This is a genomic window from Allobosea sp. Root483D1, assembly GCF_001429505.1.
Classification (GTDB): Bacteria; Pseudomonadota; Alphaproteobacteria; order Rhizobiales; family Beijerinckiaceae; genus Allobosea.
Genome location: NZ_LMJW01000016.1, coordinates 112,848 through 169,324 on the forward strand (window position 1 = coordinate 112,848; position 56,477 = coordinate 169,324).

Sequence of the window (56,477 nt, forward strand, 5' to 3'; positions counted from 1 at the left end):
TCCGGGACGTTGCCGTACCAGCGGCCATCGGCGACGCGGACATTCACGCGCACCGGATTGCCCCAGCCGACGACATCGAAGCGGGTATAGGCCGAGGCGTTTTTCTCTTTCACCACCACCCAGGAGTGATGGGCGAAGACGCCGCGCCAGCGGCCGACACGGGCGGCGAAGATGTGGACGGTCGCCTCGGGCTCGATGGCCGGCGCCGGCAACAGCGCGGCGCTCGACCAGTCGGCGCGGGCCCAGTCAGGCGCGCGCGATTGCCATTGCCACCAGGCGGCATGGGTGCCGAGCGGCAGGAGGAAGACCACCGTGAAGAGGAGGAGACAGCGCCGGATCATGCTCCCAGGAAAATAGGTGGCGCGGCACCCGTGCCACAAGGCACGACGGAGCGGCGCCGATCACGAAATCGAGGTTGAGGCTTTGCCGCAAGCTGCGAGAGGCTGTTAGCGCCCTTGGATAGAGCTTGGGCGTCGGCGATTTTGCCCGAGTGCCAGGAGCTTGGTGCGGCCAAGCCTTCCGGCTTGGCCGTGACGAGCGACACCGCAATCGGGCAAAAGCGCCACGCCGCTGCGCGGTGAGGTGAAACCGGCCGACTGCGGCGTCGCATCGCTTGCCGATACCAGCGGTATCGGCTGCGCAATGCTCCTGGCATTCGGCCGGTTTGACCTCACCCAAGCTCTATCCAAGGGCGCTAACAGCCTCTAACTTGCCCGCGCGAAATCTAAAGGAGGGGCAGATTGCGCACGTTGACGTGGGTTATGCATGGGTTGGCCGCTATGGCGGTTTTCGGGCTCGCTCTCGCAGCCGGCCCGGCAGGAGCGCAGGACAATAAGGAACTGCGCATCTTCAACTGGTCGGATTACGTCAATCCGGAGGTGCTCGACGCCTTCAAGAAAGAGACCGGCATCACCGTCGTCTACGACACCTTCGACCAGATGGAGACGGTCGAGACCAAGCTGCTCGCCGGCAAGACCGGCTACGACCTCGTCGTCGTCACGGCCTCCTTCCTGCCCCGGCACATCCCGATCGGCCTCTACACGCCGATCGACACCGCCAAGGTGCAAAACCTCAAGCACGCCTGGCCGGAGATCAAGCAGCGCCTGGCCAAATACGATCCCGGCAACAAGTTCGCCGTGAACTACATGTGGGGCACCACCGGGATCGGCTACAACACCGCCAAGATCAAGGAACGGCTCGGCAACGACGCAGTGATCGACAGCTGGAGCATCGTCTTCGATCCGGAGAAGCTGAAGAAGCTCTCCAATTGCGGTGTGCATGTGCTCGACGCGGTCGAGGAGATGTTCCCGGCGGCGCTGCGCTATCTCGGGCTCGATCCCGACTCGAAGAACGAGGCCGATCTCAACAAGGCCGGCGAATTGCTGCGCAAGATCCGCCCGCACATCCAGAAGTTCCACTCGTCGGAATACATCAATGCGCTCGCCAACGGCGATATCTGCCTGGCGGTCGGCTATTCCGGCGACGTGCTGCAGGCCAGGAAGCGCGCCGTCGAGGCCAAGAACAAGGTCGACATCAGCTATGTGATCCCGAAGGAGGGCGCGCTGATGTGGTTCGATTCCTTCGTGATCCCGAAGGATGCCGGCAACCCCGACGCGGCCCTGCAGTTCATCGACTTCGTCAACCGTCCGGACATGGCGGCGAAGAACTCGGACTTCATCCAGTACGCCAACGGCAATCTCGCGGCGAAGCCTTTGCTCTCGGCCGAGGTCCGCGACAATCCCGGCATCTATCCGACCGATGCGGTGATGAGCCGCCTCTACACCATCACGCCCTACGACCAGAAGACGCAGCGGGTGGTCAACCGGCTGTGGACGCGCGTCAAGAGCGGCAGGTGAACAGGGATACGAGCCGGCCGGAAGCTGCTGGAAGGCGCGCCTCGCCCGGCAGCGTCCGGCGCGACTTCCAGCCCTGGAACGACCCGGCGGCGAAGCCGCTGGTCGAATTCAGGAACGTCACCAAGCGCTTCGGTGCGGTGGTCGCGGTCGACCAGCTGTCGCTCTCGATCCATGTGCGCGAGTTCTTCGCGCTGCTCGGCCCGTCCGGCTGCGGCAAGACCACGTTGATGCGCATGCTCGCCGGCTTCGAGCAGCCCGACGAGGGCGAGATCCTGCTCGACGGCGTCGACATCACGGCCGTGCCGCCGCACCGGCGGCCAGTCAACATGATGTTCCAGTCCTATGCGCTGTTCCCGCATATGAGCGTCGGCGACAACATCGCCTATGGGCTGAAACGCGAAGGGCTGCCCAGGGCGGACATTGCCCAACGCGTCGAGACGATGCTGAAGCGCGTGCGGCTGAACGGGATGGAGAAGCGCCGGCCGGACCAGCTCTCCGGTGGCCAGCGCCAGCGCGTCGCGCTCGCCCGTGCCCTGGTCAAGCAGCCCAAGCTGCTCCTGCTCGACGAGCCCTTGGGGGCGCTCGACAAGAAGCTGCGCGAAGAGACGCAATACGAGCTGATGGACCTGCAGGCCGATCTCGGCCTGACCTTCATGGTCGTCACCCACGACCAGGACGAGGCCATGACCATGGCCGACCGCATGGCGGTGATGGACCACGGCCGGTTGCTGCAGATCGCGCCGCCGGATCTGATCTACGAGGCGCCTGCCAGCCGCTTTGTCGCGGAGTTCGTCGGCGACATCAATCTGATCGAGGGCCGGGTCACTGCCGTCGCCGGCGATCTCGTGACGCTGGAGAACCGGCCCGTCGGCGTGATCGAGCTTGACGAGGATGCGTCGACCTACCGGCCGGGCGATGCCCTCACCGTCGGCCTGCGGCCCGAGAAGATCGTGCTCAGCCATGACGAGCCGACGCAGGGCGTCAACAAGGTCGCCGGCGAGATCTGGGACATCGGTTATCTCGGCGACATGACCATGGTTCAGGTCATGGTCGGCGGCGACGAGGGCAAGCTCTTCAAGGTCTCGCTGACCAACCGCACGCGACGCATCGAGCGGCCCTTCGCCTGGGAAGACAGGGTCTGGCTCTCCTGGGACGTCGAAGCCGGCATGGTGCTGGCGTCGTGAGCACGCCGGCTGTCCGGAGCAGCGCGACCGGTCGCGGCCTGCTGGTCGCGGCCATTCCCTATCTCTGGCTGCTCGCTTTCTTCCTGGCGCCCTTCGTCATCGTGCTCAGGATCGCGCTCTCAGACGCCGCGACCGACCAGCCGCCCTATGCGCCGCATTTCCCCGGCTTCGGCCAGCTCGGTGAATTCCTCGGCGCGCTCGATATCGAGAACTTCCGCCTGCTCGGCGACGATCCGCTCTACTGGCAGAGTTATCTCTCCTCGCTGCGTATCGCGGCCCTGACCACGCTGATCGCGCTCGCGATCGGCTATCCGCTCGCCTATGCGATGGCCCTGGCGCCGAAGCGCTGGCAGGGCATCCTCCTCGTCCTCGTCATCCTGCCGTTCTGGACCTCGTTCCTGATCCGCGTCTACGCCTGGATCGGCATCCTGCGGCCGGATGGCCTGCTCGACATGGCGCTGCTGGGGATCGGGCTGACAGCTGAACCCTTGCGCCTGCTCAACACCGATGCCGCCGTGCTGATCGGCATGGTCTATTCCTATCTACCCTTCATGGTGCTGCCGCTGTTCTCGACGCTGCAGAAGCTCGACGGCGCCTTGCTGGAAGCGGCGTCCGACCTTGGCGCGACGCCGCTGACAACCTTCCTGACTGTGACCCTGCCGCTCTCGATCCCCGGCATCCTTGCCGGCTCGGCCCTGGTCTTCATCCCGGCGATCGGCGAATTCGTCATCCCCGATCTGCTGGGCGGTTCCGACACACTGATGGTCGGCAAGGTGCTCTGGAACGAGTTCTTCTCGAACCGAGACTGGCCGCTGGCTTCGGCGGTGGCGGTCGTGCTGCTCGTCGTCCTCGTCCTGCCGTTGATGCTGCTGCAGCGGGCGCGCGGACAAGGGGAAGGGCGCGCGCGATGAGGCGCTTCGGGGTCTTCCACCTCGCCGCGCTCGTCGCCGGCTTCGCCTTCCTCTATCTGCCGATCGTCGCGCTGGTCGCCTATTCCTTCAACGCTTCACGGTTGGTGACGGTCTGGGGCGGCTTCTCGACGCATTGGTATGGCGCGCTGTTGCACAACCAGCCCTTGCTCGATGCGGCCTGGCTGACGATCCGCGTCGCGCTGGTCTCGGCGACGCTGGCGACGATGCTCGGGACACTGGCGGCGCTCGCACTGGCGCGCTACCGCGTCTTCGCTGGCAGAATGCTGTTCTCCGGCATGGTGATGGCGCCGCTGGTGATGCCGGAGGTGATCACCGGGCTGTCGCTGCTGCTGCTCTTCGTCGCCGGCGATGTCGAGCGCGGCTACTGGACCGTCGTCATCGCCCACGCGACCTTCAGCCTCGGCTTCGCCTGCATCGTCGTGCAGGCCAGGCTCGCCGGTTTCGACCGCTCGCTCGAGGAAGCGGCGCGCGATCTTGGCGCGACGCCCATGGAAACATTCCGGACGGTGACGCTGCCGCTGATCTGGCCTGCCGTCGCCGCCGCCTGGATGCTGGCCTTCACGCTCTCGCTCGACGATCTCGTCATCGCCAGCTTCACCACCGGGCCGGGCGCGACATCGCTGCCGATGCGGCTCTATTCGGCGATCCGCCTCGGCGTCACGCCCGAGATCAACGCCGCCTGCACCATCATGATCGCGGCGGTGGCGGTCGCGGTGATCGGCGCGTCCCTGTTGATGAAGCGGGACGCGCTGGCGGGGCGCTGACCTAAACGCTCAATGAACGTCCCGCTCAAAACCGGTTCAGGCCGGTTGCGCGATGGTGCTTGCCAGAGCGGGAAACCTTCCTGCTCCGGCAAGAGGAGACACGACGATGTTTCGCACCCTCGCTTCCGCCGGCCTCATCGCTGCTGCTGCGCTCGGGATCAGCGCGGCATCGCCCAGCAAGGCACAGGCCGGCGTCCTGATCCAGCAGGCCTATTATGACGGCCCTGGCTATGGCTGGCGCGCACCGCCGCCGGCCTATGGCTATTGGGGCGTTCCCCGCTGGCGCCGTCACTATGATCGCCCGCGCTTCTACGGCCCGCCGCCTCCGCCGCCGCCGCGCTATTATCGTCGCTGGCGCGAGTGGTGAGCCTTGAAAGCTATCGGCGCGCGGCGGATCATTCCGCCGCGCTGCGCTGTGCGTAGCCCAGGCGCCGGTTGAGTTCCTCGAGCAGCTTTTCGGCCGCGTCGGCGATGACGGTGCCGGGCGGGAAGATCGCGCTGGCGCCGGCCTCGATCAGGGCGTCGAAATCCTGTGGCGGGATCACGCCGCCGACGACGATCATGATGTCGGGCCGGCCGGCCTTGGCGAGTGCCGCCTTGAGCTCCGGCACCAGCGTCAGATGGCCGGCCGCCAGCGAGGAGACGCCGATGATGTGGACGTCGTTCTCGACACCCTGGCGCGCCGCTTCGTCGGGCGTGGCGAAGAGCGGGCCGATATCGACGTCGAAGCCGAGATCGGCGAAGGCAGAGGCGATCACCTTCTGGCCGCGGTCATGGCCGTCCTGGCCCATCTTGGCGACGAGGATCCGCGGGCGGCGTCCATCCGCCTCCTCGAAGGCCTCGCACATCAGCTGCACGCGCATGACCGCCGGGTTCATCTCGCCGACCTCCCGCTTGTAGACGCCCGAGATCGACTTGATCTCGGCGCGGTGGCGCCCGAACACCGTCTCCATCGCCAGTGAAATCTCGCCGACGGTCGCCTTCGCCCGCGCCGCCCTGACCGCGAGGTCGAGCAGGTTGCCGTCGCCTTGCGCGCCATTGGTGAGGGCAGTCAGCGCTGCCTGCGTCTCGGTCTCGTTGCGCTCGGCCTTGAGGCGTCGCAGTTTGTCGAGCTGCTGGGCGCGGACCGAGGCGTTGTCGACCTTGAGCACGTCGATCGCCGCTTCGTTGTCGGGCTTGAAGATGTTGACGCCGATGATCGATTGCTGGCGGCCGTCGATGCGCGCCTGCGTCTTGGCGGCCGCTTCCTCGATCCGGAGCTTCGGGATGCCGGCCTCGATCGCCTTGGCCATGCCGCCCAGCGCCTCGACTTCCCTGATATGGCCCCAGGCCTTGGCTGCGAGTTCGGCGGTCAACCGCTCGACATAATAGGAGCCGCCCCAGGGATCGATGATCCGGTTGGTGCCGCTCTCCTGCTGCAGCACGATCTGGGTGTTGCGGGCGATGCGGGCCGAAAAGTCGGTCGGCAAGGCCAGCGCCTCGTCGAGCGCGTTGGTGTGCAGCGACTGGGTATGGCCCTGGGTGGCCGCCATCGCCTCGATCATCGTGCGCGGCACGTTGTTGAACACGTCCTGCGCCGTCAGCGACCAGCCCGAGGTCTGGCAATGGGTCCGCAAGGGGAAAGACTTCTCGTTCTGCGCCCCGAAATCCTTGACCAGCTTGGCCCAGATCAGCCGGGCGGCCCTGAGCTTCGCCACCTCCATGAAGAAGTTCATGCCGATGGCCCAGAAGAAGGAGAGCCGCGGCGCGAAGACGTCGACGCCGAGGCCCGCCTGCTGCCCGGCGCGGATGTACTCGACGCCGTCGGCGAGCGTGTAGCCGAGCTCCAGGTCCTGCGTCGCCCCGGCCTCCTGCATGTGGTAGCCGGAAATCGAGATCGAATTGAATTTCGGCATGTTGGCCGAGGTGTAGGCGAAGATGTCGCCGATGATCCGCATCGAGGGCGAGGGCGGGTAGATATAGGTGTTGCGGACCATGAACTCCTTGAGGATGTCGTTCTGGATGGTCCCCGAGAGCTTGGCCGCCGGCACGCCCTGCTCTTCCGCCGCGACAATGTAGAGCGCCAGCACCGGCAGCACGGCGCCGTTCATGGTCATCGACACACTCATTTGGTCGAGCGGGATGCCGGAAAACAGCGTGCGCATGTCGTAGATCGAATCGATCGCGACGCCGGCCATGCCGACATCGCCGCCGACGCGCGGATGGTCGCTGTCATAGCCGCGATGAGTGGCCAGATCGAAGGCGACCGAGAGCCCCTTCTGGCCGGCGGCGAGATTGCGCCGATAGAAGGCGTTCGAATCCTCCGCCGTGGAGAAGCCGGCATATTGCCGGATCGTCCAGGGCTGGTTGACGTACATGGTCGGATAGGGGCCGCGCAGATAGGGCGCGATGCCCGGAAGCGTGTCGACGAAGGGCAGGCCGTCGCGGTCGGCGGCCGTGTAGATCGGCTTGACCGGGATGTCCTCGGGTGTCTGCCAGAGGTCGCCTGCGGCCTGAGGCGCGCTCGCACCGGCCGCAGCGTCGGCGAAGCTGAGCTTTGTGAAATCCGGGATCGCGGTCATGGCTTGCTCCCGTCTGGCCTGTCCCACCAATGGTGGAAATGATGCACCGGTCCGTGGCCGTGGCCAACCTTGACCGCGTCCGACGCTGCGATCGCGGCGGAGATATAGCGCTTGGCCAGCACCACCGCCTCATTGAGGGCGATGCCGTGGGCGAGGCCCGATGCGATCGCCGAGGACAGCGTGCAACCGGTGCCGTGGGTGTTCCGGGTGGCGATGCGCGGCGCGACCAGCCGCTCGCGGCGACCGTCCTTGCCGATCAGGATGTCGACGCTGTCGTCGCCGGTGCCGTGACCGCCCTTGACCAGGACATTGGCCGGTCCGAGCGCTAGCAGGGCTTCCGCCTGCTCGGCTGCGGCGTCCTCAGTTTCCGCCATGGCAGTCCCGAGCAGGGCTGCTGCCTCGGGCAAATTCGGTGTCACGATCGTGCAGAGCGGCAGCAGGCGACGCTTCAGCGCCTCGATCGCATCCTCCTGCAGGAGCCGTCCGCCGGAAGCCGCGATCATCACCGGGTCGAGCACGATGTTCGTCGCGCCGTGGCGCTCGAGCCCATCGGCGACCGTCTCGATCAGCTCGGCGGTGGCGAGCATGCCGATCTTGACCGCATCGACTTGGAGGTCGTCGAAGACGGCATCGAGCTGCGCGGCGACGAAAGCGGCCGGAACCGGATGGATCGCGGTTACGGCGGTGGTGTTCTGTGCGGTCAGCGCGACGATGACGCTGGCGCCATAGACCTGATGCGCGGCGAAGGTCTTGAGGTCGGCCTGGATGCCGGCGCCGCCACTGGAATCGGAGCCGGCGATGGTGAGGGCGATCGGCATGCTTATCCCTTATTCGTGCTGATCGGGGATATGGCGACGGCGAGCGCTTCCTGCAGCACGGCGACGGCGTCGCAGCCGGCGAAGACGAAGTTCGTCACACCGGCCTCACGCAGCGCCGCCTCCTGCTCGCCCGGGCGGCCGGCGAGCCAGACCGTTGCGCCTGCCGCGGTTAGTGCTTTTGCAGCGGGAACCGCCTCGGTCGCGTAAGCCTCATCGGAGCCGCAGAGGCAGGCGAGCTTTGCGCCCGAAGCGCGGAAGGCTGCGACGAGCCCGTCGAGATCGGTCGCGCCCGCCTTGGCGAAGCCGTCGCCTGAGGGAGCGGCGATGCCGCCGGCCTCGAACAGGTTGCGGGCAAAACCCGAGCGGGCAGTGAAGCCGGCGATCGGTCCCAGCGTGGCGAGGAAGGCCTTCGGCCGCTCACCGGCGGCTTCGGCGATATCGGCGCTGGCGCGCAACGCCTCGAACGGCTCGGCCAAGCGGATGCTCGGGAGGGCCTCGACCGTGATCGCGCTGTTTCCGGCAGACTCGGCTAAGGCAGCGGATGGCAGCGCCAGCACCGAGACCGACGCCTCCGAGAGATTCGGAAACTCGCTCGTGCCGGTGATCGGCTCGCGCCGGGTTGCGATCGCTTTCGCTCGGGCGTCGCGCTCCCGCGAAAGCCCCTTCTGGATGTGTCCGTTGGCGAGTGCGCCGACGATACCGGTCAGGTCTCCGGAGCTTTCCACCTCCAGATCCTGGAACTTGCGCCAGCCCTGCTCGCACAGCGCCTGCGTCAGCGCCTCGAAGCCGCCGGCTCCGGCGGCCGGATCGGCGACGCGCCAGAGATTGGCCTCTTCGAGAAGAATCAGTTGGGTGTTGCGGGCGATGCGGCGGGCGAAGCCATCGGGCAGGCCGAGCGCTGCGGTGAAGGGCTGCACGCCGATCGAATCCGCGCCGCCGACGCCAGCCGAAAAGGCGGCGATCGTACCGCGCAGCAGGTTCACCCAGGGATCGCGCCGGGTCAGCGAGCGCCAGGCGGTCTCGGCATGGATGAAGACGGGCTCGGGCTCGAGCCCGCAGGCGCGCTGCACCCGGTTCCAGAGCAAGCGGGCGGCCCGCAGCTTAGCGACGGTGACGAATTCGTCGGCATCCGCGACGAGGGTGAAGGAGATCGCGTCGCGGGCCTCGGCGAGCGGGAACCCTTCAGCTTCCAGCAGGCGCAGATAGGTTACAGCCGTCGCCAGCACGGCGCCGAGTTCCTGCGCTTCGGTCGCGCCGGCCTCATGCCAGATCCGGCCGTCGGCGGCGAGGAATGGGCCGGTAAAGCCGCGGGACTTCAGTGTGGCGATCGTCTCGGCAATGCGCTTGCCGAGCTCGGGCAATTGCACTGCCAGCGCCCCCGAACTCGCGAGCACACCGATCGGCTCCATGCCGAAATCGATCTGGAGCGAGGACGGCGCATGGCCGCGCTTTTCGGCCAGGTCGGCCAGCAGGAGCGCCTGCTTGCGGCCACCGGGAGCCGGGTCGAGGCGCAACCTGACGAGATCGAGCATGACGCCGCCGAGGACCTCGTCGAGCGCCTCGACCGTCGTAGCCTGAAGTCCGAAGCCGTGCGCCGCAGGAGCGCCGGCGAAAGCCAGGCCGAGGGAATCGGCACCGCCTTCCAGATCGGAGAGGGCGAGTTTCGCCGCTTCAGCCGCATCTGGGTGATCGACGCGCGCCGCGACGCGCCAGCGTCCAGCCTTCGCGCGCAGGGGGCGTGCACCTTCCTCGCGTGCGGCCTCGTAGAGCGGTTCGATGCGGATGCCGTCCGTCGTCCGCCCGACCAGCTTCTTCTCGAAATCGGCGCCCTTCAGAACCTTGTCGACCGCCGCGCGCCATTGCGCCTCACCCGGCGTGGGGAAGGCGTCCATGAAGGCCAGGTTGGCCGGGGCGGTCGAGGTCATCAGCAACGAACTCCTTGCGCGCGTTTCCGTTCGGCCGGTCTTCTTCGGGCGAGTGAGTGCACGCCAGCTGGCGGCCCATTGTGCAGCCGCGAAGTCCTGATTGCCATGGCTGGCGCCGAACGCAAATGCCCAGTTGGTCGGAAAGCCGTGCCGAAATGCCTATCCCCGCCAAGGAAACCCCTATGCCCGCAAACGAAAAACGCCGCCCGAGAGGGGCGGCGTTGCGGCATCTGCGCAGGATGTTCCGGCTCAGACGAACTGGCCGAGACCCGGGATCGCGCCGACGATCGCGCCCATCGTGTCCTCGCCCGCCTTCTCGCGGCCGACCGCGAACATCTCCTTCGAGACGGTCTGAATCTGGCCCATCGACAGGCCGGCGCTCATCAGCTGGCCGCCGAGAGCCATCACGCCGCCGCCGCCGCCCATCAGGCCACCGATCGCGCCCATCAACCCGCCCTTGGCGCCGCCTTCGGCTTCGGCGAGTTCCTGAGCGCCCGGCAATGCTCCCATCAACTGGCCGATCTCGGCCGCAGGGCCTTCCTTCTGCAGGAAGGCGAGGATGATGCCGATCGCCTTCTTCGCCAGCGACTCGTCGAGGCCGGAAGCAGCCATGATGCGGGAGATCAGTTCGTCCATCGTGCGGTCCTCTTAAGTCGAGCCTGCAATGCTCCGGCAGATAGTTTATACATAAACCATCTCGGATGGAAGCGATCTTCATGCTTCCGCCCAACTTCTCGTTTCGCTACACCGTTTCCACGACCTTATGGCAACGGAACAGGCGCGACCATGGCGGATGACGGCACGATCCTGATCGGCAAAAGCGAGAAGCCGGAGGTGCTGCTGCTCAAGCTCGCCAACCGCCATGGCCTGGTCACCGGCGCGACCGGCACCGGCAAGACGGTGACCCTGCAGGTGCTGGCGGAAGGTTTTGCCAAGCACGGCGTGCCGGTCTTCGCCGCCGACATCAAGGGCGACCTCTCCGGCATCGCCGCGCCCGGCAATTCCAAGCCGCCCTTCGTCAAACGTGCCGAGGAGCTCGGCCTCAAATACGAGCCGGATCAGTTCACCACCGTGTTCTGGGACGTGTTCGGCGAGCAGGGCCATCCGGTTCGCGCCACGATCTCGGAGATGGGGCCGCTGCTGCTGGCGCGCCTCCTCGACCTCAACGACACTCAGGAAGGCGTGCTCAACATCGCTTTCCGTATCGCCGACGAGCAGAAGCTGCTGCTGCTCGACCTCAAGGACCTGCGCGCGATCCTCGCCTTCATCGCCGAGAATGCGCAGGAGCTGACGACCAAATACGGCAACGTCACCTCCGCCTCGGTCGGCACCATCCAGCGTGCGCTGCTCGTGCTGGAGAACCAGAAGGGCGACCTGTTCTTCGGCGAGCCGGCGCTCGACATCAACGACCTGATGAAGACCGACCGCGAGGGCCGCGGCATCGTCAACATCATGGCCGCCGACAAGCTGATGGCCAATCCGCGGCTCTACGCCACCTTCCTGCTCTGGCTGCTTTCCGAGCTGTTCGAGCAGCTGCCGGAGGTCGGCGACCTCGACAAGCCCAAGCTCGTCTTCTTCTTTGACGAGGCGCATCTGCTCTTCAATGGCGCGCCGAAGGCGCTACTGACCGCGGTGGAGCAGGTCGTGCGCCTGATCCGTTCGAAGGGCGTCGGCGTCTATTTCGTCACGCAGAACCCGCTCGACATTCCCGACACCGTGCTGGCCCAGCTCGGCAACCGCGTCCAGCACGCGCTACGCGCCTTTACCCCGCGTGACCAGAAGGCGGTCAGGGCCGCCGCCGAGACCTTCCGCCAGAATCCGAAGATCAACACCGAGCAGGCGATCACCCAGCTCGCCGTCGGTGAGGCCCTCGTCTCGACGCTGGAAGGCAAGGGCTCGCCGACCATGGTCGAGCGCTGCCTGATCGCCCCGCCGATGGCGCAGGTCGGGCCGGTCACGCCGCAGGAGCGGACGCAGTGCATGCGCGACTCCGGCTTCACCGGTAAATACGACACGATGGTCGACCGCGAGTCGGCCTATGAGGCGCTGATGCAGCGCAAGGGAATGAAGCCCGACGGCTCGCCAGTGGAGGCCTCGACCGAAGGTAGCGGGGGCATCCTCGACACGATTGGCGGCTGGCTCGGCGGGGGGGCTCCCCAGCAGCGCCCGAAGACCGGACCGGGTTCGCGCGGCGGAGCACTGCCGCAGAGCATGACCGAGAAGATCATCACCTCGGCGGCGCGCTCGGCCGCAACCTCGATCGGCCGGCAGGTCGGCAACGCCATCCTGCGCGGCGTCCTCGGCTCGCTCACGGGCGGGCGGCGGTAGCCGGCAGACAACCGGCAGCCTGCCCCACGGTCATAGACAGCTCTCCAAGCTTGTGCGAGGCTCGCTGCAATCGAAGGTTGCGGCGCGGTCCGTCAGCATTCGCTGCTTCGGGCCTGCCGCGCTTCGTCGAAGCTGGGGGCGGCGATGTCGAACAATTATGCCGGCCTGCGAGCGCTGACGAAGCTCGATCCGATCGCGGCCAAGCGTTGTGCCGAGAGGTTGATCGCCATCAGGGCGAGCCTCGAACCCGTCCGAGCGAACAAGAACGACGGAACCCTACTGCTCGCGACCTGGAACATCCGCGACTTCGACTCGAACAAGTTCGGCTTCGGGCCGCGCCTGCCCGAGAGCTTCTATTATCTCGCGGAGATGATCTCGGCTTTCGATCTCGTGGCGCTTCAGGAGATCAACCGCGACCTGACGGCGCTGGAAAAGATCATGCGCATCCTCGGCCGCGAATGGGATTACATCGCGACCGACACGAGCGGCAACGACGAGCGCATGGTGTTCGTCTACAACACCGAGAAGGTCTGGTTCCGCAAGATTGCGGGCGAGATCGTCCTGCCCGAGGGGCAGCTCGTCGTCGCGCACAAGAAGGTGAAATCCGCCGACAAGCTCGACGAGGGGGCGGCCGCCGCTAAACTCGCCGCGGCGACCAAGGCCGAGTTCACCGAGGTCAAGCAGCAGTTCGCCCGCACGCCCTTCCTCGTCGCTTTCCAGTCGGGCTGGTTCCGCTTCAGTCTGTGCACCGTCCACATCTACTACGGCGAGGCGAGCGGCATGGCGCTGAAGCAGCGCGTCGACGAAATCCGCAAGCTCGTCGGCTTTTTTGCCGAGCGGCAGGACAAGGCCAGCAAGCAGGAGAAGGACCGCGCCGGCAATGTCGAGAATTACATCCTGCTCGGTGACTTCAACGTCGTCAGCCCCAAGCACGAGACGATGGAGGCGCTGAAGGACAAGGGCTTCGCCATTCCGCCCGAGATCGACGGCGATACGGTCCGCAAGAAGGGCGACCACTACTACGACCAGATGGCCGTCCGGGTGAAGGACAAGCGCTTCAAGGTCTTCAAGGGCGGCATGGTCGACATGTATGCCGACGTTTTCCGCGAAACCCCAGAGGACCTCGCCATCTACAAGGCGGCGATGCCGGCCGAGGATCCCGAGAAGAAGGCGAAGGCCAAGACGCCCGAGGCGCTCTACAGGAAATGGCGGACCTGGCAGATGTCGGATCACCATCCGCTCTGGATCGCGATCAAGACCGATTTCGCCGACGACTATCTGACCGAGATCGCCAAGGCCTGAGGGTGTCCGGCTCCTGTCGCTGGCGCTGGACCGGTGTGCATGCCGGCCCGGCTGACGTAGGCTGTGCGAACGGTCATGATGGCGCCACCGGAATCAGCCTCCAGTGAGCGCCCATGTCCCAGCTTCCCGCCATCCTCTCCCGCCTCGACGCCGATCTCGACGCGTCGCTGGCCCGTCTCTCGTCCTGGCTCGAGATTCCGTCGATCGGGACCGATCCGGCCTTCGATACGCAGACACGCCAGGCGGCGGAATGGCTCCGTGCCGATCTCGAAGGGCTCGGCTTCAAGGCTGAGTTGCGCGAGACCGGCGGCCATCCGGTCGTGCTGGCGCATCGGCCTAAAGCCGGCGCGCCGCACGCGCTGTTCTACGGCCATTACGACGTCCAGCCGGTCGACCCACTCGAATTGTGGGACAACGACCCGTTCAAGCCGGCCGTCAAGGAGATCGAGCCGGGGCGCAAGGTGATCCTCGCCCGCGGCGCCTGCGACGACAAAGGCCAGGTGATGACCTTCATCGAGGCCATGCGCGCGACGCTCGCCGAGACCGGCGACCTGCCGATCGGCCTCACCATCCTGGTCGAGGGCGAGGAGGAATCCGGTTCGGTCAACCTGCCGGGCTTCATCAAGGCCAATGCGTCCGAGCTGAAGGCCGATTTTGCGCTGGTCTGCGACACCGGCATGTGGGACCGCGTCACGCCGCTGATCACCTCGACCTTGCGCGGCATGGTCTATCAGGAGGTCAGGCTGACTGCCGCCGACCGCGACCTGCATTCGGGCATGTTCGGCGGCGCGGCCGCGAACCCGATCCATGTGCTGACCAAGATCGTCGCGGAGATCCATGACCAGACCGGCCGGATCACCATCCCCGGCTTCTATGACGGCGTGCACGAACCGACCAATGCGCAAAAGGCGGAATGGGCCGATCTCAACCTGACCGAGAAGGAATTCCTCGGCCAGGTCGGGCTGAAGCATTCCATCGGCGAGCGCGGCCGCATGCTGATCGAACAGATCCAGTCGCGCCCGACCTGCGACGTCAACGGCATCTGGGGCGGCTATACCGGCGAGGGCTCGAAGACCGTCATCCCCGCCAAGGCCTCGGCCAAGGTCTCCTTCCGCCTCGTCGGCGACCAGGACCCGGTGAAGATCGCCGCCGCTTTCCACCAGTTCGTGCGTGAGCGGCTGCCGGAGGATGTGACGGCCGAGTTCATTGGCCATTCCGGCTCGCCGGCGCTGGCCGTGCCGGTCGATTCCCCAGTCCTGCACAAGGCGCGCAAGGCTCTGGCCGAAGAATGGGGCGGCCGCGTCGTCAGCATCGGCAGCGGCGGCTCGATCCCGGTCGGCGGCGACTTCAAGCGCACGCTCGGGCTTGACACGCTCTTCGTCGGCTTCGGCCTCGACGACGACCGCATCCATTCGCCGAACGAGAAGTACGATCTGTCCTCCTTCCACAAGGGCCAGCGCTCCTGGGCCCGCATCTTGCAAGCACTCGCCTCATGAAATCAGTCTGTGTCTTCTGCGGTTCGAGCCCGGGCCATGATCCCGTCCATGCCGAGGGCGCCCGCGCCATGGGCGCGGCCATCGCCAAACGCGGCCTGACACTGGTCTATGGCGGTGGCGCCGTCGGCCTGATGGGCATCGTCGCCAATGCCGCGCTCGAAGCCGGCGGCGAGGTCCATGGTGTGATCCCGCGCGCGCTGCGCGAGAAGGAGGTCGGCCATAATGGGCTGACCCGGCTCGAAGTGGTCGAGACCATGCACATCCGCAAGGCGCGCATGGCCGAGCTCTCGGACGGCTTCATCGCCATGTCCGGTGGTATCGGCACCTTCGAGGAGATCTTCGAGATCTGGACCTGGGGCCAGCTCGGCATCCACGGCAAGCCGCTCGGCTTCCTCAACATCGATGGTTTCTACGACCCGCTCGCCGCCTTCCTCGACAACACCACCAAGGCCGGCTTCATGTGGCAGGCCCATCGCGACATGGCGATGATGGAGACCGACCCGGCGGCGCTGCTTAGCCAGATGGAAGCCTACCAGCCGCAGACCCAGATCAAATGGGTGGAGAAGTCGGAGGTGTGAGGCCTCTGTTGGATAGGAATTTTATCCTTGACATCGTGACGCTGATCGGGTAGAGATCAGGAACGCTCACGAACTGTGCCTGAGACGAACGAAGCCGCCGCGCTGCCCAGCCGGCGGCTTTTGCGTGTCCGGCCCGAGCCGAGGTTTTCCGATGACCGACGAGAGTGGTGAAAGCGCCCTGGCCCTGCCGGCGGCGAAGCGCAGACCTGCGCCGCGCGGCCGCAAGGCCGTGATCAGTAAGCTCTGGAAGGCGGCGCAGACGCAGCTCGAAGCGCATGAGGCGCATCTTGCCGAGCTGCCGGCCGGCGCCGCTGCGAGCGAGGTCGATGCCAAGACGCTGGCGACGCTGGCTCGCACCGTGCGCGAACTGGTCGCGCTGGATTCTACCGCAATGGGGGAGGGAGGAAAGTCCGAGGATGACCCCAGTCCCGCCGAAGGATTGCGCCGAGTCGATGAATTGCGACGAGAGCTGGCACGACGCATGGAACGCCTTATCGCCGATCACGCAGGTGAAACTGTTCCTCAAGCTGCTGCCGGGCTTGCCCCCCGAACTGGTTAGGCACGTCGAGCAGGAATGGACATTCTGGGGCCGGCTCGACCAGAAATCCCGTCGGCTACCACTCTGGTGGACCTGGCTTGTCCTTGGTGGCCGTGGCGCCGGCAAGACACGGACCGGCGCCGAATGGGTCAAGGGCATGGCGTTGGGGTTGGCCCCGATCGCCAGCGAACCCATCGGCCGCATCGCCCTTGTCGGCGAGACGCAGGCGCAGGTCCGCGACGTGATGATCGAGGGCGTCTCCGGTCTGCTGGCGATCCATCATCGCTGGGAGAAGCCGATCTGGTCGCCGTCGCGGCGCCGGCTCGAATGGGGCAATGGCGCCATCGCGCAGGTTTTCACCGCTGAGGACCCGGAAGGGCTGCGCGGGCCGCAGTTCGGCGCCGCCTGGTCCGACGAACTGGCGAAATGGCCGAACCTTCAGGAGACCTGGGACATGCTGCAACTCGGCCTCAGACTCGGCGACCGGCCGCGCCAAGTGGTGACGACGACGCCGCGTCCGCTGCCGCTGATCAAGCGGCTGCTCGACGATCCGCGTGTCGCCGTCAGCCGGGCGGCGACCAGCGCCAACCGTTTCAACCTGGCGCCGAGCTTTCTCGACAGCGTGAGCCAAGCCTATGGCGGCACGCGGCTCGGTCGGCAGGAGCTCGAGGGCGAGATCGTCGAGGAGAGCGCCGATGCGCTCTGGAGCCGGGCGCTGATCGAAGAGTGCCGGGAGCGGGACGCGCCGCCGCTGGCGCGGATCGTGGTGGCGATCGATCCGCCGGCCTCCTCGTCGAAGCGGGCGGATTCCTGCGGGCTCGTCTCGGCCGGAATCGATCGCGACGGCATCGGTCATGTGCTGGCGGATGCGACGCTTGCCGGCGCCAAGCCGCATGAATGGGCGCAAGCCGCCGTCGCGCTCTATCGCCGGCTTGAGGCTGATGCACTGGTCGTCGAGGTCAACCAGGGCGGCGAGATGGCGACGAGCGTCATCCGCGAGGTCGATCCCGGCGTGCCGGTGACGCCGGTCCGGGCTTCGCGCGGCAAATTCCTGCGGGCCGAGCCAGTGGCGGCGCTCTATGCGCAGGGCCGTGTGCGCCACGCCGGCGCGTTTCCGGCGCTGGAGGATGAGATGTGCGATTTCGGCCCGACCGGCCTGAGCTCCGGCCGCTCACCCGACCGGCTCGACGCATTGGTCTGGGCGCTGACGCATCTGATGCTCGGGCCGAAGGGACGGCCGCGGGTGAGGGGACTCTGATCTGGCCGTCATTCCCGGGCGGAGCGTAGCGCAGACCCGGGAATCTCGGGACCATCCTGCATGAGATGCTCGGCTCAAGGCCGAGCATGACGTGCGCTTCACAGCGAGACATCCATGTTCAATTTCCTTCGCAACCTGCGCGGCCACGCCGCGCCGGAACAGAAGCGATCGCGGGTCGGTCCGCTGATTGCCTTGCACGAGGCCGGCCGCCCGGTCTGGACGCCGCGCGACTATGGCGCCCTGTCGCGCGAGGGCTATCAGCGCAATCCGGTGGTGCATCGCTGCGTCCGGCTGATCGCCGAGGCGGCGGCGCAGACACAGCTGATCGCCAAGGTCGGCGAGCGTGAGGTGCCGGAGCATCCGGCGCTGGCGCTGATAGATCGGCCCAATCCACGCCAGGGCGGCATCGCCTTTCGCGAAATGCTCTACGGCCATCTGCTCGTCGCCGGGAACGCCTATGTCGAGGCGGTGAGCATTGGTCGCGAGCCACGCGAACTCTATGCGCTTCGGCCCGACCGGATGCGGGTGGTGCCCGGCCGCGACGGCTGGCCTGAAGGCTATGACTATACGGTCGGCGCCCAGACGATCCGCTTCCGCCAGGACGAAGATGCGCTGCCGCCGATCCTGCACCTGTCGCTGTTTCATCCGATCGACGACCATTACGGCCTCTCGCCGATCGAGGCGGCCGCCTGCTCGCTCGACGTCCACAATGCCGCCGGCGCCTGGCACAAGGCGCTGCTCGACAACGCGGCGCGGCCCTCCGGTGCACTGGTCTATGACGGACCGGAAGGCGGCACGCTGACCGAGGCGCAGTTCGAGCGGTTGAAGCAGGAGCTGGAAGACGGTTTCCAGGGCGCGCGCAATGCCGGCCGCCCCTTATTGCTCGAAGGCGGGCTCGACTGGAAACCGCTGTCCTTGTCGCCGGCTGAGCTCGATTTCGTCGCCGCCAAGGGTGTCGCCGCGCGCGAGATCGCGCTCGCCTTCGGTGTGCCACCGCTGCTGCTCGGCCTGCCCGGCGACAACACCCATGCCAATTTCGCCGAGGCCAACCGCGCCTTCTGGCGTCAGACGTTGATCCCGCTGGTCAGGCGCACGGCGCAGTCGCTGGCGCAGTGGCTCGGCCCCGCCTTTGGCGATGCGCTCACCCTCGAGCCCGATCTCGATGCGATCGAGGCGCTGGCGGACGAGCGGGAATCGCTCTGGCGGCGGGTCTCCGCAGCTGGGTTCCTCAACGAAGACGAGAAACGCGAGGCGGTCGGCTATGGCCGCCGGGAGGTGTCGTCATGAGCCCGTTCGATGAAGCTGCCGCGGGCATCGTTGCACGCGGAGATCTCGGCCATCTCGCGCTGCTGCTCTGGGCCTTCTGTGCCTCGGGGCTCGGTCTCTTTGCCTTGCGCGAGCTGATCGCCGCCAACCGGCGCTTCGACGAGTTCGTGCGCGAATTCGCCCGCTTCAACGCCCGCTACGACGGAGGGGATTCATGAGCAAGACCGGTGGCAAATCGCCGCCCAGGCCGGCTCCGGCAGCTGTGAGATCGGGTGTGGCCGCGCCGCGTCCTGGCCGCCAGCCGCGCGACGTCTTCGGCCGCTTCTTCGAGACGCTCGGGCAGCTCGACGCCAATGGCCGCGGCGGGCGGGGAGGGGCGCGATGAGCGCCGCGATGCCCCGTTATCCGGCATTGGCGCGCGAGGCCAAGTTCCTGGCACAGCCATTGGCCAGGATCGAGTTGGATGGCGCCTTCGAGGGCTATGCCAGCCTGTTCCGCATCGCCGATCTCGGCAAGGACGTGGTCGAGCCCGGTGCCTTCCGCGACAGCCTCGCCCGCCGCGGCGCCGGCGGCATCAGGATGCTCTGGCAGCATGATCCGACCGAGCCGATCGGCCGCTGGCTCGAGCTGCGAGAGGATTCGCGCGGCCTTTATGTCCGCGGCCGGCTCTCGCTCGCCGTGGCGCGGGCCCGCGAGTTGCACGCGCTGATGCGCGACGGCGCGGTCGACGGGCTTTCGATCGGCTTCCGCTCGCAGCGCGCCCGCACCGAGCCGCGCACCGGCCTGCGCCGGCTGGAGAAGGTCGATCTCTGGGAGATCTCGCTCGTCACCTTCCCGATGCTGCCGCAGGCCCGGGTCAGCGCTGTCAAGGCGCTGCGGCCGCCCAGCCGGGCCGCCTTCGCCTGAAAATCCACCTGAAGCCGCAGAACCACAGGAGTATTCATGACTGCGCTGAACCAGGCTCCCGAGACCAAGGCGACCGGCGAGGCCGCCGCCATATATGACGATCTGCGCTACACGCTTGAGGCCTATCGCTCCACCAATGACGAGCGCCTGGCCGAACTCGAGACCCGCATGGGTGGCGACGTCCTGACCGGCGAGAAACTCGCCCGCCTCGACGACGCGCTCGACGAGACCCGCCGCCGGCTCGACCGGCTGAGCCTCGACAGTCGTCGTCCGGTGCTGGGCGCCACGGAGGATCGCGATCCCGCGGTGGCCGAGCACAAGGCCGCTTTCGCGTCCTATGTCCGTCATGGCGAGGCCACCGGCCTGAAGCGGCTCGAAGCCAAGGCGCTGTCGACCGGCTCTGGCCCGGATGGCGGCTATCTCGCGCCCTCGACCGTCGAGGGCGAGATCCTGCGCCGCCTCGCCGCCGTCTCGCCGATCCGTTCGATCGCGACGGTGCGCACGATCTCGTCGGGCACCTACAAGAAGGCGTTCTCGACCACCGGGCCGGCCTCAGGCTGGGTGACGGAGACGGCGGCTCGTCCCCAGACCGGCACGCCGACGCTGGCCGAGCTCTCCTTCCCGGCGATGGAGCTCTATGCCATGCCGGCGGCAACGCAGACGCTGCTCGATGACGCCATCGTCGACATCGACCAGTGGATCGCCGAGGAGGTCGAGAGCGCCTTCGCCGAGCAGGAGGGCGCGGCCTTCGTCACTGGCGACGGCGCCGACAAGCCCAAGGGCTTCCTGGCTTATCCGACCGTCGCCGATGCAAGCTGGAGCTGGGGCAATCTCGGCACGCTGAAGACCGGCGTTGCCGGCGCCTTCGCCGCCTCGAATCCGTCCGACATCCTGGTCGACCTCGTCTATGCGCTGAAGGCCGGCTACCGGCAGAACGCCAGCTTCGTGATGAACCGCAAGACGCAGGCCGTGGTGCGCAAGTTCAAGGACACGACCGGCCAGTACCTCTGGCAGCCGCCGGCCGCGGCGGGCGCGCAGGCGACCCTGCTCGGCTTCCCGGTCGTCGAGGCCGAGGACATGCCCAATATCGCGACCGACTCGGTCTCGATCGCCTTCGGCGACTTCCGGCGCGGCTATCTCGTCGTCGACCGGGCGGGCGTGCGCATCCTGCGCGATCCCTATTCCGCCAAGCCGCATGTGCTGTTCTACACGACCAAGCGAGTCGGCGGTGGCGTCCAGGACTTCGCCGCGATCAAGGGGCTGAAGTTCTCGGCCTGAGCCTTCGCTTCGGCTGCGTCAGCGCCCGAACCACCAGCTGTAGCTTGCGTTCGGACGGGCATTTTCGCCCGCCTGGCGCGGCTCGTCGCCGTAGTTGAGCAGACGCTCGCTCGCCTCGGCGATCCAGGCGCGGTGGTCGCTGATCGGGGTGATCGCGGTGAAGCCGCCGCAGATCAGCTTGACGCGCGAGCTCAAGGGGCCGCTCGACCAGGAGACGATGCCGACGAGATCGCGCGATCCGACCGGGCCGCGCAGCACCGGTCCGCCGGAATCGCCACGGCAGGCGCCGGCGCCGAGAACCTCGCCGCGGTTCTCGGTATCGACCGCCACCTTGACCGTGTTGGCGGTGGTGTAGTTGCCGGCGTTGACCAACGTCACCTCGCGCAGTGTGCGCGCGGTCTTCTTGTTGTTCTCGGAGGCGAGGCCGAAGCCGGCCATGGTGACGGTCTCGCCCTGCCACAGCCCGCTGCCGAGCGTCAGCGGCTGGATATCGGCAGGAAGCGGCGAGGCGAGGCGCAGCAGCGCCAGATCGGCGCCCGGCTGGGTGCGCGGCGTCGTGCCGGGCACGAAAGTCGGGTGCGGCAGCACGGCGGCGACGGCGTGCGTGCGGTTGCGGAAGCGCTTGTCGAGGCTGATCACGCGCACCGCACCGCCGGTCATCAGGCAATGCGCCGCCGTGAGCACGAGCTCGGAGGAGATCGCAGCGCCGGAGCAGAGCTCGCCGCGACTGGTCTCGACCCGCAAGGTCGAGGCGCGTACGCCATCGACCGCGCGCGACTGCACGCCGCCGATCACGGCCTGTGCCGGCGCAGTCATCTGCAGGCCGGCGCAAAATGCTATCGCGACGGTCGCGGCGCGCTTCGAAGAGGTCATGGTCGAGATCATCGCTGCCATTGCGTCAGTGTATGGTTTGCTGCGGCGCAGTCCAGTGCTGTTCGCAGCTGCAGGCCTTCAGGGCGCGCCGGTCCAGTCGGCGCTCTCGCCCCAGCCAGACAAGGTGCGATCGATCCAGCCGCGCTGGGGTGCGACGAGCACGCCCTGGCTGAGCAGGCCGCATTGCTTGCCGGACGGGCCGGTCGACCAGCTGGAGACGGCGACGACGCCGTCCGAGCCTACGACGATAGGCCCGCCGGAATCGCCCTGGCAGGCGCCGGCGCCTGGTCGCTTGCCGCCGGTCGCCGGATCGGCCGCCCAGAGTAGGACCTTGCCGGGTCCGTAAGGCTCGACCGTGGCAAGCGAGGCCGAACGATAGGTGCCGGTCGTCTTCGCCTCGCCCTCGCGCGCGACGCCGTAGCCTGAGAGCGTGACCGGTGATCCGGCTCGCGGCAGGCCGCCATCTACCAGCGTCGCGGTCGAGAACTGCGCCGGCAGCGGCGCTGCGAGCCGGACCAGCGCGAGGTCGATCGAGCGCTGCCGATTGGTGACGGACTTGGCGTTGAATTCGGGGTGCAGCGCGATCGCCGCCGGCTCGACCAGGACCGGCTCGCCTCTCTCGCGCCAGTGGATGCGCAGGTCGACGCGGGAATCGGCGCAGTGAGCGGCCGTCAGGATGACGCGGCGCGACAGCACGATACCGGTGCAGACGCCGCCGCGCGCGTTGAGGACCATCACGGTCGCGCCGGCGACGGGGCCGCCCTCACGCCCGCCGACCACGGCCGAGGCGGGCCAGGGCGCGGCAAATGCCGCCGCCAGGGCCGTCAGTGCAATCGCCGTTCTGCCACGCATCGAACCGCCTCCGCTGTCGGGCCGAGCTCGATAGCGCATTGGTGGCGCCATTCAAACCCGAAAGAGGAGAGAGCATGACGCCGCTCGCCCTGACGCCGCCGGCCATCGAGCCGGTCTCGCTGGTGGAAGCCAAGGATTTCCTGCGGATCGTCACCGACGACGAGGACGAATTGCTGGGCACCTTGATCACGGCGGCCAGGCTGATGATCGAGGCTGGCGCCGGCCGCCTGCTGATCCAGCAGGGCTGGCGAATCGTTCTCGACGCCTGGCCGCAAGGTGGCGAGATTCGCTTGCCGCTCTCGCCGGTGCGCAGTCTCACGGCCGCGCGTGTCCATCCCGCCTCCGGGGCTGCCGAACCGGTCGTGTCGTCGGCACTGGCGCTGGTGGCAGGCTCCGATCCGCCGCTGATCGCGATCGCAGGTCCGGTCCCGGCGCCCGGCCGCGCCCGCGCCGCGATCGAGATCGATCTCGTCGCCGGCTTCGGCGCGACGCGCGAAATAGTGCCCGCGCCGCTGCGGCAGGCCGTGCTCAGGCTGGCCTGCCGCTGGTTCGAGCATCGCGGCGACGTGGTCAGCCGCGATGCGGCGCGGCTGCCCGCCGAGATCGCCGCGCTCGTCGCCCCGTTTCGCCGCGTGAGGCTGTGATGATCAGGGAGACCACCAAGGGCCGCCCGGTCGGCGCGCTGCGCCGCCGCCTGCTGCTGGAGGCGTCCGTCGAGACACCGGACGGGGCCGGCGGCCAGTTGCGCGGCTTCGAGACCGTTGCTGCCGTCTGGGCCCAGGTCGAATGGCTCTCGGGCAATGAGCGCTGGCGCGGTGAGCGGCCCGAGCAGGCGGCGAGCCACCGCATCACCTTGCGCTGGCGTGCCGGCGTCGATTCCGGCCAGCGCCTGCGTGACGGCGAGCAGGTCTTCGACATCCGCGCGGTCGGCGATCTCGATGGCGGCCGCCGGCGCCTCGTCTGCCTGGTCGAGGAGGTGAGCCGATGAGCGACGCCATCCTGCCGCTGCGGCGGGCCATCCATGCGCATCTTGCCGCCGATGCCGGGTTGACGGCGCTGATCGGAGCCGGGCGCCTGCATGACGAGCCGCCGCGCGCCCTGGCCGGGCTCTACGTCGTCCATGGCGAGGTCACGGCCGAGGATTGGTCGACCGGCAGCGATCGCGGCTGCGAGCAGAAGCTCTCCCTCGTCGTCTGGGCGGGGGACAGCGCCTCCTCGCGAAAGGCGCTCGAGGCGGCTGCGCACATCGTCGCGAGCCTCGAAGGCGCCGCGCTTGCACCGGAGGGCCACCGGCTGGTCAACCTCGGTTGGCTGTCTTCGAAGCTGGCCCGCGATCCCAAGACCCATCTGCCGACCGTGACGCTGACCTTCCGGGCCGTCACCGAGGCGCTCTGACAGCACGAAAGGACCCGCCCATGCCTGCCCAGAAAGGCAAGGACCTGCTGCTCAAGGTCGCCGATGCCGGCGGCAGCTTCGTCTCCGTGGCGGGCCTGCGCGCCCGCCAGATCGCCTTCAACGCCGAGACGGTCGACGTCACCCATGCCGAGTCGGCCGGGCGCTGGCGCGAACTGCTGGCCGGCGCCGGCATGCGCCGCGCCAGCATCAGCGGCGCCGGCATCTTCAAGGACGAGGCCTCGGACGCGCTGGTCCGTCAGATCTTCTTCGACGGCGTGATCCGCGACTGGCAGGTGATCGTGCCCGATTTCGGCACGATCACCGGGCCGTTCCAGCTCTCGACACTCGAATACCGTGGCGATCATGCCGCCGAGGTTACTTTCGAGCTGTCGCTGGAATCGGCCGGCCAGCTCAGCTTCACCCTGGCTTGAGGAGCGCCCTCATGGTCAATCGCTACAGGGGCGAGGTCGCCCTGATGGTTGAGGGGCGGGCGCTGCCGATGCGGCTCACCCTCGGCGCGCTCGCCGAGCTCGAGGACGCCTTTTCGGTCGAGAACCTGCCGGCGCTGGGCGAGCGCTTCATCGCCGGGCGGCTCTCGGCCCGCGACATCGCCAGGATCCTGTCGGCTGGCTTACGCGGTGCCGGCGGCACGCTGGCCACCGACGAGGTCGCGGCACTCTCCTTCGATGGCGGGCTCAACGGCGCCATCGCCGCCGCGATCGCCCTGCTCGACGCCACCTTCGCTCCGGCGGGGCAGGGGGGTGAAGACCGCCCTCCGACGCCGCCGGCAGCTTAGGCGCGCCGGCGGCGGTTCCTTTCCCCTGGCGCGAGGTGATGGCCTTCGGGCTCGGACGCCTGCGCTGGACGCCGGACGCCTTCTGGGCGGCGAGCCCACACGAAATCCTCGTGGCGATCGAGGCCCATCGGCCGCCTCAGGCGGTCGAAGCGCCGTCGCGTACGACGCTGGATGCGCTGATGCGGGCTCATCCGGACCCCTGCTTCCCGTGATGACGATTGGAAAGGCTGTGCCGATGGCTGACGAAGACGATTCCTCCTCCACCGGCACCTCCTTCGATGCCGGCGGCATGCGTTCGCTGAACACGCTGACCCAGAGCCTGGCCAAGTCGGCGCAGGCCTTCGGCAAGTCGATCACCACGGCCTTCGCCAGCGGCATTGTCGAGGGCAAGCGCTTCGAGGACGTGCTGCGCGGCATCGGCACCTCGCTGAGCCAGAGCCTGCTGAAATCGGCGCTGAAGCCGTTGCAGGGCGCGATCTCGAGCTGGCTCGGTTCCGGCGTGAACAGCCTGGCCGGTCTCTTCACCGGCGGCACGGGCGGTGGCGGCGGCCTGCCCGTGTCGCCCTTCGCCGATGGCGGCGTTGTCGCTGCGCCGTCCTATTTCGCCATGGGCCGTGGGCTCGGGCTGATGGGCGAACGCGGCACGGAGGCGATCATGCCGCTCTCGCGTGGCCCCGATGGCAAGCTCGGCGTGCGGGCCGGCGGTGGCGGCGAGCGGCGTCCGGTCAGCGTGACCGTCCAGGTCTCGACGCCCGATGCCGACAGCTTCCGCCGCTCCGAGGCGCAGGTCTCGGCGGCGATCGCGCGAGCTGTGGCGCGCGGCAACCGCGCGCTTTGAGACCCGCAGCATGACAGGACAGGGAGGGGCGGCATGAGCGGCTTCCACGAGGTGCGCTTCCCGACCGGGATCGCCCGCGGCGCCAGTGGCGGGCCAGAGCGGCTCACGCAGGTGGTGACGCTGGCCTCGGGCCGCGAGGTCCGCAACAGCCGCTGGGCGCATTCGCGGCGCCGCTACGATGCCGGCTTCGGCATCCGCACCCTCGATGCGCTCGCCGAGGTCGTCGCCTTCTTCGAGGAGCGGCGCGGCCGGCTCTACGGTTTCCGCTGGCGCGACCGGCTCGACTGGAAGAGCTGCACCCCGTCCGGGGCGCCCGCGGCGAGCGATCAGCAGATCGGCGTCGGCGACGGCGCGACGCGGGTCTTCCAGCTCTGCAAGCTCTATGGCGGCCTGCACGCGCCCTATGTCCGCCGCATCACCAAGCCAGTCGCTGGTTCGGTGCTGATCGCGGTCGACGGCGTCGTGAAGGCCCAGCCGGCGGCCGTCTCCTGCGATCACGCCAGCGGACTGCTCACTTTCGCCGTCGGCCAGGCTCCGCCTGCCGGCGCCGTCGTCAGTGCCGGTTTCGCCTTCGACGTCCCGGTGCGCTTCGACACCGATGCGATCGAGGTCGACCTGTCGGCCTTCGAGGCCGGCGACATCCCCAAGATCCCGATTGTCGAGATCGCCGACTAAAGGCTCACCATGCGGACTTTATCCCCGGGGCTCGCCGCGCATGTTGCCGGCGAGGCGACCACGCTTTGCCGGTGCTGGAGCCTGACCCGTCGCGACGGCGCAGTGCTCGGCTTCACCGATCATGACCGCGACCTGTCCTTCGGCGGCATCCTGTTCCGCGCCAATGCCGGTCTGGAAGCGGCCGAGGCCAGCTCCGAGCTCGGCTTCGCGACCAGTGGCGGCGAGGTGCTCGGCGCCCTGGCGGCGAACGGGCTGAGCGAGATGGACCTGTCGCGCGGCCTCTACGACGATGCCCGTGTCGCGCTCTGGCTGGTCAACTGGACCGATTCCAGCCAGCGCACCTTGCTGGAGACAGGTTTCGTCGGCGAGGTGAAGCGCAGCGACAGCAGTTTCACCGCCGAGGTCCGGGGGCTCGGCAAGGCTTTCGATGACGAGCGCGGCCGGCTCTATATGGCGACCTGCTCGGCCGATCTCGGCGATGCCCGCTGCGGCGTCACCCCGAGCTCGTCCACGGCGACAGTCGCCGCGACCGACGGACGGCTGGCGATCGTCGCGCCGGGGCTCGCCAGTTACGGCGACGGCTATCTCACCGGCGGGCGGCTGGTCTTCACCACAGGTGGAAACATCGGATTCGCCACCGAGATCCGCAATCATAGCGTGGATGGCGGCACGGTGGCGCTACAGCTCTGGCAGGCGGCGCCGCAGCCGATCGCGCTCGGCGACGGGTTCACCGCGCAGGCGGGCTGCGACAAGCGCTTCGCCACCTGCCTGGGCAAGTTGGGCAACGGCGTCAACTTCCGCGGCTTCCCGCATCTGCCCGGGAACGACTTCATCATCGGTGGCGTCGGCGCGGGCAATCCTGGCGCCGGTCCGTTCGACGGCGGGAGCCTGTTCCGATGACGGACGCCAGGACGCCTCGGGGGCGCGTCGTTGCGGCAGCGCGCGGCTGGCTCGGCACGCCCTATCATCACCAAGCTTCGCTGCGCGGGGTCGGCTGCGACTGTCTCGGACTGGTGCGCGGCGTCTGGCGCGACCTCTATGGCAAGGAGCCCGAGCAGATGCCGGCCTATTCGCCTTACTGGGCTCAGCAGGGCTCGGGCGAGACGCTGGCACTGGCGGCGGAGCGCCATCTTCGACCGCTCGATCCCCGGGACGCACGCCCCGGCGACGTGCTGCTCTTTCGCTGGCGCGGGCATCTGCCGGCGGCGCATTGCGCTGTTCTCGTCGAGCCGGACCGCATCCTGCACGCCCATGACGGCGCGGCGGTCAGCGAGGTCGCCTTCACCGGCTGGTGGCGGCGCCATCTCAGCCATGCATTCGCTTTTCCGGAGATCGACCTCTGATGGCCACGCTCGTTATGCAGGTCGCCGGTTCGGCGCTGGGCGCCGCCGTCGGTGGGCCGTTCGGCGCCATGATCGGCCGTTCGCTCGGAGCGATCGCCGGCGCCCGCCTCGACCAGAGCCTGCTCGGCGGCGGTGGCGGCTCGCGTATCGTCGAGGGCCCGCGGCTGAAAGAGATCGACGGCCTCACCTCGACCGAGGGAGCGCCGATCCCGCGGGTCTACGGGCGGGCCAGGCTCGGCGGCCAGCTGATCTGGGCGACGCGTTTCGAGGAGGAGGTGACGACCACCGTCACCCGGACCAAGACCGGCGGCAAGGGCGGCCAGAAGGCGCAGAAAACCTACGACACCACCTACAGCTACTACGCCAACTTCGCGGTCGCCATCTGCGAGGGGCCGATCGCCTTCGTACGGCGCATCTGGGCCGACGGGCGCGAGATCGACTTCAACACGGTGTCGCTGCGCATTCATCTCGGCGCCGAAAGCCAGGAACCCGACCCGCTGATCGCCGCCAAGGAGGCAGGCGCGGCGCCGGCCTATCGCGGCACAGCCTATGTCGTGTTCGAGCGTTTCCCGCTCACCGACTACCATAACCGGGTGCCGCAGTTCTCCTTCGAGGTCGTGCGCGCCGTGCCGGGGCTCGGCCAGATGATCAAGGCCGTGACGGTGATCCCCGGAGCGAGCGAGTTCATCTACCAGCCGACCCTGGTGAACCAGGAGCCCGAAGCCGGCATCAACATCGCCGAGAACCGGCATCAGCTGCACAGCCCCACCGACATCGACGGGGCGATCGCGCATCTGCTGGCGCTCTGTCCTTCTCTCCGGCGCATCTCGCTGGTCGTCAGCTGGTTCGGCGACGACCTGCGCGCCGGCTCCTGCACTATCGCGCCACGCGTCGAGATCTTCGACAAGAACACTCCCGTCTCGTCCTGGTCCGTCGCGGGCCTCGATCGGGCGAGCGCGCGCATCGTCAGCCAGTTCAATGGCAGGCCGGCCTATGGCGGCACCCCTTCGGACGAGAGCGTGATCGCGCTGATCCGCCGGCTGCGCTTCACCCACGGGCTCGAAGTGGTGCTCTACCCCTTCGTGATGATGGATGTGCCGGCCGACAACGCGCTGCCCGATCCGCATACTGGCAACCCCTACCAACCCCCTTATCCCTGGCGCGGCCGCATCACCTGCTCGCCGGCTCCTGGTCGACCGGGGTCGCCTGACGGCACCTCGGCCGCCACGAGCCAGATCTCGAGTTTCCTGGGCGCGGCGACGGCGGCCGACTTCTCCCTGGACGGCGACAGGATCGTCTGCGCGCGGCCGGGCGAGTGGAGCTTTCGCCGTGCTGTCCTGCATGCAGCCATGCTCGCCAAGGCGGCCGGCGGCGTCGAGGGCTTCATCATCGGCTCCGAACTGGTCGGCTTGACGCGGGTGCGGGGCGCCTCGGGCCATTATCCGATGGTCGACGGCCTCATGGCGCTCGCGGCCGAGGTCCGCACGATCCTGCCGCCGCCGACCAAGCTGACCTATGCGGCGGACTGGACCGAATATGGCGCCCATGTCCGCGATGGCGGGCTGGAGGTACGGTTTCCGCTCGATCCGCTCTGGGCCAGCCCCCATATCGACGCGATCGGCATCGACTACTATGCGCCGCTCTCCGATTGGCGCGACACGCCCGACCATGCCGATCTCGCCATTGCGCGGGGCGCCGCCGATGTCGACTATCTGCGCAGCCGCCTGACCTCCGGCGAGGGCTACGACTGGTATTATGCGAATCCATCCGGCCGCGAGGCGCAGACGCGCCTGCCGATCACCGATGGCGCCCATGGCAAATCCTGGGTCTTCCGGCAGAAGGATCTGCCGAACTGGTGGTCGAACTGGCATGTCCAGCGCTTTGCCGGCGCGGAGATCGGCGCGACCGCCTGGCTGCCGGGCTCGAAGCCGATCTGGCTGACCGAGGTCGGCCTGCCTGCCGTCGACAAGGGCGGCAACTCCCCGAACGTCTTTCCCGATCCCAAGTCGGTCGATGGCGGCTATCCGCATTTTTCGACCAGGGCGCGCGATGACCTCGTCCAGGCCCGCGGGTTGGAGGCCATCCTGTCCGGCTTCGATCCTGCGCTTCCGGGTTTCGATCCGCTGCGCAACCCGATAGCGCCGTCGCTGGGTGCGCGCATGGTCGATCCGGCCAACGTCTTCGCCTGGACCTGGGACGCCAGGCCGTTCCCGGCTTTTCCCGATCTGACCTCGGTCTGGGCCGACGGAACGAACTACGAGAGCGGCCACTGGATCAACGGCCGCCTCGAGGGCGTGACGCTCGATCGGCTGGTGCACGCGGTCCTGGCCGATTACGGCCTGCCGGCGCCGGACGAGATCGCGATCGACGGCTTCGTCGATGGTTATGTCCTCGATCGGCCGCTCTCGGCACGGCAGGTGCTCGAACCGCTCGCCCAGACGTTCGGGTTCGACGCCATCATGTCCTCCGGCCGGCTCGTCTTCCGCGGCCGCGCCGCGACGATCGCGCGAGCCTTGTCGGCGGATGATCTCGTGCTCGATCGGGACTGGCAGCCCTTTGAACTGCGCCGGGCGCAGGAGAGCGAGCTGCCGCGTGAATTGCGCCTCGTCCATATCGACGGAAACAACGATTATCGCCAGGTCACAGCGCGCTCGCGTCGTCTCGTCGGGGCGGCGCGACGTGAGAGCGCCATCGAACTCGCCATGGTCACCCGGCGCGCGGAGGGGCAGCGCCTCGCCGATCTTCGGCTGCAGGAGATCTGGGCGGGCCGGGAAACGCTCGAACTGGAGCTGTCGCCGCGCTGCATCGGCCTGGAGGCGGGCGATGTCGTCTCGCTCGCCGTGGCGGGCCAGCCGCGCTTGTTCCGGCTGACGCGGATCAGCGACGGCCCGACGCGACGCGCCAGCGCGCGGTCGGTTGAGCCGGCGATCTATCGCGGTGCGCCGGCCGGAGCGCCGGACGGCGAGCGTCCCCCGAAGGTGACGCCTCGGATCGCAGGACGGCCGGATGCGTTGATCCTCGATTTTCCGATCGTGCGGGAAACGCCGCCTCCGCTGCAATCACTGGCGGCCTTCGCCGACCCCTGGCCCGGAGGGCTTGCGATCTGGCGGGCCGCCGAGGGCCTGCCGTTCGCATTGACCGGCATCGTCACGGCGCCGTCGATCATGGGCGAAACCTTGACCGCGCTCGCCCCGGGGCCGCTCTGGCGGACCGATCGGCAGGCATCGGTCGAGGTTCGCCTGCGCGGCGGCAACCTCGCCTCGGTTGCGCCGGAGGCCGCCCTCACAGGGGCCAATGCGCTCGCCTTCATCGACCCGGCCGGGGAGATCGAGATCGTGACGGCGGCGCGAGTCGAGCTGACCGGCACGCGGACCTTCCGGCTGTCGCAGATGGTACGCGGGCTCGGCGGTTCGGAACCGGCGTCGGTACGGACATTGGCTCCGGGAGCGCGCGTGGTCGTGCTCGACGGTGCGGCGGTTCCGCTGACGACGAGCCTTGACGATGTTGGCCGGCAACTCCGCTACCGGATCGGGCCGCCCAGTGCCGATGTCGCCTCGGCGTCGATGCGCGAGCTCTCCACGACGGTCGGGATCGCAGCGTTGCGACCGCTCGGGCCCGTGCGTCCACAGGCTCGGCGCTCGCCCGCCGGCGTGGCGCTGAGCTGGATCCGCCGCAGCCGCGTCGACGCCGATTCCTGGGAGGTGGTCGAGGTGCCGCTCGGCGAGGAGACCGAGCGCTATCGCGTGACGATCCGGACTGGCGGCGATGCCGTCAGGATCGTCGAAGTGGATGCGCCGATCCTGCTCTACGAAGCGGCGCAGGAGCTTGCCGATTTCGGCAGCCCTCAGGCCGAGCTCGACGTCGAACTGGCGCAACTCAGCGTTGTTGCGGGGGCCGGGCTGCCGCGGCGTGGACTCCTCGCGGTTCGCTGAGCTAGCCTTGAGCGGTGCCTTTCACGCCAATGTTCATGGCGCATTCACGCGTACAGGGCTAGCGCATAGCAATGATGCTGCTCGACCCCGCTGCCGCGATGCTCGCTTTGGTCACCGCCGTCGCTTCGCCGGTGGAGACGGTCGATGCGTCGCAGCCGATCTCCTGCCTGTCCGCTGAAGAAACGCGCGAGGCCGTGTCGGACGGCAAGGTCATGCAGCCCGCTGCGGCGTCCCGCCATGCTCGCGAGGCTGCGCCCGGCGAAGTCCTGCGGATCAGGCTCTGCCGCCAGGGCGACGAGTTCGTCTATGTGGTGACGACGATGAAGCGCGACGGCCGCGTCGCCCGGGTCACGCTGGATGGCGCCTCGGGTAAGGTGGCGGATATCCGCTAGTTCCGCTATTCCCCGTTCCTGATCCGCAATCGGAGAAAAGCCGCCGTGCGACTGCTCGTCGTCGAGGACGACAAGGACCTCAACCGCCAGATCGTCAATGCGCTGGAGAACGCCGGCTACGCCGTCGACAAGGCTTTTGACGGCGAGGAAGGGCTCTATCTCGGCGAGACCGAGCCCTATGACGCAGTGATCCTCGATCTCGGCCTGCCGAAGGTCGACGGCGTCGCCGTGCTGCAGGGCTGGCGCCGGGCCGGCAAGACCATGCCGGTGCTGATCCTGACGGCGCGTGATCGCTGGAGCGACAAGGTCTCCGGCTTCGACGCCGGCGCCGACGACTACGTCGTCAAGCCGTTCCATATCGAGGAATTGCTCGCCCGCGTCCGCGCCTTGCTGCGCCGAGCAGCCGGCCATGCGACCGCCGAGCTGATCTGCGGCCCGGTCCGCCTCGATACGCGTGCCAGCCGCGTCGTCGTCGACGGCAACCCGGTCAAGCTGACCTCGCACGAATATCGGCTGCTCGCCTATCTGATGCATCATCAGGGCCGCGTCGTCTCGCGCACCGAGCTGGTCGAGCATCTCTACGACCAGGATTTCGACCGTGATTCCAACACGATCGAGGTCTTCGTCGGCCGCCTGCGCAAGAAGCTCGGCGTCGACGTCATTGAGACCGTGCGCGGCCTCGGCTACATCGCCGCCGCGAAAGCCGGATGATTTCAGTTGGAAACATCTTGTGTTTCCAACTGAAATCTGAATCCGTCTCTCATCAAAGAGTTAGAGCAGGATCTATGCGAAAAACCGGTTCCCACTTTTTCGCATCCCGCTCTAGAGCCTGAGGCCGGTCATGCCGGTCACGCGGCAGCGCTTCTCGCTCGGCGCCCGGCTCTTCATCTCGGCCGCCATCTGCTGCGCGCTGGTGCTGATCCTCGCGGGTTTCGGACTCACCACCTTCTATCGCCGCTCGGCCGAGCGCGGCTTCGACGAACGCCTCAGCGTCTACATCAAGGAGCTTGTCGCCGATCTCGCGGCTCCCCCCGAGGCCGAACGGCAGGCGATCGGCGACCTCGGCGAGCCGCGCTTCGACCTGCCGCTCTCCGGCTGGTACTGGCAGATCATCCGGCTCGACGGCGAGCGTCCGACGGTGCGCACCTCGCGCTCCCTCGTCGGCGGGCAATTGCCGAAGCTGCTCGACCAGAACCTGCCGCCGAATGCGCGCGGCCTGCGCGAGAGCTATATTTCGGGGCCGGATGAGCGGCGTCTGCGCGTGCTCGAGCGCGAGATCGATGTCGGCGAGGATGGCCGCTTCACCGTCGGTGTCGCTGCGCCAGCCGACGAGATCGAAGGCGACATCCGCGACTTCCGCTTCGCCCTGACCCTGACCTTCCTCTTCCTCGGCCTCGCCCTCGTCGCCTCGACCATCGCCCAGGTCCGCTTCGGCCTGCGCCCGCTGGCGCGCCTGCGCGCGGCGGTCGGTACCGTGCGCACCGGCGAGAGCACGCGCATCGCCGGGCGCTATCCGCCGGACCTGGCGCCGCTGGCGGGCGAGCTCAACCAGCTCATCGACGCCAATCGCGAGATCCTGGAGCGCGCCCGCACCCAGGTCGGCAATCTCGCCCATGCCCTCAAGACGCCGCTTAGCGTGATGCAGAATGAGGCCGAGGCCGGCCAGGGCGTCCTGCCCCAGACGGTCCGCCATCAGACCGCGATCATGCGCGACCAGGTCCAGTATTATCTTGACCGGGCCCGGGCCGCTGCCCTGTCGGGCGCCCTGGGTGGAGCCTCCGAGATCTCTCCTTCGCTCGACGCGCTGATCCGCACCTTCGAGAAGATCGCGCAGGGCAGGGCGATCGAGGGCAGCCATACCGTGCCCGCCGGCGCCCGCTTTCGCGGCGAGAAACAGGATTTCGAGGAGATGCTCGGCAACCTGCTCGACAATGCCTTCAAATGGGCGCGGACCGAGGTGCAGGTCTCCCTGGTGCCGGACGCGCAGGCGCCGGAGGGCCGCCTCGTGCTGCTGATCGACGATGACGGCCCGGGCCTCCCCGACGACGCCATGGCCGAGGTCCTCAAGCGCGGCCGCAGGCTCGACGAGACGACGCCGGGCTCCGGGCTCGGCCTCTCGATCGTCGTCGATCTCGCCAAGCTCTATGGCGGCGGCCTCACGCTGGAGCGCTCGCCGCTGGGCGGCCTCAGGGCCCGGCTCGTCCTGCCGGCGGTCTGACGCCGCATTGCCCGCGTGACCCTTTGTCGCCATCTTCGGACATGAACCGGCACCTTCGAACGGCTATGAACAGCGAATGCTGATCTGGATCATCTTCGCGGCCATGACCGGGGCAGCGGTCATGGCGGTGCTCTGGCCGCTTGGCCGCCGGGCGCCGGCGCTTTCCGCCGACACGGCCGGGGCAACCGCGCTTTACCGCGCCCAGCTCGCCGAGATCGATCGCGACCTTGGCCGCAAGCTGATCGGCGCCGCCGAAGCCGAGGCGGCCAAGGCCGAGGCGGCGCGCCGGCTGCTGCGCGAGACGGCGACGGAAACGATGCCAGCCGGCGAGAGCGAGCCGGCCCTGCGTCGCCGCCGCGCGGCGTCCGCCATCGCGCTCTCCTGCGTGCCTCTGCTGGCGCTGCTGATCTACGGCGCCTATGGCTCGCCGACGGTCCCGGACCAGCCGCTCGCAGCGCGGATGCAGGGCAATCCGGCGCAGGATTTCGAGCTGGCGCTGGCGCGGATCGAGTCTCATCTCGCTGCGAACCCGACCGACGGCAAGGGTTGGAACGTGCTCGCCCCGGTCTATCTGCGCCAGGGCCGCTTCGAGGACGCCGCCAAGGCCTTCGCCAATGCGATCCGGTACGATGGTGCCACGACCGAGCGGCAGGGTGGCCAGGCCGAGGCGCAAATTCTCGCCGCCGGCGGCGTGGTCACGGCGGCAGCACGCGAAAGCCTTGCCGAGGCGCTGAAGCTCGACCCGGCCAATCCCCGCGCCCGCTTCTTCATGGCGATCGCTCAGGAACAGGATGGGCAGGTGCCGGCTGCGATCGCGGCGCTCAAGGCGTTGCTGGCCGACGCGCCGGCCGATGCGCCCTGGACGGCCACGGTCCGAGCCCGCCTCGATGGGTTGGAGCGTTCGCCCGCTCCGGCGGATGCGATCGCCAGCTTGCCCGAGGCCGAACGCACGACGGCGATCCGCGGCATGGTCGAGGGACTCGCGGCGCGGCTCGCCGAGGGCGGCGGCAGCCTCGCCGACTGGTCTCGCCTGATCCGCTCGCAGGCGGTGCTCGGTGAGCGCGAGGCGGCGCAGAAGTCGCTGTCCACGGCTCGCCAGCGTCTGGCTTCCGATCAGTCGGCAGCGTCCACTCTCGACGGCCTGCGCAGCGAACTCGGCCTGCAGGAGGCCGCACCATGACCATTCAGGCCGGTATCCCAGTCACGCCGCCGCGCAAGCGCTTGACCCGCAAGCAGCGCCGCCTCGTCGTGATCGCTTCGGCCGGCGTCGTCCTCGGCCTTGCTGCCGGGCTCGTCGCCTATGCGCTGCGGGATTCGATCGTCTTCTTCTACGGCCCGACCGAGATCGTCGAGAAGGGCCTCGCGCCCGGCACGCGCCTGCGCCTGGGCGGCCTGGTCGAGACGGGTTCGGTCGAGCGCGGCTCCAATCAGCGGGTCAGCTTTGCCGTCACGGATGGAAAGACCAGGACAATGGTGAGCTACACCGGCCTGCTGCCGGATCTTTTCCGCGAAGGGCAAGGTGTGGTGACCGAGGGCGTCCTAGAGGCGCCCGGGCGTTTCCGTGCCGATTCCGTCCTCGCCAAGCATGACGAGACCTATATGCCGCGCGAAGTCGCCGATGCGCTGAAGAAGCAGGGGCATTGGCAGCCCGGCGAAACCAAGGCCGGCGCGCCCGCCGCGCCGGCCACGAAATAGGGCCGCTCTGATGTTCGTCGAAATCGGCCATTTCGCGTTGGCATTGGCGCTCGGTGTCGCGGTCGTCCAGACGATCGTGCCGTTATGGGGCGTGGCCAGGAACGACCCGGCTCTGGCCTCGGTCGGCCCGGCGGCGGCGATCGCCTGCTTCCTCCTGGTCGCGATTTCCTTCGGCTGCCTGATGATGTCCTATGTGACGTCCGACTTCTCGGTGGAGAACGTCGTCGCCAATTCGCATTCGACGCAGCCGCTGATCTACAAGCTGACCGCGGTCTGGGGGAACCATGAGGGCTCGATGCTGCTCTGGGTCCTCATCCTCGTGCTGTTCGGCGCGCTGGTCGCGTTGTCGCGGCGCTCGCTGCCGCCGAAGCTGCGGGCCGGCACGCTCGCCGCGCAGGGCAGCGTCAGCGTCGCCTTCCTCGCCTTCACGCTGCTGACCTCGAACCCGTTCCGGCGCCTCGTCCCGGCGCCGGGGGAAGGGCAGGACCTCAACCCGATCCTGCAGGACCTCGGTCTCGCGATCCATCCGCCGCTGCTCTATGTCGGCTATGTCGGCTTCTCGATCACCTACGCCTTCGCCGTTGCGGCGTTGATCGAAGGCAAGATCGATGCGGTCTGGGCGCGCGCCGTCCGGCCCTGGACCTTGCTGGCCTGGACCTTCCTGACGCTCGGCATCGCGATGGGCTCCTACTGGGCCTATTACGAGCTCGGCTGGGGCGGCTGGTGGTTCTGGGACCCGGTCGAGAACGCCTCGCTGATGCCCTGGCTCGCCGGCACGGCACTGATCCACTCGACCGTGGTGATGGAGAAGCGCGACGCGCTCAAGGTCTGGACGATCCTGCTCGCGATCCTGACCTTCTCGCTCTCGCTGCTCGGCACCTTCATCGTCCGTTCGGGCGTACTGACTTCGGTGCATTCCTTTGCCAGCGACCCGCAGCGCGGCCTGTTCATCCTCGGCATCCTGATCGCCTTCATCGGCGGCTCGCTGGCGCTGTTCGCCTGGCGCGCGCCGCTGCTGAAGCAGGGCGGTCTGTTCGCGCCGATCTCGCGGGAGAGCGCCCTCGTCGTCAATAATCTCTTCTTGGCGACCGCCTGCGCCACCGTCTTCATCGGCACGCTCTATCCGCTCGTGCTGGAGATGATCACCGGCGACAAGATCTCGGTCGGCCCGCCCTTCTTCAACGCCACCTTCGTGCCGCTGCTGGTGCCGCTATTGCTGCTGCTGCCGATCGGCCAGACGCTCGCGTGGAAACGTGGCGATTTGCTCGGCGCCGCTCAGCGGGCGCAGGTCGCGTTCGGTGCCGGCGTCGTCACCATGCTGGCGATCTTCGCTGTCGTGCGCGGCGGCCCCGTCCTCGCTCCGCTGGGCATTGGCCTCGGCGTCTTCCTCGTCATCGGGGCGCTCTGGGAGATCGGCGAGCGCGTCGTCACGCGCGCCAGTGGCGCCTCGGCGATCTGGTCGCGGGCCAAGGGCCTGCCGCGCTCGGCCTGGGGTAGCGCGCTCGGCCATGCCGGCGTCGGCATCAGCGTGATCGGTATCGCCGCCGCCGCCTGGGGCACCGAGTCGATCGGCATGCTCAAGGTCGGCGAGAGCCTGACCAGCGGTCGCTACACCGTGACGCTGGAGGCGATCACGCCGCGCACCGGGCCGAACTATCGCGAGGACGCGGCCCGCTTCCGCATTGTCGCCAACGGTCGCCTTTTGGAACCGGTCGAGGCGATGAAGCGCATCTATACGGCGCGCGCCATGCCGACTACGGAGGCGGGCATCCGCACCGTCGGGCTTGGGCAGGCCTATATCAGCCTTGGCGAGCCCGACGCCAGCGGCGCGATCGCGGTCAAGCTCCATGACAAGCCGCTGATCCTGCTGATCTGGATCGGCGCGCTGGTGATGGCGGCGGGCGGCGCGCTCTCGCTGACCGACCGGCGCTTCCGGCTGGCAGCGCCGCGGCGCACGCCGGCGCCGGCCGCGCTTCCGCAGGCCGCGGAGTGAGCGTGATGCGCGCTCTTCCGCTCTTCTTCGTCGCGCTGCTGGTGTTGTCGGCGCCAGCCATTGCCGTGCAGCCGGACGAGATCCTGAAGAACCCGGCGCTGGAGCAGCGCGCTCGGGCGCTGTCCTCCGGCCTGCGCTGCCTGGTCTGTCAGAACCAGTCGATCGACGATTCCGACGCGCCGCTAGCCAAGGATCTACGTATCCTGGTGCGCGAGCGGCTGACGGCCGGCGACAGCGACGGGGCCGTGATCGATTTCGTCGTGGCGCGCTATGGCGACTTCGTCCTGCTGCGCCCGCCGATGAATGCGCGCACGATCGCGCTCTGGGCAGCGCCCTTCCTGATCATGCTGTCCGGGGCCGCTTTTCTCTGGCGTCGGCGCAATCGTTCTGCGGCGCCGGCTGGCGTCACCTTGACGGCCGAAGAGCAGCGTCGCCTCGACGATCTGCTGCGCGACGAGCGTGGCTGACGGCCTGCCAACCTTACGAAACTGTCATCATCGGGCGAAATCCAGGTAAGGCGTCGCCCGCCATGGTTCTCCTCACGAAGCAGGGAAGGCCCTGCCTCCCGCATCGAGGTGAGAACCATGACCACCCAAGACAACAACACCCCCGACACCACTATCCGCTCGCCGGCCACCGCCCGCTCGATCCTGAAGCGCGGCGCGATCGTCGCCGGCGCTGCGACGCTGAGCATCGGCCTGATGGCCGGCCTCGCCGACAATTTCCTGAACAGCCATGGCGCTGCCAACGCCCAGCCGATCCAGCTGTCGGGCGTGCAGCAGACACAGCTTCCGTCCTTCGCCGACGTCGTCGACCGGGTTAAGCCCGCCGTCGTCTCGGTCCGGGTCAAGACCAAGGCCGTCGCCAGCGCCGACGAGGAGAGCGGCCCGGCCGGCGTCGAAGGCCTGCCGCCCGGCCACCCGCTCGAGCGTTTCCTCCGCCGCTTCGGCGAGGAGGGCATGGGCCAGCGCGGGCCGCAGCAGCCGCGCGTCCAGCTCTCGCAGGGCTCGGGCTTCTTCGTCAGCCAGGACGGCTACGTCGTCACCAACAACCACGTCGTCGCCAACGCGGCCGAGGTTCAGCTCGTCACCGATGGCGGCAAGACGCTCTCGGCCAAGGTGATCGGCACCGATCCGCGCACCGATCTGGCGCTGCTCAAGGTCAACGAGTCCGGCAACTATCCCTTCGTCCAGCTCGCTTCGGGCAAGCCGCGCACCGGTGAATGGGTGCTGGCGGTCGGCAACCCGTTCGGCCTCGGTGGCACCGTGACCGCGGGTATCGTCTCGGCCCAGGGCCGCGACATCGGCTCCGGTCCCTATGATGACTTCCTGCAGATCGATGCGGCGGTGAACCGCGGCAACTCCGGCGGTCCGACCTTCAACCAGAAGGGCGAAGTCGTCGGCGTCAACACCGCGATCTACTCGCCGTCCGGCGGCAATGTCGGTATCGCCTTCGCGATCCCGGCCGCCACCGTCCAGAGCGTCGTCGAGCAGCTCAAGGAGCACGGCTCGGTCGCCCGCGGCTTCATCGGCGTGCAGATCCAGCCGGTCACCGCCGAGGTCGCCGACGCCATCGGGCTCAAGGACTCCAAGGGCGCCCTGATCGCCGAGGCGCAGGCCAACGGCCCTGCCGCCAAGGCTGGCCTGAAGCGTGGCGACACCATCCTCGCAGTCAACGGCGAGAAGATCGCCGATGCGCGTGACCTGTCGCGGAAGATCGCGACCTTCGCGCCCGGCGCCAAGACGAGCCTGACCATCTGGCGCGACGGCAAGGAGCGCGAGGTCTCCTTCGAGGTCGGTCGCCAGCCGGCGGCCTGACCCGGGCCTATCCAAGTCGGGGCATGCTCTCGCGCGTAGCGTTCAGTGATCTGCGAGAGCGTGTTCCGGGCGGATGGTATCTCCCGGCTGTCACGTCGCCCCCTGCCGGGAATGCCAGCCGTCATGGCGGCAGGTCGGATCGTCACCTCCGGCCTGCCGCTTTTCCTTTTGATGAGGTAGCGTGACGCCATGCGACTCCTGATCGTTGAAGACGATGCCGAGGCGGCGGCCTATCTGGTCAAGGCCTTTCGCGAGGCCGGCCACGTCGCCGACCATGCTCCCGATGGCCTCGAGGGCTACGCCATGGCCCAGGGCGGCGGTTACGACGTGCTCGTCGTCGACCGCATGCTGCCGCGGATGGACGGGCTCTCGGTGATCCGCTCCCTGCGCGAGCAGGGCGAGACGGTGCCGGCGTTGATCCTCTCGGCGCTCGCCCAGGTCGATGACCGGGTGAAGGGCCTGAGGGCCGGCGGCGACGACTACCTGCCCAAGCCCTACGCCTTCTCGGAATTGCTCGCCCGCGTCGAGGTGCTCTCGCGCCGCCGCGGCGCGCCCGCCTCCGAACCGACGAGCTACCGCGTCGGCGATCTCCTGCTCGACCGGCTGGCGCACCGCGTCACCCGCGCCGGCGAGGAGATCGCGCTGCAACCGCGCGAGTTCCGCCTGCTCGAATATCTGATGAAGCATGCCGGACAGGTGGTGACCCGCACCATGCTGCTCGAGAACGTCTGGGACTATCATTTCGACCCCCAGACCAATGTCATCGACGTGCACGTCTCGCGGCTGCGCTCCAAGATCGACAAGGGCTTCGAGCATCCGATGATCCACACCATCCGCGGCGCGGGATACATGGTCCGTGACACAGCTCGCTGAGGGCCGGACTGGTGAAGCGCCGCAGCCTTCCGGCCGCCTGCGCTTCCTGCCGCATCTGGTCCGCACCACCGCCTTCAAGCTGACGGCGATCTATCTCGTCGTCTTCGCGGCTTTTGCCATCTTCGTGCTGGGCTATGTCGCTTGGAACGCCAAGAACCTGCTCGACGACCAGATCCGCTCGACCATCGACGCCGAGATCCAGGGCCTGGCCGAGCAGCAGCGCCTCGGCGGCATCAGGCGGCTCGTCCAGGTCATCGAGCGGCGCTCGCGCGGGCCGGGCGCCTCGCTTTATCTCGTCACCACGCCATTGGGCGAGCGCATCGCCGGCAATATCGAGGCGCTGCCGCCCGGCACGCTCGACCGCCAGGGCGAGAGCGAGATCGAGTATGCCCGCTCCTCCGAGGCGCTCGACCAGACCAACCACGCCATCGTCCGCGTCTTCATGCTGCCGGCGGGCTTTCGCCTGCTGGTCGGCCGCGATGTCGAGGAGCGCGAGCGCCTGCGCGTCGTGATCAAGCGTGCCGCCGCCTGGTCGGTCCTGCTCGTCGTCGTCCTCGGCTGCTTCGCTGGCTGGTTCGTGGCCCGGCGCGTGCTGAAACGCATCGACGGCATGAACGATACGGCTCGCTCGATCATGGCCGGCGACCTCAAGGGCCGCCTCGCCATCGCCGGCACCGGCGACGAGCTCGACCGGCTGGCCGGGAACCTCAACGCCATGCTCGACCGCATCGGCGAGTTGATGAGCGGCATGCAGCAGGTCACGGACAATGTCGCCCACGACCTGAAGACGCCGCTGACCCGCCTGCGCAACCGGGCCGAGGAGGCTCTGCGCACGGCGCACTCGCCCGAGCAATTGCGTGCGGCGCTCGATGGCGCGATCGACGAGGCCGACGGGCTGATCCGCGTCTTCAACGCGCTCTTGATGATCGCGCGGCTCGAGACCCGCCAGATCACCGACAGCATGGTGCCGCTCGACCTCGCCGAGATCGTCGACGGGCTCTCCGAGCTCTACGAGCCGCTGGCGGAAGAGGCGGGGCTCACTTTGTCGGCTTCCGTCGAGCCCGGCCTGTCGCTCACCGGCAATCGCGAGCTGATCGGCCAGGCCCTGGCCAATCTGATCGACAATGCGCTGAAATATGGCAAGCCGGAGGGCGACGCTCCGGCGACTGTCGCTGTCACGGCGCGGCGCGTCGGCGATATGGTCGAGCTCGGCGTCGCCGATCATGGCGCCGGCATCCCTGAGGCCGATCGCGGCCGCGTCCTGGAGCGCTTCGTCCGGCTCGACCAGAGCCGCAGCAAGCCGGGCTTCGGGCTGGGGCTCGCATTGGCGTCGGCGGTCGCGCATCTGCATGGCGGCGCGGTTCGCCTCTCGGACAATGCGCCGGGGCTCGATGTCGTGATGTCGCTGCCGGTTGCTCCACCTCCTGTGGACAGGCCCCTCATGGAAGCGCCTGCGGGCTCGACATCGCAGCCGGACGGGGCAGGGTTCCAGTCGGCTTGATGAAGGGCTAAGGCTCGCTCAGCCGGTCGACGCGGAGGTCAGTGTGGGCGAGCCCTTATGCGAACGCCTGAAGGCGGCGCCCGTCCTGCCGGCGCGCGGCAAGATCGAGGCGCTCTGGCGCGAGGAGCTGATCGAGCGCCTGTTCGATGCCGATGCCGGCGAGCGGCTCGTTGCGCACCTTGCCGGCCACGAGGCCTCGGCCGCGCTTGTTGCCGGCATCCTCGCGCATTCGCCCTTCCTGACCCAGATCATGCGGCGCGATCCGGAGGGGCTCCTCGCCTCGCTGACCATAGCCCCGGAGGAGCGCCGCGACGCGCTGCTGGCCGGCATTGCCGCCTTCGCCACCCCGGAGACGGCGACCGCCGACCTGATGCGCGAATTGCGTCGCTTCCGCCAGGCGATGGCGCTCCTGCTCGCGCTCGCCGATATCGGCGGGGTCTGGCCGGTCGAGACGGTGACCGCCGCGCTCAGCGCGACCGCCGACATGGCGGTGAAGCTGGCCAGCGAGCACGCACTGCATCAAGCTGCTGGCCTCGGCCGGATCGAGCTTGCCGACCCGGCCGAACCCGGCAAGGGCTCGGGGCTCGTCGTATTGGCGCTGGGCAAGCATGGCGCCGGCGAGCTGAACTACTCCTCCGACATCGACATCGTCGTCTTCTTCGATCCGGAGATGGCCGAGGCCGCCGGCGTCGGCGAGCCGACGAGCTTCTTCGTCAAGCTCACCCAGCTGATCGCCCGCATCATCCAGGAGCGCACGCCGGACGGCTACGTCTTCCGCGTCGATCTGCGGCTGCGGCCGGATCCCGGCTCGACCCATGTCGCCGTCGCCCTGCCGACGGCTTATGCCTATTACGAGACCGTCGGCCAGAACTGGGAACGCGCCGCGATGATCAAGGCGCGCCCGGTCGCCGGTGATCTCGATCTCGGCCGCCGCTTCATCGCCGATCTCGCGCCGTTCATCTGGCGCAAATATTTCGACTTCGCCGCCATTGCCGACATCCACGCGATGAAGCGCCAGATCCAGTCGGTGAAGGGCTTCGAGACGCTCAGCCTGCCCGGCCACAACGTCAAGCTCGGCCGCGGCGGCATCCGCGAGATCGAGTTCTTCGTCCAGACCCAGCAACTCGTCTTCGGCGGGCGGCGCCCGGCACTGCGCGGACCGCGCACGCTCGAGATGCTGGCCGAGCTCACCAGGGAGAACTGGATCAGCCCTGAGGCGCGCGACGAGCTGACCGAATCCTATTGCTGGCTGCGCACCATCGAGCACCGGCTGCAGATGCGCCATGACGAGCAGACGCAGACCCTGCCGACGGACGCTGCCGATCTCGACGCCTTCGCCCGCTTCAGCGGCTACCCGTCCGCCAAGGCGTTCGGCAAGGATCTGGAGGCGCATGCCCGCCGTGTCGAGGGCCACTATGCTCTCCTGTTCGAGGATGCCCCCAGCCTCGCCAGCGAGGCTGGGTCGCTTTCCTTCACCGGTACCGAGAACGATCCGGAGACGCTGGCGACTTTGGGCAAGCTCGGCTTCCGCCAGCCGGCGACAGCGGCCGAGACGGTACGCGGCTGGCATTTCGGCCGCCGGGCCGCCGTCACCAGCGCCCGCGCCCGCGAGGTCCTGACCGAGCTGACGCCGGCGCTCCTCGTCGCGCTAGGCCGCACCACCGATCCCGACGGCGCGCTCGCCCATCTCGACAACGCCTTCGTGCGCATGCCGGCGGCGGTCGAGCTCCTGACCCTGCTGCGCTCGCATGAGGCCCTGCTGCAGCTCTTCGCCGAGATTCTCGGCAGCGCGCCGCGCCTCGCCAAGGTCGCGGCGCTCTATCCGCATGTGCTCGACGCGGTGATCGACCCTGCCTTCAGCGCCCCGCGCCACGATGCCGAGCGGGTGGCGCAGCGCGTGCGCGCCGTGGTCGGAACGCCGCCGCCCAGCGTCGAGGACGGGCTCGACCGCATGCGCGACGCCGCCCGGCAGGAGAACTTCCTGGTCGGGGCCCGGCTGCTCTCCGGTGTGATCAACGCCGAGCAGGCGGCGCAGGGCTATGCTGCCGCGGCCGCGGCCTGCATCCGTATCGCCTTCGACGACACCCGCGCAGCCTTCGCCGCCGACCATGGGCTCATAGCGGGCGCGGAAGCTGTCGTGCTCGGCATGGGCCGGCTCGGTGCCGGCGAGCTCACGCCCTCATCCGATCTCGACCTGATGCTGCTCTACGATCGGCCGGAGGAGGCCGAGGCCAGCGATGGCCGGCGCCCGCTCGATCCGGTGACCTGGCATGTTCGTTTCACCCAGCGCCTCGTCGCGGCGCTGACAGTGCCGACGCGGCGCGGCACGCTCTATCAGGTCGACATGCGACTGCGCCCCGCCGGCAACAAGAGCCCGGCGGCGACGCAGTTCGGGGGCTTTACGGCCTACCACCAGGGCGAGGCCGAGATCTGGGAGGAGATGGCGCTGACCCGCGCCCGCGTCGTCGCCGGTGACGCTGGCTTGAGGGAGAAGGTCGAGGCCGCGATTCGCGAGATCCTCCTGCGCCGGCGCGATCCGGCCAAGGTCGCCGCGGCCGTCGCCGAGATGCGGGCGTTGATCGCCAAGGAGAAGGGCGAGGGCGATCCCTGGGATCTGAAGCTTGCCGCCGGCGGGCTGACCGATCTCGACTTCCTGGCGCAGTTCCTGGTGCTCGCTCATGGTCACGACCATCCGCAACTCCTCGCGCGGACCACGGCAGGCGTCTTAATCGCGGCGCGAGAAACCGGTGTCATCGCGACCGAGGATGCCGAGCGGCTCGCGGGGGCGGCACGCTTCGTCGGCGACGTCCAGCTCTGGCAGCGTTTCGCCGTCGAGGAGAGCTTCGATCCGAAGGCCGTACCCGTGCGGGTGATGGGCCGGATCGCGACGGCGGTCGGCCTGCCTGATGCCAAGATGTTGAAGGCCGAACTTGACGAGACGCGCAGCGCCGTGCGCGCGATCTTCAAGCGCCTGCTGGGCGGCGCGCGCGCCGCCTGATTGTGCAGCTCCGGCGTTACTCCGCTGCGTTCAGCTTGGCCTGCGGCTCGACTGGCTCCGGCCGCGAGCCCTTGGATTTCTGCGCCGGCGCCCGCATGACCCGGTTCCGACCCTCCTGCTTTGCGCGATAGAGCGCGGCGTCGGAGTTCGCGAGCAGCTCGCGCGTGGAGTTCGAGGTGAGCGGCGCGCAGGCGACGCCGAGGGAGGCCGAGACCTGGGCGCCGTTCGGTTCCGACAGGGCTTCGATGCTGACCCTGATACCCTCGGCCTTCGCCACTGCCATCTCCAACCCGCAATTGGGCAGCACCACGATCAGTTCCTCGCCGCCATAGCGGCAGGCGATGTCGGTCTCGCGCAACTGGTTGGTGATTGCGGCGGCCGCATCGCGCAGCACGGCATCGCCCTTGGCATGGCCGTGCTGGTCGTTCAGGCGCTTGAAATTGTCGAGATCGATCATGATGACCGAGACCTCGGTCTTCTCGCGCTCGGCCAGGCGCACGACCCGCTCCAGCGCATCCTCCATGTAGCGTCGGTTGTAGAGGCCGGTCAGCGGATCGCGCAGTGCCTGGCTGCGCAGCTTGTCGCGCAGGGCGATGTTCGAGAGCGCAAGCGACATGGCGTCGGCGAGCGCTGCGCCGATGCTTGCCACGTCCTTGAGGCGCTCTTCGGCCTGATCGCCGTCGCAATAGATCTGCAGAAGGCCGAGGATTTCGCCACGGGCGATCATCGGGATCTCCAGCGCGTAGTCGCTGACGTTGTAGTGCTCGCAGCGGAGTTTGTGTGAGCTGGGGTGGTTGATGTGCGGTTTACCGCGCTTCAGCGCCCAGCATTGCTGCAGTCCGATCGCATCCGGCAAGGCTTCGCGATCCGGGCGCCCCCAGGTGGTCGACAGCGTGAGGCGGTCGCGCGAGTTGTTGAAGACATAGAGTGCGATGCCAAACTCGGGGATGAGCTCTCCTGCGGTCGCGCGCAGCACCGCATTGGCGTCGCTATGGTCCAGTGCGCTCTGCAGCATCTCGGTCATCTCGAACAGGCGCGAAACCTGTTCGCGGGAGGCGTTCGCGGAGCCTACCGCCAGGTCGCGCGCCCGGGCGTCGCGCGTACTGGCACGCGAAGCGCCTAGGAAAGCGAGAATGCAGAAGGCGCCGGTCATGATCTGCAGGCCCAGCACGATGCTCGTCGCGCCGGCGATCCTGCGATTGAGCGATGCCTCGACCGCTTCCTTCCTGGTCAGATCGGTCAGGATCGCGTCGGTAAGGATCGTCGTGTTGGGCTGGATTTCGCGGGCCACATAGAGCGATTGCGCGATCTCCGGCTGCTTTGCTGCGACCGCCGAGACCGTATCGGCCCAGCCGGCCTTGAGTGCCGTGAGGATAGTGCTCGTCGGAACCTCTTCCGCCCTGCGCAAGGCGGTCCTTGGAAAACTGTCTTCAGGGAAGGTGTTCAGCCAGTTGAGGGCCTTGGCGTAGTTGAACAGCTTGGGCTCGCTGTCGTGCCTGATCATCAGATCGGCAACTGCGGCGCCGGTTTCCATCGCTGCCTGGCGTGCGACGCGCAAGGTTCGAGTGCTCTTGCGCACCTCGTCCACCAGTGTCTGCTGATGGCTGATGTAAACGAAGCCAGCCATGACCAGCGCGATCATCGCGGCGAGGAAGGCGATCGTCACCACCGACGAGCGCCCCAGCGCGCCGCCCGCCTTTCGGCCGGCCCGCGGGCCGTCGGATGCGAGATGGGCTTGCATTGCTCTAACCCCGGGAAACGCACCGGCTGCTGGGTCGGCGCGACTGCTCGGGCAGGCTTGCCCCCGCTGGGTTGAGGCTTCGTCAAGTTGCTGGGTTAAGAGGCGTTTAAGAATGCCGCAAGGTTTTGCGGCATCGGGTGGTAAAGCCGTCCTGTGGGACCGGCTCAGGCTGCCGCCGCGATCGCCTCGTCGGCCGGGTGCCGGAGCGGCAGGTGGACCATCACGATCGTGCCCGAGCCGATGATCGAGCGGATCCGCAGCGAGCCGCCATGCAGCTCGGCCAGCGAGCGGGCGATGGCGAGGCCGAGCCCGGAGCCGCCATGGCTGCGCGCCAGCTCGCCCTCGACCTGCTCGAACGGGCGCCCGATCCGGCCGAGCTTCTCGCGCGGGATGCCGATGCCGCTGTCCTCGACATAGAGGTTGAGGGCGTCGGGCGCCGGCTTGACGCGGACCGCGATCTTGCCCCCCTCCGGGGTGAACTTGATGGCGTTGTCGACGAGGTTGCCGACGATCTGGAAGAGGGCGTGCGCATCCGCCTCGAGGCGCAGATCGCTGCCGAGATCGCTGGTGAGGGAGAGCCGCTTGCGCGTGATCTCCTCGCGATGGCAGCTGATCGCTTCGCCGACCACCAGGTCGAGCGCCACATCGGTCTTTTCGAGCTCGATCTTGCCGGCCTCGATCCGGGCCATGTTCAGGATGTCGTTGATCACCGCGAGCAGGTAGCCGCCGCTGGAGCGGATGTCGCGGACATACTCGACATAGCGCTCCGAGCCGAGCGGGCCGAACAGCCCGTCATCCATGATCTCTGAGAAGCCGAGGATGGCGTTGAGCGGCGTGCGCAGCTCATGGCTCATATTGGCGAGGAATTCCGACTTGGCGCGGTTGGCGCTTTCGGCCGAAGCCTTTTGTTCGAGGTAGAGCTCGGCGAGCTCGGCAAGTTGTTGCGCTTGTGCCTCGAGCTTCTGACGCGAAGACTTCAGATCGGTGACGTTCTTGAGCAGCTCGTGCTCGGAGCGGGTCAGGCGCTCCTCCTGCTGCTTCAGCATGGTGATGTCGGTGCCGACCGAGACCGAGCCACCATCCTTGGTGCGGCGGCCGTTGATCTGCAGCCAGCGCCCGTCAGAGAGCTTCGCCTCGTAGGAATGGCTGCCCGATGCGGCGCGCGAGGTGCGGACCGGTTCGCGGTCGATGCTAGGCTGGGCGCTGTGGCTCATGATCTGCTCGTAGGCCGTGCCGGTCTTGACCAGCTCGGGCGAGAGCTTGTGCAGTTGCTGGTACTTGGCGTTGCAGAGCACTAGGCGCTGCTCGGCATCCCAGAGCACGAAGGCTTCCGAGATCGCCTCGACCGCGTCGCGCAGGCGGGCGTCGGCGGTGGCGGTGCGGGCGGCCATGCGGCGCTGCTCTGAAATGTCGACGACGATGCCGACGAGGTGCTGCGAGCCGGTGCGACGGTCGGTGACCAGCTCGGCGCGCGCCTTGAGCCAGACCCACTCGCCGGAGGCGTTGCGGACGCGGAATTCCTGGTCGAGATGGTTGGTCTCGCCGCGGCTGACCGCATCGGCCAGGCCGTAGAGGTCGGCATCGTCCGGATGGATGAAGGCGTTGACCTCGCCGAAGGACATGTACTCGCCGGCACGGTCGTAGCCGAGCATGGCGTACATCGAATCCGACCAGTACATCCGGCCGCGGGCCAGGTCCCAATCCCACAGGCCACAATGGCCGCGGCTGAGCGCCGTGTCGATCCGATCGCGCACGCAATCGCAATCCTCGTCGGCGGCGCGAGCCCGCCGCGACTGCAGCACGAAGGCGGCGGTGATGCCGGCGAGCACGATCGCCGCCGAGCCGAACAGGACCAGGATCGAACGCCGGCGCTCGTCCCAGGTCGAGAGCGCGCGCTTGACCGGGTGGAGCACCGCGACCTGGCCGAGCGGGGCGGCGAGGTTGCGGACGGTGGCGAGTGCCTCGATCCCGCCCGGAAGGGTGATCGGCATCACACCGGCACGGTCGGCAAAGACGGTCAGCGCCTGTCCCGGGCCGAGGAGATCGACCAGACTGCGCTCGCTCGCGCCGATCGTCGGCTCGCCGGCGATCAGCCGGCCGCCAGCGTCGCTGACATAGGCGATGCGGCCGCGGCCAGCGATGTGCTTCGTGGTCAGTGGGGCGAGCGCGCTGTCGGGGTGCTTTTCTTGCTTCGAGGCTAGATCGATCTCGCGCACAAGCAATGTCGCGAGCGCTTCCAGGTCGATTGCCGCGTCGTCGAGCGCATCATCGCGGAGTGCGCTGGTCTGGACGTAGGCTCCGAGCGCCAGAAGCAGGACGAAGCCGGCAACGAGGGCGGGAATGACTTTCCGGAAGACCGGCTCCAGCTGCTCGAAGCGCTGATAGAGCGGATGGGTCAAAGATCGTGCTACGCCCAGCACCGAATTTGCGCGCACGTGTGCGCAAGCCGCGTCTGCACGCGTCATGCCCGTCCCCCTTCGGAAGCGATGTACCGTCAGTAAGATCGAGAGACGTGCCGCATCCCCGAATCACCGTCAGTTGAATCCGCGGGACTCGCTTTGTCTAGCGGAAACTTCGTTATTTCCGTGGCTTTGCGCGCGATGGTTGTAGTGATGAATTGGTTGAATCCTGCGCGCGCAGGACTTCGTTAGCCTTTGGCTGAGCAGGCGGTTAACGGCCGATTCTTGGCGGGGTGGCAGGGCCCTGTCGGCCGTTCCATCGACCCGGATATCGGACCCTCCCAACCCCGCCCCATCGTGGGGAAGAGAGGGAGGGGGCTCTTCGGCGGGTACAGGCTCAGGCTAGCGAGCGGGCCGCGATATCGGCCACGTCTCGCGACAGGTTCGGCGTCGCCCCGACCATGCGCAGCGCCGCCTCCGCCTTGGTCCGGCGGCCCGCCTCCAGCATGCGCCAGCTCTTGAACGAGCCGAGCAGGCGCGAGGCGACCTGCGGGTTGGTCCGGTCGAGCGCGATGACGATGTCGGCGACGAAGCCGTAGCCTTCGCCATCGGCCCGGTTGAACTGGGTCAGGTTCGCCGCGAAGCCGCCGATCAGGCCGCGCACCCGGTTCGGATTGCCGAGCGAGAAGGCGGGGTGGTTCATCAGCGCCTTGACCCGGGAGAGCGTGCCGTCCTCCGCGATCAGCGCCTGCGCCATCAGCCATTTGTCGAGCACAAGCGGCTCGCGGGCATAGAGCTCGCCGAAGCGCGCGATCAGGTCCTCGCGCCCGGTTCCAGGGATCAGTGTCATCGCGGCCAGCGCCGCGAGCCGGTCGGTCACATTGTCCGCCTCGGCGAACTGGGCCAGAGCCAGCTTTGCGCCGTCGGCTGGAGCTCCCAGCGCGATCAGGCCGAGGGCCTCGTTGCGCAATGCACGCCGCCCGGCCGGCGCTGAGGCGGGCGAATAGGGGCCGCGTTCGGCGAGGTTGTCGCGCAAGGCGGTGAGCTGGCCGGTGAGCGCCGCGCCGATCGCGGCCGAGAGCCGGCGATGGGTGCCGTGGATGACGTCCGGATCGACGTCACGGGCGATCTCGCGGGCGATGTCGGCCGGTGCCGGCAGGCGCAGCACCTGCGCGGCGAAGGCGGGGTCGGCGAGCGCCGGACCAGCGAGGAAGCCTGAGAGCGCCTCCGCGAGCGCCGCCGCCGTCGCATCCAGCGTGGACTGATCGCCCTTGCCGGCACGGACCAGCGCCCGGGTTGCCACGGTCTGCAGCGCCTGCCAGCGATTGAAGGAATCGCTGTCGGCGGTGAACAGCGTCAGCAACTCGCGGTCGCCGAGGTCGAGCTCAAGCCGGACCGGTGCCGAAAAACCGCGCAGCAGCGACGGCGTCGGCGCTTCCGGCAGGTCGGTGAAGGTCACGGACAGCGAAGGCTGGTCGAGTACGATGACGCCGCCGGCTTTCAACGCCGGCGAGATGCTGGTGAGCGGCAGGTCGCCGCCCTTGCCGACGAGGCCGAGTGCGACGGGAATGACCACTGGCTTCTTCTCGGGTTGGCCAGGCGTCGGCGGCGTCGATTGCGCGAGCTGTAGCGTGTAGCTCTTCGCCTTCGCATCGTATTTGCCGGAGGCGACCACGGTCGGCGTCCCCGCCTGCTCGTACCACCCGGCGAAATGGGCGAGGTCCTGGCCGGAGGCCTCGACGAAGCAGTCGAGGAACTCCTCGATCGTCGCGGCCGTGCCGTCGCAGCGCTCGAAATAGAGGTCCATGCCGCGCGCGAAGGCGTCCTCGCCGATCAGCACCTTGAGCATGCGGATCAGCTCCGCGCCCTTCTCGTAGACCGTCGGCGTGTAGAAGTTGTTGATCTCCTTGTAGGCGCGCGGCCTGACCGGATGGGCGAGGGGGCCGGCATCCTCCGAGAACTGGGTCGAGCGCAGCGTGCGCACATCGGCGATGCGCTTCACCGGGCGCGAGCGCTCGTCGGAGGAGAATTCCTGGTCGCGGAAGACGGTGAGTCCTTCCTTCAGGCAGAGCTGGAACCAGTCACGGCAGGTGATGCGGTTGCCGGTCCAGTTGTGGAAGTACTCATGCGCAATGATCGCCTCGATCGAGGCATAGTCGCCATCGCTCGCCGTCAGCGGATCGGCCAGGACGTATTTGTCGTTGAAGATGTTGAGGCCCTTGTTCTCCATCGCCCCCATGTTGAAATCCGACACGGCGACGACATTGAACACGTCGAGATCATAGTTGCGGCCGAAGACGCGCTCGTCCCAGCGCATGCAGCGTGCCAGCGAGTCCAGCGCCCAGCCGGCTCGGCCGGCCTTGCCCGGCTCGACATAGACCGCAAGCTCGACCTTGCGGCCATCCGCCGTGACGTAATCCTGCCGGACATGGTCGAGCCTGCCGCCGACCAGCGCGAACAGATAGGCCGGCTTCGGATGCGGGTCGTGCCAGACAGAAAAATGGCGCTCACCGCCGGGCAACTCAGCGGCCGCAACGAGATTGCCGTTGGAGAGCAGCACCGGCGCCTGCGTCTTCTCGGCCTCCAGCCTCACCGTGTAGACGCTCATCACGTCCGGCCGATCGAGGAAATAGGTGATGCGGCGGAAGCCGTCGGCCTCGCATTGCGTGCAGTAGACGCCGCTGGAGCGATAGAGCCCCATCAGCTTGGTATTGGCGCTGGGGTCGAGCGTCGTCTCGATCCTGAGCGAGAAGGCTCGCGCCGGCGGGGCGTGGATCGTCAGCCCCTGCGGCGACAGGGCATAGGCGGCCGGATCGAGCGGGACCTCGTCGAGCAGGACGGAATCCGGCGTCAGCTCGTCGCCGTCGAGCACGAGCCGCGCGCCGGCATGGCCGGCCGGGTTCGGCCGCAGCTGCAGCAGCGAGCGCACCCTGGTCCGCGTCGGATCGAGGACGATGTCGAGATCGACGGTGTCGATCAGCCAGTCGGAGGGGCGGTAATCCTCGAGACGGATCAGCGGGGCGTCTTCGGCGCGCATGGCAGGCTCGCTTCCTTCAGTCGCTCTTATCTATGAAGCCGAGGACGACGACGAAAGCCGTCAGGGCAGGGCGTAGGGCTTGTCGGTCGTGACCGCCGGCTCGGCATGGCTGACCAGGCGGCAGACATCCGGCCGGGCCTCGCGAACCTTGCGCTCGATCTTGTCGACAGCGCGATGCACGGCTGCGACGTCGAGCGCCGCATCGGCCCGGCAGTGATAGTTGACCACGAGGCCGTTGCGGGTCTCACGCACGCGGACGCTGTGGATGTCGCGGACCGGGCCGCCGGTCTCGGCCATGCGGGCCGCCTCCTGGGCGATCGCCTTGCCGATCGACTCGACCACCTCCCAGGGCGCGTTGTGGCCGGAAGGCTGGCCGGTCTCCATCGGCTCGATATGGGTATCGACCTCGGTCTCGCCGCCGAACTCGGCCCGGATCGCATTCTCCAGCCGCGTGGCGATCTCGTGGGCCTCGCCGAGCGGGAGCACCGCGTCGACTTCCATGTCGAGCGAGACGGCGAGCCGCCCGCCGATGGTGTGAACGCTGACATGGTGCACCGGCACCTTCATCTTCAGCGCGATCAGCAGGACCCGCTCCAGCGCCGTCTCGTCGTCGACCTGGACCGGGTTGGCGGTGACGGTCAGCGCCGAATCCGGCTCGACGACGGCCAGTGCCCGCAAGAGGTCGTCCTTGATCGCGCTGACGCGGTCGAGCGGCAGGGTCCGCGACACCTGGATGCCGATCTCGCCCTGCACGACACCGCCGGCTGGCCGCAGTCGCAGCCATTCGACATTGACGACGCCGGCAACGCCCTGCGCCGCCTCGCGCAACCGGTCGGCGACCCCCTTGGGGGCCGCGTCGATCAGCGTGTCGAGGGTTCGCCGACCGAGCTTGAAGGCGGTGGCGATCATGAACACGGCGAGCGCCAGCGCCGTCGCGCTATCGGCCATCGGCACACCCATTCGGGTCAGGATCAGGCCGAGCAGCACCAGCGCCGTCCCGACGAAGTCGGTGGCGAAATGCAGCGCCTCGGCGGAGAGGGCTTCGCTGCGGGTCTCCTTGGCGACCATCGTCAGTGTGCGCCAGCGCGTCGCGTCGACCATCAGCGAGAACAGCAGCACGCCGATGACCAGCGGCGTCACTGCGACATTGGGTTCGCTTCCGCTCCACAGGCGATTGCCGGCTTCCCACAGGATCGCGCCCGAAAGCCCGAACAGGATCGCAGTCTCGAGCAGCGCCGCCAGCGCCTCGAACTTGCCATGGCCGTAATGGTGTTCCTCATCGGCCGGCTTGTCGGCAGCGCGTATCGCGAACCAGGTGAACATCGTCGAGCCGATGTCGATCAGCCCCTGCAGCGCGTCGGTCATCAGGGCAAGCGAGCCCGAGACGATCGCCGCCGCGAACTTGGCGAGCGTCAGCACGATGCTGGCGACGACCGAGAGCGTCGCCGCCTTCTGCTTGACCCGCGCCACCTCGGCGGGCGACACCGTGCCCGTCGGGTTCGGCGTGAGACCTTGCGTTCCGCTCATGACAGCTCCGCGCGAACCCTCTTGGATTGGCGCCGGTTTGGCCCGATCCATCAGCCAGATCAACCCCGGGAGACAAACAGTGCGCTATCTCCACACCATGGTTCGCGTCACCGACCTCGATGCTGCCCTCGATTTCTATGTGAACAAGTTCGGCCTGGTCGAAACCCGCCGCATGGAAAGCGAGAAAGGTCGCTTCACGCTCGTCTTCCTCGCCGCCCCTGACGATGCCGCGACGGTCAAGGAACAGGGCAGCCGCGGCCGTCCGACGCTGGAGCTGACCTTCAACTGGGATCCGGAGGTCTATACCGGCGGGCGCAATTTCGGCCATCTCGCCTATGAGGTCGACGACATCTATGCGACCTGCGACAAGCTGATGAAGGCCGGCGTCACCATCAACCGGCCGCCGCGCGACGGCAACATGGCCTTCGTCCGCTCGCCCGACAACATCTCGATCGAGATCCTGCAGAAGGGCGAGCCGAAGGCGCCGGCCGAGCCGTGGCTGAGCATGCCGAACACCGGCGCGTGGTGAGCGCTGTCGTTGCGAGCTGATATGCTCCCTGATATCATGAGCTGATATCAGGGAGGCTCGCATGGGCATTCTGGTGCGTGACGAAAAGATCGACCGGCAGGTGCGTGAGCTCGCGAAGATTTCGGGAACGACGCTGCAAGGCGCGATCGGCATCGCCGTCGAGAACGAACTGAAGCGGCGCGAGGAGCGACGGGAGCGGATCGAGGAGGCGTTTAGGCGTGCGCACGCTTATCTGGCCCAGCATCCGGTGGTCGACGACGGGATGACGCACAAGGAATTCTGGGACCGCGAGTACGGCGACGCCTGATGTTCCTCGACGCCTCAGCCATCGTCGCAGCCATGACGGATGAGCCGGAGGCCGCTGCGATCAGGGCTGCGATGGTAGAACAGGAAAGGCTTGCGACATCGGCAATCGCCGTTTTCGAGGCGTCGTGTCGTGTCGCCAGATTGCTCCGAGTGCCTATCGATGCCGCGCATCGGCGCGTCATGGAGTTTGCCGAACTTTCAGGAATCGAGCTTTTGCCTATTGAGGCGGCGATGTCGCTCGAGGCCCATAACTGTGCGGCCCGTTATCACCACATGACCGGCCACGCCGCCCGCCTCAACATGGGCGATTGCTTCGCCTACGCTGCGGCACAAACCTCCGGCCTCAAACTCGCTTACAAGGGCAATGACTTCGTCCACACCGACATAGACGGCATCCGCTTCGGAGCCTGATAGTCCCAGCGGAGCTTTCGAACATTGACAAAACCCCTCTTCGGCCATCTCGACGACGGCACGCCGATCCACGAGGCGGTGCTCCGCTCTCCCGCCGGCGCCGAGGCGCGGGTGATGGAGTGGGGCGCGGTCCTGCGCGACCTTGTCGTGCCGCTCCCGAACGGCCGGCGCCAGCGCGTCGTGCTCGGCTTCCCCGATTTCGCTGATTATCCGAAGCACTCCCCGCATATGGGCGCGATCGCCGGCCGCTTCGCCAACCGCATCGGCGGCGGCCGCTTCGTGCTCGATGGCATCGAATACAGCGCACCGCTGAATGAGCATGGCCGGAACTCGCTGCATGGCGGTGGGCAGGGTTTTGGCAAGCGGCCCTGGACGCTGGTGGATCATGACGAGGCGAGCGCGACATTGGCGCTGGTCTCAGCCCATGGCGATGCCGGCTATCCCGGCACGCTCGATGTCATCTGCCGCTACAGCCTCGCCGAGGCCACGACCCTGCGGATCGAGCTCACCGCCACCACCGACGCCCCGACGATCATCAACCTGGCGCATCACTCCTATTTCCGCCTCGACGACGCTCCGGACATCCTCGATCACGAACTCGAAGTCCGAGCCAACTTGATCACGCCGGTCGATGCCGATCTGATCCCGGACGGCTCGGTCTCATCGGTCACGGAGACGCCATTCGACTTCCGCAAACCCCGGCCGGTCCGCTTCGACAATCCGGACGGCTCGCGCTTCTGGTACGATCAGAATTATCTGCTCCGCCGCGACCGCCGTGAGCCGGCGGCGGCGACGGGCCTCGAGCTTGCCCATGCCGCGACCTTGCGTTCGCGCCGTTCAGGCCTTGCCATGGAGGTCTGGACCACCGAGCCGGCGCTGCAGGTCTATGACGGCTTCAAGCTGGATACCCCGGTCGCCGGCCTCGACGGCGCCCGCTATGGCGCCTGTGCCGGCATCGCGCTGGAGCCGCAACACGTGCCGGACTCGCCCAACCTCCCGCATTTCCCGACGACGGTGCTGCGCCCTGGCGAAGTCTACCGCCAGATCAGCGAATTCAGGTTCGGAGCGTGAGTCGTATGGCCGGTGTCTTCTGTTTGGGTATCGCGACGCTGGATTATGTCTACAGCGTCGAGCGCGTGCCCAATCCCGGCGAGAAGGACCGGGCCCGCGATCTCGTCGTCACCGGCGGCGGCTGCGCCGGCAGCGGTTCGGCTGCGATCGGCCGGCTCGGCGGCAAGGCCTGGCTGGCGACGCGCCTTGGCGACGATGCGGTCGGCGACACCATCGTCGGCCAGCTGCAGCAGGATGGCGTCGACACCTCGCTCTCGCCGCGCTTTCCCGGCCTG

At 68.0% G+C, this 56,477-nt stretch carries 53 protein-coding genes and 1 pseudogene (2 of these 54 cut by a window edge); 43 read left to right on the plus strand and 11 right to left on the minus strand.

What is annotated here, in order from left to right; genetic code table 11:
- On the minus strand, positions 1-341 hold the start of the coding sequence (locus tag ASE66_RS13350) for a DUF3750 domain-containing protein (protein ID WP_057190121.1). The gene continues 391 nt to the left of window position 1, outside the view; 341 of the gene's 732 nt are visible here — the first part of the coding sequence; it begins with the start codon at positions 339-341; its stop codon lies off the left edge, out of view.
- A 438-nt stretch (positions 342-779) separates the two neighbouring features.
- Between ASE66_RS13350 and ASE66_RS13355 the strand changes: the two genes are divergently transcribed.
- The 5 genes from ASE66_RS13355 (at position 780) to ASE66_RS13375 (ending at position 5,103) form a co-directional block, all read left to right on the plus strand.
- Entirely contained in the window at positions 780-1,856 is a 1,077-nt protein-coding gene (locus tag ASE66_RS13355) for a polyamine ABC transporter substrate-binding protein (RefSeq protein WP_244494903.1), read from the plus strand.
- Positions 1,853-3,040, plus strand: a complete 1,188-nt coding sequence (locus tag ASE66_RS13360; RefSeq protein ID WP_057190372.1) for an ABC transporter ATP-binding protein — start codon at positions 1,853-1,855, stop codon at positions 3,038-3,040. Before ASE66_RS13355 ends, ASE66_RS13360 begins: the two co-directional genes overlap by 4 nt.
- Positions 3,037-3,951: an ABC transporter permease gene (locus ASE66_RS13365; protein WP_244494904.1), complete on the plus strand. Its 915-nt coding sequence runs from the start codon at positions 3,037-3,039 to the stop codon at positions 3,949-3,951. Before ASE66_RS13360 ends, ASE66_RS13365 begins: the two co-directional genes overlap by 4 nt.
- Positions 3,948-4,736 (plus strand): ABC transporter permease, encoded by a 789-nt coding sequence (locus ASE66_RS13370; RefSeq protein WP_057190123.1) that lies wholly within the window; start codon positions 3,948-3,950, stop codon positions 4,734-4,736. Before ASE66_RS13365 ends, ASE66_RS13370 begins: the two co-directional genes overlap by 4 nt.
- Before the next feature lie 106 nt (positions 4,737-4,842).
- Complete coding sequence (locus ASE66_RS13375; protein WP_057190124.1) at positions 4,843-5,103, plus strand: hypothetical protein; 261 nt, start codon at positions 4,843-4,845, stop codon at positions 5,101-5,103.
- A gap of 28 nt (positions 5,104-5,131) precedes the next feature.
- Here the strand turns inward: ASE66_RS13375 and scpA are convergent, their stop codons facing one another.
- From scpA to ASE66_RS13395, 4 genes are all read right to left on the minus strand, one after another.
- Positions 5,132-7,297, minus strand: a complete 2,166-nt coding sequence (gene scpA / locus ASE66_RS13380; protein WP_057190125.1) for a methylmalonyl-CoA mutase — start codon at positions 7,295-7,297, stop codon at positions 5,132-5,134.
- Positions 7,294-8,115, minus strand: a complete 822-nt coding sequence (gene thiD / locus ASE66_RS13385) for a bifunctional hydroxymethylpyrimidine kinase/phosphomethylpyrimidine kinase (RefSeq protein ID WP_057190126.1) — start codon at positions 8,113-8,115, stop codon at positions 7,294-7,296. The genes scpA and thiD overlap by 4 nt, the downstream gene beginning before the upstream one ends.
- Positions 8,116-8,117: 2 nt before the next feature.
- The gene (locus ASE66_RS13390; protein ID WP_244494906.1) at positions 8,118-10,040 is read right to left on the minus strand and encodes a methylmalonyl-CoA mutase subunit beta; all 1,923 of its coding nucleotides are present in this window, start codon (positions 10,038-10,040) and stop codon (positions 8,118-8,120) included.
- Between the two features lie 249 nt (positions 10,041-10,289).
- Positions 10,290-10,676, minus strand: coding sequence for a hypothetical protein (locus ASE66_RS13395; protein ID WP_057190127.1), 387 nt, complete (start codon positions 10,674-10,676; stop codon positions 10,290-10,292).
- 150 nt (positions 10,677-10,826) lie between these two features.
- Between ASE66_RS13395 and ASE66_RS13400 the strand changes: the two genes are divergently transcribed.
- The 11 genes from ASE66_RS13400 to ASE66_RS13440 all read left to right on the plus strand — a co-directional run bounded on the left by ASE66_RS13400 (position 10,827) and on the right by ASE66_RS13440 (position 20,990).
- Entirely contained in the window at positions 10,827-12,368 is a 1,542-nt protein-coding gene (locus ASE66_RS13400) for a helicase HerA-like domain-containing protein (RefSeq protein ID WP_057190128.1), read from the plus strand.
- A gap of 144 nt (positions 12,369-12,512) precedes the next feature.
- Positions 12,513-13,670 (plus strand): endonuclease/exonuclease/phosphatase family protein, encoded by a 1,158-nt coding sequence (locus ASE66_RS13405; protein ID WP_057190129.1) that lies wholly within the window; start codon positions 12,513-12,515, stop codon positions 13,668-13,670.
- Positions 13,671-13,783: 113 nt separating this feature from the next.
- Complete coding sequence (locus ASE66_RS13410; protein WP_057190130.1) at positions 13,784-15,166, plus strand: M20/M25/M40 family metallo-hydrolase; 1,383 nt, start codon at positions 13,784-13,786, stop codon at positions 15,164-15,166.
- Positions 15,163-15,744, plus strand: a complete 582-nt coding sequence (locus ASE66_RS13415; RefSeq protein WP_057190131.1) for a TIGR00730 family Rossman fold protein — start codon at positions 15,163-15,165, stop codon at positions 15,742-15,744. Before ASE66_RS13410 ends, ASE66_RS13415 begins: the two co-directional genes overlap by 4 nt.
- Positions 15,745-15,895: 151 nt before the next feature.
- A complete protein-coding gene (locus tag ASE66_RS32090) occupies positions 15,896-16,303 on the plus strand; it encodes a hypothetical protein (RefSeq protein ID WP_156412143.1) in 408 nt (135 codons plus the stop codon).
- Positions 16,254-17,540: a DNA-packaging protein gene (locus ASE66_RS13420; RefSeq protein WP_244494907.1), complete on the plus strand. Its 1,287-nt coding sequence runs from the start codon at positions 16,254-16,256 to the stop codon at positions 17,538-17,540. Before ASE66_RS32090 ends, ASE66_RS13420 begins: the two co-directional genes overlap by 50 nt.
- Positions 17,541-17,654: 114 nt before the next feature.
- A complete protein-coding gene (locus ASE66_RS13425; RefSeq protein WP_057190132.1) occupies positions 17,655-18,827 on the plus strand; it encodes a phage portal protein in 1,173 nt (390 codons plus the stop codon).
- Positions 18,824-19,024 (plus strand): hypothetical protein, encoded by a 201-nt coding sequence (locus ASE66_RS13430; RefSeq protein WP_057190133.1) that lies wholly within the window; start codon positions 18,824-18,826, stop codon positions 19,022-19,024. Before ASE66_RS13425 ends, ASE66_RS13430 begins: the two co-directional genes overlap by 4 nt.
- Positions 19,021-19,191: a hypothetical protein gene (locus ASE66_RS32095; RefSeq protein ID WP_156412144.1), complete on the plus strand. Its 171-nt coding sequence runs from the start codon at positions 19,021-19,023 to the stop codon at positions 19,189-19,191. Before ASE66_RS13430 ends, ASE66_RS32095 begins: the two co-directional genes overlap by 4 nt.
- Positions 19,188-19,712, plus strand: coding sequence for an HK97 family phage prohead protease (locus tag ASE66_RS13435; RefSeq protein WP_156412145.1), 525 nt, complete (start codon positions 19,188-19,190; stop codon positions 19,710-19,712). Before ASE66_RS32095 ends, ASE66_RS13435 begins: the two co-directional genes overlap by 4 nt.
- 36 nt (positions 19,713-19,748) lie before the next feature.
- Positions 19,749-20,990 carry a phage major capsid protein gene (locus tag ASE66_RS13440; protein WP_057190134.1) on the plus strand — a complete coding sequence of 414 codons (1,242 nt, stop codon included), beginning with the start codon at positions 19,749-19,751 and terminating at the stop codon, positions 20,988-20,990.
- An 18-nt stretch (positions 20,991-21,008) separates the two neighbouring features.
- On the opposite strand, the gene ASE66_RS13445 is transcribed toward ASE66_RS13440, so the two are convergent.
- A complete protein-coding gene (locus ASE66_RS13445) occupies positions 21,009-21,863 on the minus strand; it encodes a S1 family peptidase (RefSeq protein WP_082613451.1) in 855 nt (284 codons plus the stop codon).
- Positions 21,864-21,941: 78 nt separating this feature from the next.
- Positions 21,942-22,715, minus strand: coding sequence for a S1 family peptidase (locus ASE66_RS13450; RefSeq protein ID WP_057190135.1), 774 nt, complete (start codon positions 22,713-22,715; stop codon positions 21,942-21,944).
- 74 nt (positions 22,716-22,789) lie between these two features.
- On the opposite strand from ASE66_RS13450, the gene ASE66_RS13455 reads away from it, so the two are divergent.
- The 22 genes and pseudogenes from ASE66_RS13455 (at position 22,790) to ASE66_RS13555 (ending at position 45,181) form a co-directional block, all read left to right on the plus strand.
- On the plus strand, positions 22,790-23,359 hold the full coding sequence (locus ASE66_RS13455) for a head-tail connector protein (protein ID WP_057190136.1): 570 nt from the start codon (positions 22,790-22,792) through the stop codon (positions 23,357-23,359).
- Complete coding sequence (locus tag ASE66_RS13460; RefSeq protein WP_057190137.1) at positions 23,359-23,703, plus strand: phage head closure protein; 345 nt, start codon at positions 23,359-23,361, stop codon at positions 23,701-23,703. Before ASE66_RS13455 ends, ASE66_RS13460 begins: the two co-directional genes overlap by 1 nt.
- A complete protein-coding gene (locus tag ASE66_RS13465; RefSeq protein WP_057190138.1) occupies positions 23,700-24,110 on the plus strand; it encodes a DUF3168 domain-containing protein in 411 nt (136 codons plus the stop codon). Before ASE66_RS13460 ends, ASE66_RS13465 begins: the two co-directional genes overlap by 4 nt.
- Positions 24,111-24,130: 20 nt before the next feature.
- Complete coding sequence (locus tag ASE66_RS13470; protein WP_057190139.1) at positions 24,131-24,541, plus strand: phage major tail protein, TP901-1 family; 411 nt, start codon at positions 24,131-24,133, stop codon at positions 24,539-24,541.
- Between the two features lie 11 nt (positions 24,542-24,552).
- Positions 24,553-24,906, plus strand: coding sequence for a gene transfer agent family protein (locus ASE66_RS13475; RefSeq protein WP_057190140.1), 354 nt, complete (start codon positions 24,553-24,555; stop codon positions 24,904-24,906).
- A 32-nt stretch (positions 24,907-24,938) separates the two neighbouring features.
- A pseudogene (locus ASE66_RS31385) lies at positions 24,939-25,118 on the plus strand (phage tail assembly chaperone); the annotation flags it as partial.
- 23 nt (positions 25,119-25,141) lie between these two features.
- Positions 25,142-25,744 (plus strand): phage tail tape measure protein, encoded by a 603-nt coding sequence (locus ASE66_RS13480; RefSeq protein WP_057190141.1) that lies wholly within the window; start codon positions 25,142-25,144, stop codon positions 25,742-25,744.
- Between the two features lie 33 nt (positions 25,745-25,777).
- Complete coding sequence (locus tag ASE66_RS13485) at positions 25,778-26,419, plus strand: DUF2460 domain-containing protein (protein WP_057190142.1); 642 nt, start codon at positions 25,778-25,780, stop codon at positions 26,417-26,419.
- A 9-nt stretch (positions 26,420-26,428) separates the two neighbouring features.
- Positions 26,429-27,319, plus strand: a complete 891-nt coding sequence (locus ASE66_RS13490) for a DUF2163 domain-containing protein (protein WP_057190143.1) — start codon at positions 26,429-26,431, stop codon at positions 27,317-27,319.
- Positions 27,316-27,762: an NlpC/P60 family protein gene (locus ASE66_RS13495; RefSeq protein WP_057190144.1), complete on the plus strand. Its 447-nt coding sequence runs from the start codon at positions 27,316-27,318 to the stop codon at positions 27,760-27,762. The genes ASE66_RS13490 and ASE66_RS13495 overlap by 4 nt, the downstream gene beginning before the upstream one ends.
- Positions 27,762-31,694 carry a glycoside hydrolase/phage tail family protein gene (locus ASE66_RS13500; protein ID WP_057190145.1) on the plus strand — a complete coding sequence of 1,311 codons (3,933 nt, stop codon included), beginning with the start codon at positions 27,762-27,764 and terminating at the stop codon, positions 31,692-31,694. The genes ASE66_RS13495 and ASE66_RS13500 overlap by 1 nt, the downstream gene beginning before the upstream one ends.
- A gap of 74 nt (positions 31,695-31,768) precedes the next feature.
- Complete coding sequence (locus tag ASE66_RS13505; protein WP_156412146.1) at positions 31,769-32,086, plus strand: PepSY domain-containing protein; 318 nt, start codon at positions 31,769-31,771, stop codon at positions 32,084-32,086.
- Positions 32,087-32,131: 45 nt separating this feature from the next.
- Entirely contained in the window at positions 32,132-32,797 is a 666-nt protein-coding gene (locus ASE66_RS13510; RefSeq protein WP_057190147.1) for a response regulator transcription factor, read from the plus strand.
- 130 nt (positions 32,798-32,927) lie between these two features.
- Entirely contained in the window at positions 32,928-34,304 is a 1,377-nt protein-coding gene (locus ASE66_RS13515) for a sensor histidine kinase (protein WP_057190148.1), read from the plus strand.
- Positions 34,305-34,380: 76 nt separating this feature from the next.
- Positions 34,381-35,484 (plus strand): c-type cytochrome biogenesis protein CcmI, encoded by a 1,104-nt coding sequence (ccmI, locus tag ASE66_RS13520; protein WP_057190149.1) that lies wholly within the window; start codon positions 34,381-34,383, stop codon positions 35,482-35,484.
- A gap of 41 nt (positions 35,485-35,525) precedes the next feature.
- Positions 35,526-35,999 (plus strand): cytochrome c maturation protein CcmE, encoded by a 474-nt coding sequence (ccmE, locus tag ASE66_RS13525; RefSeq protein WP_057190381.1) that lies wholly within the window; start codon positions 35,526-35,528, stop codon positions 35,997-35,999.
- Between the two features lie 10 nt (positions 36,000-36,009).
- Positions 36,010-37,992: a heme lyase CcmF/NrfE family subunit gene (locus tag ASE66_RS13530; protein WP_057190150.1), complete on the plus strand. Its 1,983-nt coding sequence runs from the start codon at positions 36,010-36,012 to the stop codon at positions 37,990-37,992.
- 2 nt (positions 37,993-37,994) lie between these two features.
- A complete protein-coding gene (locus ASE66_RS13535; protein ID WP_057190151.1) occupies positions 37,995-38,459 on the plus strand; it encodes a cytochrome c-type biogenesis protein in 465 nt (154 codons plus the stop codon).
- A gap of 117 nt (positions 38,460-38,576) precedes the next feature.
- Positions 38,577-39,809, plus strand: coding sequence for a trypsin-like peptidase domain-containing protein (locus tag ASE66_RS13540; RefSeq protein WP_057190152.1), 1,233 nt, complete (start codon positions 38,577-38,579; stop codon positions 39,807-39,809).
- Positions 39,810-39,998: 189 nt separating this feature from the next.
- A complete protein-coding gene (locus ASE66_RS13545) occupies positions 39,999-40,682 on the plus strand; it encodes a response regulator transcription factor (RefSeq protein WP_057190153.1) in 684 nt (227 codons plus the stop codon).
- Positions 40,666-42,183, plus strand: a complete 1,518-nt coding sequence (locus ASE66_RS13550) for an ATP-binding protein (RefSeq protein ID WP_082613418.1) — start codon at positions 40,666-40,668, stop codon at positions 42,181-42,183. Before ASE66_RS13545 ends, ASE66_RS13550 begins: the two co-directional genes overlap by 17 nt.
- 43 nt (positions 42,184-42,226) lie before the next feature.
- A complete protein-coding gene (locus ASE66_RS13555; RefSeq protein ID WP_057190154.1) occupies positions 42,227-45,181 on the plus strand; it encodes a bifunctional [glutamine synthetase] adenylyltransferase/[glutamine synthetase]-adenylyl-L-tyrosine phosphorylase in 2,955 nt (984 codons plus the stop codon).
- 16 nt (positions 45,182-45,197) lie between these two features.
- On the opposite strand, the gene ASE66_RS13560 is transcribed toward ASE66_RS13555, so the two are convergent.
- From ASE66_RS13560 to ASE66_RS13575, 4 genes are all read right to left on the minus strand, one after another.
- Complete coding sequence (locus ASE66_RS13560) at positions 45,198-46,922, minus strand: sensor domain-containing diguanylate cyclase (protein ID WP_057190155.1); 1,725 nt, start codon at positions 46,920-46,922, stop codon at positions 45,198-45,200.
- A 164-nt stretch (positions 46,923-47,086) separates the two neighbouring features.
- Positions 47,087-49,321, minus strand: coding sequence for a PAS domain-containing sensor histidine kinase (locus ASE66_RS13565; protein WP_244494909.1), 2,235 nt, complete (start codon positions 49,319-49,321; stop codon positions 47,087-47,089).
- 397 nt (positions 49,322-49,718) lie between these two features.
- Positions 49,719-52,358: an aminopeptidase N gene (gene pepN / locus ASE66_RS13570; RefSeq protein ID WP_057190157.1), complete on the minus strand. Its 2,640-nt coding sequence runs from the start codon at positions 52,356-52,358 to the stop codon at positions 49,719-49,721.
- A 60-nt stretch (positions 52,359-52,418) separates the two neighbouring features.
- On the minus strand, positions 52,419-53,885 hold the full coding sequence (locus ASE66_RS13575) for a cation diffusion facilitator family transporter (RefSeq protein ID WP_082613419.1): 1,467 nt from the start codon (positions 53,883-53,885) through the stop codon (positions 52,419-52,421).
- A 79-nt stretch (positions 53,886-53,964) separates the two neighbouring features.
- Here ASE66_RS13575 and ASE66_RS13580 point away from each other — a divergent pair, with 79 nt between their 5' ends.
- The 5 genes from ASE66_RS13580 to ASE66_RS13600 all read left to right on the plus strand — a co-directional run.
- On the plus strand, positions 53,965-54,414 hold the full coding sequence (locus tag ASE66_RS13580) for a VOC family protein (protein ID WP_057190158.1): 450 nt from the start codon (positions 53,965-53,967) through the stop codon (positions 54,412-54,414).
- 61 nt (positions 54,415-54,475) lie between these two features.
- Positions 54,476-54,721: a type II toxin-antitoxin system VapB family antitoxin gene (locus ASE66_RS13585; RefSeq protein WP_057190159.1), complete on the plus strand. Its 246-nt coding sequence runs from the start codon at positions 54,476-54,478 to the stop codon at positions 54,719-54,721.
- On the plus strand, positions 54,721-55,131 hold the full coding sequence (locus tag ASE66_RS13590) for a type II toxin-antitoxin system VapC family toxin (RefSeq protein ID WP_057190160.1): 411 nt from the start codon (positions 54,721-54,723) through the stop codon (positions 55,129-55,131). Before ASE66_RS13585 ends, ASE66_RS13590 begins: the two co-directional genes overlap by 1 nt.
- A gap of 24 nt (positions 55,132-55,155) precedes the next feature.
- Positions 55,156-56,202, plus strand: a complete 1,047-nt coding sequence (locus ASE66_RS13595; RefSeq protein WP_057190161.1) for an aldose epimerase family protein — start codon at positions 55,156-55,158, stop codon at positions 56,200-56,202.
- Between the two features lie 5 nt (positions 56,203-56,207).
- Positions 56,208-56,477, plus strand: the start of a protein-coding gene (locus ASE66_RS13600) for a PfkB family carbohydrate kinase (protein WP_057190162.1). Its footprint extends 624 nt past the window's final position; only the first 270 of its 894 coding nucleotides appear in the window; the start codon lies at positions 56,208-56,210; its stop codon lies beyond the right edge, outside the window.

Bases quoted from the DNA above. Each gene is read 5' to 3' on its own strand.
- ASE66_RS13470 (WP_057190139.1), top strand. From the start codon at position 24,131: ATGCCTGCCCAGAAAGGCAAGGACCTGCTGCTCAAGGTCGCCGATGCC.
- ASE66_RS13480 (WP_057190141.1), top strand. From the start codon at position 25,142: ATGGCTGACGAAGACGATTCCTCCTCCACCGGCACCTCCTTCGATGCC.
- ASE66_RS13400 (WP_057190128.1), top strand. From the start codon at position 10,827: ATGGCGGATGACGGCACGATCCTGATCGGCAAAAGCGAGAAGCCGGAG.
- ASE66_RS13390 (WP_244494906.1), bottom strand. From the start codon at position 10,040: ATGACCTCGACCGCCCCGGCCAACCTGGCCTTCATGGACGCCTTCCCC.
- ASE66_RS13560 (WP_057190155.1), bottom strand. From the start codon at position 46,922: ATGCAAGCCCATCTCGCATCCGACGGCCCGCGGGCCGGCCGAAAGGCG.
- ASE66_RS13485 (WP_057190142.1), top strand. From the start codon at position 25,778: ATGAGCGGCTTCCACGAGGTGCGCTTCCCGACCGGGATCGCCCGCGGC.
- ASE66_RS13410 (WP_057190130.1), top strand. From the start codon at position 13,784: ATGTCCCAGCTTCCCGCCATCCTCTCCCGCCTCGACGCCGATCTCGAC.
- ASE66_RS13515 (WP_057190148.1), top strand. From the start codon at position 32,928: ATGCCGGTCACGCGGCAGCGCTTCTCGCTCGGCGCCCGGCTCTTCATC.
- ASE66_RS13415 (WP_057190131.1), top strand. From the start codon at position 15,163: ATGAAATCAGTCTGTGTCTTCTGCGGTTCGAGCCCGGGCCATGATCCC.
- ASE66_RS13445 (WP_082613451.1), bottom strand. From the start codon at position 21,863: ATGACCTCTTCGAAGCGCGCCGCGACCGTCGCGATAGCATTTTGCGCC.
- ASE66_RS13575 (WP_082613419.1), bottom strand. From the start codon at position 53,885: ATGAGCGGAACGCAAGGTCTCACGCCGAACCCGACGGGCACGGTGTCG.
- ASE66_RS13590 (WP_057190160.1), top strand. From the start codon at position 54,721: ATGTTCCTCGACGCCTCAGCCATCGTCGCAGCCATGACGGATGAGCCG.
- ASE66_RS13475 (WP_057190140.1), top strand. From the start codon at position 24,553: ATGGTCAATCGCTACAGGGGCGAGGTCGCCCTGATGGTTGAGGGGCGG.
- scpA (WP_057190125.1), bottom strand. From the start codon at position 7,297: ATGACCGCGATCCCGGATTTCACAAAGCTCAGCTTCGCCGACGCTGCG.
- ASE66_RS13530 (WP_057190150.1), top strand. From the start codon at position 36,010: ATGTTCGTCGAAATCGGCCATTTCGCGTTGGCATTGGCGCTCGGTGTC.
- ASE66_RS13440 (WP_057190134.1), top strand. From the start codon at position 19,749: ATGACTGCGCTGAACCAGGCTCCCGAGACCAAGGCGACCGGCGAGGCC.
- ASE66_RS13460 (WP_057190137.1), top strand. From the start codon at position 23,359: ATGATCAGGGAGACCACCAAGGGCCGCCCGGTCGGCGCGCTGCGCCGC.
- ASE66_RS13545 (WP_057190153.1), top strand. From the start codon at position 39,999: ATGCGACTCCTGATCGTTGAAGACGATGCCGAGGCGGCGGCCTATCTG.
- ASE66_RS13500 (WP_057190145.1), top strand. From the start codon at position 27,762: ATGGCCACGCTCGTTATGCAGGTCGCCGGTTCGGCGCTGGGCGCCGCC.
- ASE66_RS13355 (WP_244494903.1), top strand. From the start codon at position 780: ATGGCGGTTTTCGGGCTCGCTCTCGCAGCCGGCCCGGCAGGAGCGCAG.
- ASE66_RS13395 (WP_057190127.1), bottom strand. From the start codon at position 10,676: ATGGACGAACTGATCTCCCGCATCATGGCTGCTTCCGGCCTCGACGAG.
- ASE66_RS13585 (WP_057190159.1), top strand. From the start codon at position 54,476: ATGGGCATTCTGGTGCGTGACGAAAAGATCGACCGGCAGGTGCGTGAG.
- ASE66_RS32090 (WP_156412143.1), top strand. From the start codon at position 15,896: ATGACCGACGAGAGTGGTGAAAGCGCCCTGGCCCTGCCGGCGGCGAAG.
- ASE66_RS13450 (WP_057190135.1), bottom strand. From the start codon at position 22,715: ATGCGTGGCAGAACGGCGATTGCACTGACGGCCCTGGCGGCGGCATTT.
- ASE66_RS13370 (WP_057190123.1), top strand. From the start codon at position 3,948: ATGAGGCGCTTCGGGGTCTTCCACCTCGCCGCGCTCGTCGCCGGCTTC.
- ASE66_RS13490 (WP_057190143.1), top strand. From the start codon at position 26,429: ATGCGGACTTTATCCCCGGGGCTCGCCGCGCATGTTGCCGGCGAGGCG.
- ASE66_RS13405 (WP_057190129.1), top strand. From the start codon at position 12,513: ATGTCGAACAATTATGCCGGCCTGCGAGCGCTGACGAAGCTCGATCCG.
- ASE66_RS13540 (WP_057190152.1), top strand. From the start codon at position 38,577: ATGACCACCCAAGACAACAACACCCCCGACACCACTATCCGCTCGCCG.
- ASE66_RS13455 (WP_057190136.1), top strand. From the start codon at position 22,790: ATGACGCCGCTCGCCCTGACGCCGCCGGCCATCGAGCCGGTCTCGCTG.
- ASE66_RS13430 (WP_057190133.1), top strand. From the start codon at position 18,824: ATGAGCCCGTTCGATGAAGCTGCCGCGGGCATCGTTGCACGCGGAGAT.
- ASE66_RS32095 (WP_156412144.1), top strand. From the start codon at position 19,021: ATGAGCAAGACCGGTGGCAAATCGCCGCCCAGGCCGGCTCCGGCAGCT.
- pepN (WP_057190157.1), bottom strand. From the start codon at position 52,358: ATGCGCGCCGAAGACGCCCCGCTGATCCGTCTCGAGGATTACCGCCCC.
- ccmI (WP_057190149.1), top strand. From the start codon at position 34,381: ATGCTGATCTGGATCATCTTCGCGGCCATGACCGGGGCAGCGGTCATG.
- ASE66_RS13495 (WP_057190144.1), top strand. From the start codon at position 27,316: ATGACGGACGCCAGGACGCCTCGGGGGCGCGTCGTTGCGGCAGCGCGC.
- ASE66_RS13375 (WP_057190124.1), top strand. From the start codon at position 4,843: ATGTTTCGCACCCTCGCTTCCGCCGGCCTCATCGCTGCTGCTGCGCTC.
- ASE66_RS13425 (WP_057190132.1), top strand. From the start codon at position 17,655: ATGTTCAATTTCCTTCGCAACCTGCGCGGCCACGCCGCGCCGGAACAG.
- ASE66_RS13505 (WP_156412146.1), top strand. From the start codon at position 31,769: ATGCTGCTCGACCCCGCTGCCGCGATGCTCGCTTTGGTCACCGCCGTC.
- ASE66_RS13465 (WP_057190138.1), top strand. From the start codon at position 23,700: ATGAGCGACGCCATCCTGCCGCTGCGGCGGGCCATCCATGCGCATCTT.
- ASE66_RS13435 (WP_156412145.1), top strand. From the start codon at position 19,188: ATGAGCGCCGCGATGCCCCGTTATCCGGCATTGGCGCGCGAGGCCAAG.
- thiD (WP_057190126.1), bottom strand. From the start codon at position 8,115: ATGCCGATCGCCCTCACCATCGCCGGCTCCGATTCCAGTGGCGGCGCC.